This is a genomic window from Paraburkholderia sp. SEWSISQ10-3 4 (assembly GCF_030464785.1).
Classification (GTDB): Bacteria; Pseudomonadota; Gammaproteobacteria; order Burkholderiales; family Burkholderiaceae; genus Paraburkholderia; species Paraburkholderia aspalathi.
The window spans coordinates 172,122-222,325 of record NZ_JALPRI010000010.1 but is presented as its reverse complement, the minus strand read 5'-3'; the positions used below and the strand labels follow the sequence as shown (position 1 = coordinate 222,325).

Here is a 50,204-nt window from a genome sequence, read left to right as displayed (position 1 = left end):
CAGATTCCAGTCGCACCACTACCCTGAGCGAGCTGCGGGACCCGCTTAGCAGGGGTTTCTAGCCGCTTTCTTTTGCCTACTTTTCTTTGCGGCGGTGTATAGACCGGAGACATAGCTGACAGGTGTGCGGGGACATGGTTGACACTTCCGGGTACTAAAACGCCCGGTCCCGACCATGCCCTGGAACGCAAGAGACACCATGAGCCTCCGACAGGAATTTGTTCATCTGGCCAGTCAGGACACGCTGACGATGACCGAACTGTGCCAGCGCTTTAACATCAGCCGGCAGACCGGCTACAAATGGCTCAATCGCGGCGAGAACGCGCTGTCAGATCAATCCCGGCGCCCTGCCAGCAGTCCCTCGAAGACCCCCGCTGCGATGGAGCAGGAAGTGGTGCGGCTGCGCCAGGCCCATCCGCGCTGGGGCGGGCGCAAGATCCGCCGGCGCCTGCAGGATCTGGGCTTTGAGGCGGTGCCACAGCCCAGCACCGTGACCGACATCCTGCACCGGCACAACCTGATCCTGCCGGCCGATTCAGCCATGAGCCAACCCTGGAAGCGCTTTGAGCACGACCAGCCCAATGTACTCTGGCAGATGGACTTCAAGGGGCACTTCGACACCCTCCAGAAGGAGCGGTGCAGTCCCCTGACGGTGCTCGATGACCACTCGCGCTTCAGCATCCTGCTACGCGCCTGTGGACCAACCGACACCGCTACCGTGCAGACGGGATTGCGGGAGGCGTTTGGACACTATGGCCTGCCGTTACGCATCAATACCGATAACGGCTCGCCGTGGGGTTCGCCTGGCAGTCCGGGTCAGCTCACCGAGCTGGCCGTCTGGCTGATCCGGCTGGGTATCCGTATCAGCTACAGCCGGCCTTACCACCCGCAGACCAACGGCAAGGACGAGCGGTTTCACCGTACGCTGAAGGCTGAAGTACTGAACGGACGAAGCTTCGCTACCCAGCAGCACGTGCAACAGGAACTGGACCGCTGGCGCACCGTATATAACTGCGAGCGCCCGCATGAGGCGATCGGCATGGACACACCGGTCAGCCGTTACCGGCCGAGCCCCCGGGCGTATCCATCGATCCTGCCGGAGCCGGAGTACGGCCCGGATGACGTGGTACTGCGGGTCAAGGCGAATGGTCAGCTACGCTTTGAAGGACGACACCTCAGGGTCTCGAATGCACTTTATGGGCTGCTGGTTGCGGCACGCGCAAAGCCGGGCGAAGACGGCGTATTTGAATTCTGGTTTGCCCATCATCGCATCCTCACCCTTGACCTGAGGAGCGGCAATCGCTGACCATAAAGTGTCAACGATGTCTCCGCACGTCTGTCAACCATGTCCCCGGTCTATACACGGCGGCAAAGAAAAGTAGGTGCCCCCCCGCACAGGGGGAACGCTAATAAACCACTAACAAAACAAGGAAAGGCCAAAGCCCTAAGAACACTGACAATCAAGCGCCGAGCAGGCAAAAAAACCAAGTCACATTAACCCACAAACCACAGCGGCAACCACCGAGCCGCCAACCAACACAACCCCGACAATCCGCCGCTTATTCAACTCAGTCCACAACAAGACCCCGGTCAGGGACAGCAAAATCATCCCCCCCGCAATCGTATCGATCAACAAAACCCACCCAACACTCAACCCCACACCACGATGCAAATTATTCATCGTAGTAAGAAACGAATTCTGCGTGCGTTTCACCGCCACAAACCCATTCCCAACCCAATACTCGGCCTGCACATTCTGACCAGGCCCAAAAATCCCGACTTGCCAGAACTCCGGCTGCATCGTGCTGCGATCACCCCATGCCACCGCATGCGCCGGTTCGCGTTTCACCCGCCCCGGCTTGCCGTCGATCTTTAATTCGCCCTTGAGCCACTTCGCCATCTCCATCGGCGAACCCAATTTCTTCTGCGGCACAGGAATCTGCATCTCCTCGACCTGCGGCTCACCCGACGACACCTTCAACGGTCCGCCGCGATGATTCAGCAAAAACCCCGTCGCGCCAAACATCAGCCCCAACACCGCGCCCCACAGCCCAACCCAGCCGTGCACCTTGCGCAACCACTTGATGAAATTCGCCCGCCGCGAACGCTGGCGCCGCGCCGCCTGCTCGGCGTCGTCCATCAGATGATGACCGCGCTCCGGCCTACGGGCCGTGTATTGCGTGCCGGCACCAGCAACAGGTTTCATATCGATCGAATCAGGCGCGTTCACATTCATGCTCCAGGCGCAGCAAGTTAAACCCCCGCCGAAAGGCGGCGACAAGACGCTCGCTCTCATCAGCGGTAAAGGAAAGTTCAAAAAGAAGGGCCGGACAGACCCGGCTTGCGGTCCAGGCCGTCCGGCTGAGAGGCTGGCTGGCAGTCACAGAGGAGGAGAAATGTGACAGAAAGCTGGCGATGCCTTTCAATTGAGAATGGCTATCATTACACAATTGGAGCATTTGCTCAATTGCAATGCTCGGTATCCGCTTGACATCCGGGCGGCGCAAACCGACTCTAACTGGCGATCCCGTCAACGTTGCCGTTCCGGATACCTGCCCGCCATGCGCCTCACCTCTTTGGTCTGTCTTGCCTCTCTCGGCTGGCTTGCCGGTGTCCATGGCGCGAGCGCGAGCATTGCGGCCAAGCTGGACGATCCCTATACCAACGAAGGTGAAACGCAGACCTTCACCGTCAATGCCGACGGCTCCTTCTCCAAGCTCGATTCGATGACGCTGCACGTGAACAACGAAGCAGGCGTCGCCCGAGTCGCGCAGCAATACGTGTGGTTCAACCGCAATATGGCGGACGTGCAGATCATCGAGGCCTACACGACCACCGCCGACGGCGTGCGTCACGACGTGCAGCCCGATCAGATCCGCGACGTGCAGGAAGCGCGCTCGTTCGACGCGCCGATGTTCCAGGACATCCAGGAAAAGGTGATCGTGTTCCCCGCCGTCGAACCCGGCTCGCGCGTGCATCTCACCTATCGCAAGACGCAAAAGCAGCCGATCGAGTTGGGCGAATTCAGCGACTTCACTCCGCCCGATCTCGCGCCGACCCACAACTTTCACCTCATCTACGATCTGCCCGCCGGCAAGCCGCTTTATGCCGATGCACGCGGCTTCACCGCGCTTCAACCGGTCACGCGCGACGGCCGCACTCGCTACGAATACCGTTACGACAAGGCGCATTTCAGCCGTCTGGAGCGCGGCTCGATCGCGTATGTGTCGTACGGCGACCGGCTCATGGTCTCGACCTTTCCGGACTACGCCGCTTTCGCCGCCAGCTACAGGGCGTCCGCCGCCGACCCGAGCGCGCGCGACACCGCCGTCACACGTCTCGCGCAAAACCTCACCGCACGCGACCACACCCCGCACGACAAAGCCAAAACGCTGTACGACTGGGTACGCCGCAACGTCCGCTATGTGGCGATCTATGTTGGGCGCGGTTCGGTGGTGCCGCACAGTGCAAGCGCGATCCTCGCGAACCGCTATGGCGACTGCAAGGATCACGTGGCGTTGTACGGCGCGATGCTCGACGCCGTCGGCGTTCGCAATGAGCCGGCGCTGATCAGCAGCGGCTCGATTTACACGTTGCCCAGCGTGCCGGGCTACGGCGTCATCAATCACGTGATCACCTGGCTGCCGGATTTGCAGCAATATGCGGACTCGACCGCATCGAATGTCGAATTCGGTTTTTTGCCGTCGTCCGATATGAACCGCCCTACCGTCCTCGTCAATCAGGGGGTGGTCGCGCAAACGCCGGCCACCGCGTTGATGACGCGCAGCACCGACCTGTCGATCAAGGTCGAACCGGATGGCTCGGCGAGCTTCACTTATCGTCTGGAAGCATCGGGCGCCACGGCCGAACAGGCGCGCGCGATGTTGCGCACGCAGACGCCCGCGCAACGTGAGGAGTCGATCCAGGCGGAACTGCGCAGCGCCAACCTGCGCGGCACCGCCACACTGACCACCAGCGACCTCACCGCTCCAGACGGCCCGCTGACCATCACGATGAAAGGCACGCTCGAAAGTCTGGTGGTGCCGGGCGCCGCGGCATCGATCCCGGCGCTGACGAGTATGGCCGGCGGCTTCGAGGCGGACACCCGCTACTGGCTCGGCGAACGGCAGCGCACGCAGCCATTCGTCTGCCACAACCTGACGTTGCATGAACGCGCGCGCATTGAATTGCCCGCGAATTTTCACGTGCTGGAAATGCCGGAAGCGAAACGAACCCAGGACCGCTTCGTCGATTTCCAGTCGCAGTACACGTTCGATCCGCTCAGCAACGTGGTGACGATGACGCGCGACGGCGCCACCCATTTCGATAGCGAGGTCTGCTCGCCCGACGACTTCGCGAAAATGCGTCCCGCGATCGAAGCGATCGGGCGCGACGTGCGCGCCGAAGTGATCGTCAAATCGACACTGGTGGAATCGTCGAGCGTGGCGTCGCAGGCGCCGTAGGACCGCTGCCGCTCAAACCGGCCAGAGCGGTCCTTCCTCCATCGCGCCGAGCTGCTCGCGCAGTTCGAGGATGCGGTCTTCCCAGTAGCGCTGCGTGTTGAACCACGGAAACGCCGCCGGAAACGCCGGGTCGTCCCAACGGCGCGCGAGCCATGCCTGGTAGTGAATCAGCCGCAGCGTGCGCAACGCCTCGACGAGATACAGTTCGCGCGGCTCGAAGTCGCAGAAGTCTTCGTAACCCGCGAGCAGATCCGCCAGCGCACGCGAAGCCTCGACGCGATCGCCGGGCAGCAGCAGCCATAAATCCTGCACGGCCGGACCCATGCGGCTATCGTCGAAGTCGACGAAATGCGGACCCGCGTCGGTCCACAACACATTGCTCGGATGACAATCGCCGTGCATTCGCAACATGCGAATATCGCCGGCCCGCTCGAAGGCGCGCTCGACGGCTTCCAGTGCGAGATTCACCACGGTCTGCCAGGCAGTGCGCACATCGTCAGGCACGAAGTTGTGCGACAGCAAGAAATCCCGCGGCTCGTAGCCGAACGTGTTGATGTCGAGCGTCGGGCGTTCGGTGTAGTTCTGCGTCTGTCCAACTGCATGGATGCGGCCGATGAAACGCCCCAGCCATTCGAGCGTATCGCGCCGGTCCAGATCGGGCGCACGGCCCCCGCGGCGTTCGAAGATCGAGAAACGGAAACCGTCGAAGGTATGCAGCGTGCGGCCTTCGAAAACACGCGCGGGCACGGCCGGAATCTCACGCGCGGCGAGATCGGCGACAAAGGCGTGTTCTTCGAGAATGGCGGCGTCGGTCCAACGCTCGGGACGATAGAACTTGGCGACCACGGGCGGACCGTCTTCCACTCCCACCTGGTACACGCGGTTCTCGTAGCTGTTGAGCGGCAGCATGCGGCCGTCGGTGTACACACCGACGCTGCTGAGCACGCTGTCGAGCGCGTCGAGCACGATTTCCGGCTTGAGCCGGGCGAAAGGTACGGCGCTATCGGCGCCGTCCTGTGGGTCGAAATTGTCGTCGTTCATGTCCGCATTGTGCGCCGCGCCGCCGTCAAAGACGAGGGCGTCGGCTCACCGTGCGGCTAACAGCCACCTGCAACCACCATGAATCGGACTCAAACCAGCTTCAATGCACCTGTGCGCTCGACGGACGAACCTGCTCGCCCGTATCGATCAGATCTTCAAGGAAAAAGGGTTCAGTATTGAGATGCTCCGATGTGCCGGGTTCGCCGGCATACCAGGCCACCATAGCCATGTCGCCGAGAATGCGCATGACAATCCCGCGTGCGCCCTGCGGCACCGCGATATGCACCGATCGGACAATGGAACCGATTTGCATGATGTTTCCCCGTTTCTCCCATAGCCGGCTTTATGGTTTCCGCGCCGGTCAAGGTGATGATAAAAGCGCCGCTTCGCCGATAACGTTGCGTACGCACCCAATCTGCTGCGCGTAAGACGCGTGAGAGGTTCGAGTCATTGTTCCCGTTTTGCGGGGCCATGGAAAGCGCGAACTCAGGGCTCTTCACCCGTCGTTTCGCCCTATTCCCATTACAGCGCGCCGGGCCGATGATCTGGGCGTAAAGCGTCGTAACGAGATCATCATAAACCCAGCCGGGGCGATATATCAAAATCATGCAGCATCAGAACGACCCGCTTAATCCGCCCGTTGCGACCGCCGGCCACCGTCGCGGCATGCCTCATGGCCGCTGTGTGCGCCACACTGGCGCCGCCGCCTTTCATCCCCTTAACTAGCCATGTGGATCGTTCGCCTGGCGCTGCGGCGCCCCTATACCTTCGTCGTGCTGGCCCTGCTTTTGCTGATCGTCGGCCCGCTGACGATCCTGCGCACGCCGACCGACATTTTCCCAAATATCGACATTCCGGTGCTGTCGGTGATCTGGTCGTACAACGGCCTGCCCGCCGATGAAATGGAAAAACGCATCGTGCTCAACTACGAGCGCGGGCTCTCGACCGCGGTCAACGACATCGAGCATACGGAGTCGACGTCGCTGAACGGGATTGCGGTGGTGAAGATCTTTTTCCAGCCGCACGCGAATATCGATGAAGCGCTCGCCGAAGTCACGGCGCTGTCACAGACGCAACTGCGTTCGTTGCCGCCGGGCATCACGCCGCCGAATATCCTGCGCTACAACGCCTCGACGGTGCCGATCCTGCGCCTCGCGCTGTCGTCCCCTTCACTCACCGAGCAGGAGCTGTTCGACTTCGGCAATAACTTCCTGAAGACGCAGCTCGCCACCGTGCCGGGCGCTTCGGCTCCATTGCCGTATGGCGGCAAGCAGCGACAGATCATGGTCGATATCGATTCGCGCAAGCTGCAGGAGCGCAATCTGTCGCCGATGGACGTGGTCAACGCCGTCACCGCGCAGAATCTGATCCTGCCCTCGGGCACTGCGAAAATCGGCTCGACGGAATATTCGGTGGAGATGAACGGCAGTCCGGATTCGCTCGCCGGCCTCAATAACATTCCGATCAAATCCACGGCTAACGGCACCGTCTATATCCGCGACGTCGCTCATGTGCGCGACGGCTTCCAGCCGCAAACCAACATCGTGCGCGTGAACGGCCAGCGCGCCGCCTTGCTGACCATCAACAAAAGCGGCAACACGTCCACGCTCGAAATCGTCGACCGTATCAAGAAGATGATGCCGACGCTACGCAACCTCGTGCCGGCTTCGTTGAACATCGATCCGGTCGCCGATCAGTCGCTGTTCGTGCGCGCCTCGGTGCAGGGCGTGCTGCGCGAAGCGCTGATCGCCGCGTGCCTCACCGGTCTGATGATTCTGCTGTTCCTCGGCAACTGGCGCGCGACGCTGATCATCGCGGTATCGATTCCGCTGTCGATGATCACCTCGATCATCGCGCTGTCGATGCTCGGCGAAACCATCAACATCATGACGTTAGGCGGGCTCGCGCTCGCGGTCGGTATTCTGGTCGACGACGCGACAGTGGCGATCGAAAACATCAGCCATCAACTCGAGCAAGGCAAAACGCTGGAGCAGGCGATTCTCGACGGCGCGCATCAGATCGCGATTCCGACGCTGGTCTCAACCTTATCGATCTGCATCGTGTTCGTGCCGATGTTTCTGCTAACGGGCGTCGCGCACTACCTGTTCATTCCGCTCGCCGAAGCGGTGGTGTTCGCGATGCTGGCCTCGTACTTCTTCTCGCGTACGCTCGTGCCGACCATGGCGAAGTACCTGCTGCGCCATCACCACAAGCCGGCAGATCTACACCATGCGTCCGAGCAGACGCGCAATCCGTTCATGCGCGTGCACTACGCCTTCGAGCGTGGCTTCGCACGTTTTCGCGATCGCTATCGCGTGTTTCTCGAAGCGCGGGTTGCGCGGCCGGGTCTGTTCGTGACGCTGTTTCTCGTCTGCTGTGGCGCGTCGATGCTGCTGATGCCGTTTCTCGGCCGCGACTTTTTCCCACAAGTCGATGCGGGCACCATCGCGCTGCATCTGCGCGCGAAAACCGGCATGCGGGTCGAGGAAACCGCAGTGGTGACCGATCGGGTCGATACGCGGATTCGTCAGTTGATACCGCCCAGCGAGTTGCATTCACTCATCGACAATATCGGCTTGCCGGTCTCAGGTATCAACCTCTCATACAGCAACACCGGCACGATCGGCACCTCGGATTCGGACATACTCATCACGCTGAATCCCGATCATCATCCGAGCGCCGACTATGTGCGCACGCTACGCCGCACGCTCACCGACGAATTTCCCGGCGTGCAGTTCGCCTTCCTGCCCGCAGATATCGTCAGTCAGACGCTCAACTTCGGCATGCCCTCGCCGATCGACATTCAGATCGTCGGGCGCGACGTCGCCGGCAATCGCGCGTTTGCCGCGCAGTTGCTGAACCGGCTGCGCACCGTGCCGGGTCTTGCCGATGCGCGCATCCAGCAGCCCGCCGATTTGCCGCGCATCTTTATCGACGTGGACCGTACACGCGCACAGCAAGCCGGTTTCTCGCAACGCGACATCGCAAGCGATCTGCTGATTACACTGTCCGGCAGCCAGCAGACCACGCCGACGTTCTGGCTCAATCCGCGCAACGGCGTCAGCTACAACGTGATCACGGAAGCGCCGCAATACACGATCGATTCGTTGCAATCGCTCGCGAACATTCCGCTGAATGCCAACGGCCGCAGCAATATTCTCGGCTCGCTCGCCACGATGAAACGCGAAGCGGGCAACGCGGTGCTCACGCACTACAACGCGCAGACCACCATCGACATTTTCGGCACCGCCGACGGCCGCGATCTCGGCGGCGTCTCCGACGACATCAGCAAGATCATCGACAGCGCCAAAGCCGATCTCCCCAAAACCTCGAGCATCGAAGTACGCGGCCAGGTGCAGACCATGAACGATTCGTTCTCGGGCCTGTTCGCCGGTTTGGTATTTGCGATCCTGCTGGTGTATCTGCTGATCGTGGTGAATTTCCAGTCGTGGCTCGATCCCTTCATCATCATTACGGCGCTGCCGGGCGCGCTCGCGGGCATCGTGTGGATGCTGTTTCTCACGCACACCACGCTATCGATTCCGGCGCTGACGGGCGCGATCATGTGTATCGGCATCGCCACCGCGAACTCGATTCTCGTGATCAGCTTTGCACGCGAACAGTTGCTCGAACACGGCGACGCGACGCGCGCGGCGATCGAGGCGGGCTTCACGCGTTTCCGTCCGGTGCTCATGACGGCGCTCGCGATGGTGATCGGCATGGTGCCGATGGCGACCGGTCTCGGCGAAGGCGGCGAGCAGAATGCACCGCTCGGGCGTGCGGTGATCGGCGGTTTGACGGTTGGCACTTTGGCTACGCTGATCTTCGTGCCCGTCGTCTTTTCGATGATCTACCGGCGGCTCGCGGCACGGCGTCAGCGTGCGGCCGAGCATGTGGTGCAAAAACCATGACGACTCGCACGACACACGCAACGCGAAGCACAAGAGGCAGCTTCGACTGCCCATGCATTCTGATAGGGGAAGCTTGATGGAAGGAAAACGTCCAGACGGATCCAACGCCGCGCCCGAGCCAGCGAAAGGGAAGCGCGCGCGCTGGGTAATCGTGGCGGTGGTTGTGGTGATCGTTCTGCTCGCGGCGCAAGGTATCTGGTCGCGCCATGACGCGCATGCGGCACTCGAGCGCGATGCCGAGCACGCCAGTCAGACGAGCGTCGAAGTCGTGCGTCCGCAGAAGTCGACGGCGGGACTCGACCTCGTGCTGCCCGGCAACGTGCAGGCGTTTCTCGACACGCCGATTTACGCACGCACCAACGGCTATCTGAAGAAGTGGTACGCGGACATCGGCGCGCACGTCAAGAACGGCCAGTTGCTTGCGGAAATCGACACACCGGAAGTGGACGATCAACTGCGCGCCGCCCGCGCCGACCTCGCGAATGCCAATGCCAACTACGCGCTCGCGAAAAGCACCGCCGACCGCTGGACCGACATGTTGAAAAGCAAATCGGTTTCGAAGCAGGAAACCGACGAGAAGGTCGGCGACATGCTCGCGAAGAAAGGCACGCTGGACGCCGCGCGCTTCAACGTGGCGCGCCTTGAAAAAACGCAGTCGTTCCAGAAGGTCTACGCGCCCTTCGACGGCATCGTGACGGCACGCAATGTCGATGTCGGCGCATTGATCGACGCGGGCAGTTCCGGTGGCCCGGCGAAGGAACTGTTCCATGTCGCGCAGGCGGACAGATTGCGTGTGTATGTGAACGTGCCGCAGGCCTATGCACAACAGGTCCGCGCGCAACAGACGGCGTTTCTGACGCTGACCGAGACGCCGTCCAAACATTATCCGGGGACCGTGGCGCGCACCTCGGGCGCCGTCGATCCGCAACAGCGAACCATGCTCGTCGAAGTCGATGTCGACAATCGCAATGGCGATCTGCTGCCGGGCGCATACGCGCAGGTGCATTTCGCTTTGGGCGCCGGCGCCGCGCCGTTTACGCTGCCTGGCAACGCGCTGCTGTTTCGCCCGGACGGCGTGAAAGTGGCCACCGTGGATCCACAGCACAAAGTGAAGCTGCTGCCGGTTTCGCTCGGAACGGACTTCGGCACGCGCGTGGCAATCGCATCCGGTTTGCAAGGCGATGAACAGGTGATTCTGAATCCGCAAGATTCGATCATCGATGGGGCGCCGGTGCGGATCGTGCCGGCAAAAGCGGGGGCTGGTGCGGGTAGCGCAGCGGGGGCTTCGGGTGCGGAGGGCGCTGCGGGTGCCTCTGGTGCAGCGGCCGCAAGCGCGCCAATTGCGCATGTCGCCAGCCTGCAATCAGCGAGGATGTTCTTGTGAGCGCGCCAGTATCACGTCGCCATGACGGGCCATCGTTTGCACACGGCTCGCTGCTTGCCGTAGCGTCCGTCTTTGTCTTCACGCTCACCGCCTGCACCGTGGGCCCCGACTACGTCAAACCATCGGCCACCACTGCCGCAACCTACAAGGAACTCGAAGGCACCGGCTGGAAGCCCGCGCAACCCGCCGACACCTTCACACGGGGCGCATGGTGGAGCGTCTACACGGACCCATCGCTCGACGCGCTCGAGCAGCAGGTGGCGAGCGTGAACCAGAACGTGCAGGCTGCCGAGGCGCGCTTTCGCGCCGCTCGCGCGACAGTTGCGCAATACCGCTCGAACTTCTTCCCGGTCGTCAGCGCGAATGGAGACTATTCACGCGCGCGGAGTTCGGCGAATGTGCTGCACAAATCGACCGCCGGTCTCACGCTGAACGATTACCTCGTGCAAGCCGACGCGTCGTGGGAACCGGACTTGTGGGGCCGCGTGTCGCGCAGCGTCGAAGGCGCAAAAGCCGAAGCGCAGGCGAGCGCCGCCGATGCGCAAGCCGTGCTCCTCTCCATGCAGGCCGAACTGGCGACGGACTACTTCGAACTCCGCGGTCTCGATCAGGAACGCCAACTTCTCGATGATACGATCAAGGCCTACAAGGAAGCACTCGATCTGACGCAACACCGCTACGCCGGCGGCATCGCCACCGATGCCGACGTCGCGCAAGCGCAGACGCAGTTGCAAACCACTCAGGCGCAAGCGCTCGACCTCGGCGTGCAGCGCGCGCAACTCGAACACGCGATCGCGATCCTGATCGGGCAGACGCCCTCGACCTTTTCCCTGCCGGTTGCGCCGCTCACCGCCGTGCCGGTGGTCGCGGCGGCCGGCGTGCCATCCGCATTGCTCGAACGACGGCCCGACATCGCGTCGGCAGAACGGCACGTCGCCGATATGAACGCGCAGATCGGCGTGGCGACGGCGGCATTCTTTCCGAACCTGATTTTGTCGGTGACGGGTGGGCTCGAAGCGACCAACTACAGCCAATGGCTGCTGGCGCCGAGCCGTCTGTGGTCGCTCGGGCCGACGCTGGCCGGCACGCTGCTCGACTTCGGCGGACGTGCATCGGTTAAAGAGCAGGCTCGTGCGCACTACGACGAAAGCGTCGCGCAGTACCGCCAAACGGTGCTGACCGCGTTCGGCCAGGTCGAAGACAATCTCGCCGCCTTGCGCATGCTGGAACAGGAAGCCGCTGCACAGGACGACGCCGTGGCCGCCGCGCAGCGTTCGCTGTCGGTCGTGTCGAATCGCTATAAAAACGGCGCGATCACGTATCTCGACGTCGTGGTCGCGCAAACCACGGCGCTCACCAACGAGCGGACCGCGGTGTCGATCGCGCGCCGCCGCATGGCCGCGAGCGTCGCGCTGATCAAGGCATTGGGCGGCGGTTGGGACGCGTCCGCCTTGCCGACCGACGAACAGATCGTGCATCCCACAGCGCCCGCGAGCGATGCGGCGGCGCACGGTTAAGCTTTTCAGCGTATCCTTAACTTCTTTGAGTACTCTGCGCTGCCCAAGGAGATTTTTTCGTGACCGCATCGCCGGATTCCCACCGGACTGCTGCTTCGGCTGTTCCCGTTTCGTCTGCTTCTCTCACCTCCGCTTCTGTGTCTGGCGTCTCTGACATTCCCTATCTCGAACGTGGCACGCGCGCCTATTGGCGCGCCAGCATCGCACTGCTGTTCGCGGGTTACGCCACCTTCTCCCTGCTGTATTGCGTACAGCCATTGCTGCCTGCGTTCTCTACGGCGTTCAACGTGACGCCGGCACAAAGCAGCTTGTCGCTTTCAGTGACAACCGCCGCGCTCGCGCTCGCCATATTCGTGGCCGGCTTCGTCTCGGAAGGCTCGAGCCGTCACAAGCTGATGACGGCATCGCTCACGCTGTCGGCGTTGCTGACGATCGGCGTGTCGATCGCGCCGCACTGGCATCAATTGCTCGTGTTGCGCACGCTCGAAGGGCTCGCGCTCGGTGGCGTACCCGCCGTCGCGATGGCGTACCTCGCGGAAGAAGTGCATCCGGATGGACTCGGTCTGGCGATGGGTCTGTATGTGGGTGGCACGGCGATCGGCGGGATGGCTGGGCGTGTGATCACCGGCGTGGTAGCGGATCTGTTTTCGTGGCGCGTGGCAATCGGAACGATCGGCGTGCTCGGCATTCTGTCGATGCTCGCGTTTCGCGCCTTGCTGCCGCCGTCACGCCATTTCGTACCGCGTCGCGGGCTCGGCTTTTCCCATCACCGCACTGCGCTGCTCAAGCAATTCACGCGACCCGGCTTGCCGCTGCTGTTCCTGCTCGGCTTCGTGCTGATGGGCAGCTTCGTTACGCTGTACAACTACATCGGTTACCGGCTGCTCGCGCCGCCGTACCTGCTGAGTCAGACGGAGATCGGCGCGATTTTCGTCGTCTATCTGACGGGCGTGATTGCCTCGCCGTGGTCGGGTCGCATGGCCGACACCTTCGGTCGGGCACGCGTGCTGACCGCCAGCTTGCTGCTGATGGCATGTGGACTTGCACTCACGATGCTGCATCCGCTGGCGGCCATTGCAACCGGCATCGCTTGCGTGACGTTCGGCTTTTTCGCCGGACACTCGGTGGCGAGCGGCTGGGTTGGACGCCTCGCCAAAGAGGCCAAAGGCCAGGCGGCTGCGCTGTATCTGCTCGCGTATTACATCGGTTCGAGCGTGGTCGGCTCTTATGGCGGGCGCGTATGGGCGGGTTATGGCTGGAACGGTGTCGCCGGGCTGGTCGGCCTGCTGCTTGTCGTAGGCCTCGTTGCGGCTATACGCTTGCGTCAGCGCGAACGGATCACAGCATAAGGGAACGCTGCTGATCGGCTGTGCGGAAACGTGTGACCTGGACGCAGCGTGAATCAGCGCCTGCATGAGCCGTGCCCCGGTTAGGCGAGAACCATCCGCAGCGCATCAAACAGGCCTGAAAAGTAAGGCCCGTGTAAGCAAACACTTCATTTTCTACGGGGTTTTTGCTGCAACGCGCCAATCGCGGCGCCCCTTGCAGTACTGGGTTCAGCAGCCTGCGAAGACGCGCTGCAGCGCCGCAATACGTTGTTATGTTGATCTAAGCGTCGTCTATACTCGAATCGACCGCTGGCAGTGCATGACTCCAGAAATCGAGCCGCTGCCCGCGTTGGTATTACATAAGGAGACGGGTATGACGACCTACTTTACGATCGGCGATTTCATCCTGGTCATTCCGATGGCGCTGGCCGGCGCCCTGTTTGTCGGCGCGCTACCCTGCAAGACGGAATTTCGGCACAACGCGTTGCGCGTGCTTGGCGCGCTCATCGGCGTAGTGTTCGCGGTCGTGCTGGTCGAGGGCTTGCCTGCGCTAGTGTAGCGGGGTCCGGCGAAGGCGGTCTGTGCGCTTCGCCGATGGTTCGGTCGACTGAACGCAGTCGCTTCGGCCATTGCGCGGGAAGCGTGTGTGCTTGAACTGCGTTGAAAAAAAGCCGCCTCATGGGCGGCTTTCTTCGTTTCTACGGCGTGTCTTTTACTGCATGCATCTACGACCTGACACGCCGCGGAATCAGATCGCCTGATCCGTCGACGGTTTTTCCCAAAGGTTAATGCCGCCTTCGGTCGCGTAGCGATCGATCTCCGCCAGCTCTTCCTTCGAGAACGCGAGATTCTTCAGTGCACCGACGTTCTCGCGCACCTGCTCCGCGCGGCTTGCGCCGATCAATACCGACGTGACACGCGGATCGCGCAGCGCCCAGGCGAGTGCCATCTGCGCGAGGCTTTGTCCGCGACGCTGCGCGATGTCGTTGAGCTTGCGCACGTGCTCGATGTTTTGCGGGCTCAGATGCTCCTGCTTCAACGAACCGCCGCCCGGCTTGTTGACGCGCGCGTCTTCCGGCACGCCGTTCAGATATTTGCCGGTGAGCAAACCCTGCGCGAGCGGCGTGAACGCGATGGCGCCCGCGCCGACTTTCTCGAGCGTGTCCAGCAATTCCTGTTCAATCCAGCGGTTCAGCATGTTGTACGCAGGCTGATGGATCAGAAGCGGCACCTTGTACTCGGCGAGCAGCTTCGCCATTTCGAGCGTCTTGGTGGCCGAGTACGACGAAATACCGATGTACAGCGCCTTGCCCTGCTGCACAGCGGTCGCCAATGCACCGGCGGTTTCTTCGAGCGGCGTATCGGCATCGAAACGATGCGAATAGAAGATATCGACGTAGTCGAGGCCCATGCGCTGCAGGCTCTGATCGAGACTCGCGAGTACGTATTTACGCGAGCCGCCGCCCTGGCCGTACGGACCCGGCCACATGTCCCAACCCGCCTTCGACGAAATCAGCAGTTCGTCGCGATACGGCTTGAAGTCGTCCTTGAAGAGCCGGCCGAAATTGGTTTCGGCGCTGCCGTACGGAGGGCCGTAGTTGTTGGCCAGGTCGAAGTGCGTGATGCCCAGATCGAAGGCCGTGCGCAGGATGTCGCGCTGCGTGGAGATCGGCGTGGTATCGCCAAAGTTGTGCCACAGGCCCAGCGACAGCGCCGGCAGTTTGAGACCCGACTTGCCGCAGACGCGGTATTTCATGTCCGAATAGCGTTCTGAAGCTGCTTCGTAAGCCATTGCTAGTGTCCTTGATGTTGAAGTCGCCCGGCGATCACGGGCGTGAGGAAATCACATGCTGCGGGAGGCGTGCAGGTTTTATATTCAGGTATGGGTGAGGCCAGACCGCTATGGTAGCCAATCGCCGCGATGCGTGCAGGCACCCAGTATGCGGGATGGACGACAGCTTGCGGCTCCCCTACACTTTGGCCGATCAAAGCTTAGCGGAGGGATGGATTCATGACGAAGGCGATTTCAATCGCGCTGATTGTCGGCGGTATCGTGCTGTTGTATTTCGGCGGACAGGCGTTCAACTCGGTCAGCAGCGAGGTGTCCCGCGTGTTCACCGGATCTCCGACCAACAAGGCGATCATGCTGATCGTGGGTGGCGTTATCGCGACGATTGCCGGCCTGACCGGGATGGCTGTTTCCGGGCGCAAGCGGTAGAGCGTTAATTGCCTGCACGGCGCGGGGCCAACGGGCCTCCACGCCGCGCAACGCAAAAAAACTAGAAGGCAATTTCGGGCTTGGCCGCCGAGCGGGATCCCGGCAGAGGCACATTGCTCGCCCCGTGATAAGTGAACACCAGAGAAAATTTCACCTGATCGCTGAGATTCTTGCCAGCCGAATGCAGTGTGTTGCAATGAAAAAACACCACGTCGCCCGCCTTGAGCTCGGGCGAAACCGCGGTGCGAATCAACGCCTGATTCTCTTCCAGATCGGAGCGGAAAAACTTGGCCTCGTCGAAGCGGTCGGACGTGAAGGCTGCGCTATGAGACTTCGGCACCAGCCACAACGCACCGTTATCAATCGTTTCCGACCCGACCGCGAGCCACACCGACACCAGGTCGTCACGCTCGAACGACCAATATCTCACGTCACGATGCCAGCCGGTCAAACTGCCGTAGGCAGGGTGCTTGGTCATCATGCAATTGTGATGCGCCCGCGATAAGCGCGGCTCCTCGCCGAAGTACAACTCCATCCAGCCGCGAATTTCCGGCGCGGTGGCCCATTGCGCGAAATGCGGATGGCGCCCGTACGCATCCAGCAGGCGGCGAACCGTATGCCCACCCGGCGCGTGTTTGGATTCCGGTGCGCCCGGATAGCGCAGATCCGCTTCGAATTCGATTGGTGCGGCCGCTTCCTGCAGCTGGCGCTCCGCAATCTGCTTCAGTTCAGCGCAACGCTCGGGCGAAACCAGTCCCGGCACGACGACAAATCCCTGCTCCCGCAACGTTTGAATCTGCTCTTTCTTCGAGTGAAGTGACATGGTGTTCCGTTACTTTCGACTGACTGATGCTCGATTGTAAAACGGGCGCGATCGGACTGCGCGCTGTTTCACCTGCCGGGAAGCCGGGGCCTTACGCACTACTTTCACGCGAACTGGCGGTTTGCATGGCACGCTGCCTGGGCACGCACGCACGAAAATCGATCGCAAAGGGCGCGACCCCGCAAACTCGCGCAGCGCGTTTACCCCGTAAAAACCCGTATTCGCAGGGTAAAAACCGACTTTCTGACGTCATGAATCGCGTGTAGCCTGCACACATGTTGATCGTTCTTCCCGCACTTTTACGGCACGCACAGGCCGCCAAGGCCGACTCCGCCGTCCTCCGTGTCCTTTCCAGTCGAATTCCGGGCTTTCGCGTCGTCCATCGCGACACCGCCGTTGGCACATTTGGTGCTCCTTCTGGCGCACACTCCGTCGCGCGACACGTTGCCTACTTGTGAAGCCATGCATACTCTTCTGAGCACCCGTCTTACCCGCGCCGCATTGAAAGCGGCGCGTCCGGCACGCCGCCATGTCGTGCGTGCACTGCGTCACCATGCCACTCGCACTCGCGCACTAGGCGAGCAATGGCGCGAAGCCAAAGCGGTCGACGGCATTCGCACGTGGTTCCACACCTTCTTCTCCGCGCTGCGCCTGCAAGGCAGTTCGCGCCGTTTTTCGCTGCGCACACTACTGCGCAAACCGACGCCGCTGCGCCTCACCGCGACGCGCAATGCACCGGTCGTCGCGCCGCAAAGTACGAGCCGCCGCCCGCGCCGGATGTCGACGAGTGGTAGCAGCGGCTGGTTTGCGTTCGCGTTTGCGAGCCGCTGAGTGCGTGGCTAAGCAAGTGGCTGAATAGGCGGCTAAGTGAGCCGCCGAACGCGTCGCGGTGCACTGCAAAGGCAATAAAAAACCCCGCTCGGCTTACGCCGGCGGGGTTTTTTGCTGAAACGGACTGTGTGCGCTTATTCGGCGAGCGCGACAACCGGTTCGGTGCCTGCAGCTTCGGCGAGCACCAGAGCCTTGTCCGTGGCTTCCCACGTGAATTCCGGCTCTTCGCGGCCGAAGTGACCGTAGGCCGCGCTCTTCTCGTAGATCGGACGCAGCAGGTCGAGCATCTGGATGATGCCCTTCGGACGCAGGTCGAAATGCTCCAGCACCAGCTTCGTGATGACTGCATCCGACACGCGGCCCGTGCCGAACGTGTTGACCATGACCGACGTCGGCTGGGCAACGCCGATCGCGTACGACACCTGAATCAGGCAGCGCGACGCCAAACCAGCCGCCACGATATTCTTCGCGACATAACGGCCGGCATAAGCCGCCGAACGGTCGACCTTCGACGGATCCTTGCCCGAGAACGCGCCGCCGCCGTGCGGCGCCGCGCCGCCGTACGTATCGACGATGATCTTGCGGCCCGTCAGACCGCAATCGCCTTGCGGACCGCCGATCACGAACCGACCGGTCGGGTTCACCAGGAACTTGATGTCGCCCTTGATCAGGTCAGCCGGCAGCGTCGGCTTGATGACTTCTTCGATCACGGCTTCGCGCAGCGTGGCCAGATCGATGTCCGGCGAATGCTGCGTGGACAGCACGACCGTGTCGATCGCATGCGGCTTGCCGTCGACATAACGCACGGTGACTTGCGACTTCGCATCCGGACGCAGCCAGGGCAGACGGCCGTCGCGGCGCAGATTCGCCTGACGTTCCACCAGACGGTGCGACAGGTGGATCGGCAGCGGCATCAGTTCCGGCGTTTCTTCACACGCATAACCGAACATCAGGCCCTGGTCGCCAGCGCCTTGATCGAGGTTATTGTCGTGCGCACGGTCCACGCCCTGGGCGATGTCCGGCGATTGCTTGTCGTACGCCACCAGCACCGCGCAGCCGCGGTAGTCGATACCGTAATCGGTGTTGTCGTAGCCGATGCGCTTGATCGTGTTGCGCGCGACCTGGATGTAATCGACGTTCGCGGTGGTGGTGATTTCACCGGCCAGCACGACGAGACCCGTGTTGCACAGCGTTTCGGCTGCGACACGCGAGTACTTGTCCTGGGTCAGGATAGCGTCGAGGATGGCGTCCGAAATCTGATCCGCGACTTTGTCGGGATGGCCTTCGGACACGGATTCGGAGGTGAAGAGATAATCGTTTGCCACGTTGCAGACTCCTGTTTTGTGGTTACGGTTGAGTTTCACGTAGCCAGCTTCGGGAGCCTTGAAGCGGCGACGCTTTAGCGGATTACCTTACCGGCAGGGGGCCTATCCCATGGATCGCACCCGCCAGCTTCGCCCCGCAAGTTGTCTATTAACTCGGCGAAGCCCTTATTATAGCGACTTCCTTTGATTGTCACAGAGTGATCACCCGTGCTGTATTTCGACCCGTCTTCAGGTTTCTTGAGCAAAGCGTCGCTCGACGCCCTAAACGGAGGGGCGGCATGCTGAGTCGTCTTGGCGCCCACCTGGCCATTGGACTGCTGAAATTTCTGGCGTTGCTGCCATACGGTTTCGTTGCGCGACTGGGCGACGGGCTGGGCTGGCTGCTCTACCAGATACCCAGCAACCGTAAACGCATCGTCCATATCAATCTGAGCCTGTGCTTCCCGGAGTGGAGCGCTGAGCACCGCGAAGAGATCGCGCAGAAACACTTCCGCCACGCGATCCGCAGCTATGTCGAGCGCAGCGTCCAGTGGTTCGGGTCCGCAGAGAAGCTGGAAAAGCTCGTGCAGGTGGATAGCGAGATCGATCTACTGGATCCCGACATGCCGCCCACCCTGTTGCTCGGCGCGCATTTCGTCGGTATTGAGGCGGGCTCCGTGTTCATCAATCACGCGCTGCGCCGGCAGTGCGGCGCGCTCTACCAGCCGATGTCCAACAAGGTGCTCGACGACGTGGCAATTGCCGCGCGCGGCCGCTTCGGCGCGGACATGGCAAGCCGTGCCGACAGTGCGCGCATCGTGCTGCGCTGGTTGCGCGACCGCAAGCCGGTCATGCTCGGCGCCGACATGGACTACGGCATGCGCAACTCGACGTTCGTGCCGTTCTTCGGCGTACAGACGTGCACGCTGACTGCCGTCGGGCGGCTCGCCGGGGTCGGCCACGCGCAAGTGGTGCCGTTCATCGGCGAGGTGCTGCCGAACTATAAGGGCTACCGGCTGAAGGTCTTCAAGCCGTGGGACAACTACCCCACCGGCGACGACGAAGCCGACGCGCGCCGCATGAACGCCTTCCTCGAAGAGCAGATTCCGTTGATCCCCGAGCAGTACTACTGGGTGCACAAGCGCTTCAAGACCCGGCCGCCGGGCGAGCCGAGCGTCTATGACCGGCCTTCGAAAAAAGGCGCCTGAACGCTTAAATAAAACGGCGTTCGGCCCACCTGCAGGCGCGTCACTTACAATAGCGTGATGAAACTGAAATTCACCAAAATGCACGGCGCGGGTAACGACTTCGTCGTGCTCGACGGCTACACCCAACCGGTCAACCTGACGCCGGCGCAGGTGCGCGCGCTCGCGGACCGGCATTTCGGCGTCGGCGCGGACCAGTTGCTGCTGGTCGAAAAGCCCACCGTGGACGGCGTCGATTTCAGATATCGCATCTTCAATTGCGACGGCGGCGAGGTCGAGCATTGCGGCAACGGCGCGCGCTGCTTCGTCAAGTTCGTGCGCGACAACGGCCTGACCGACAAGCGCAGCGTGCGCGTGCAAGTGCAGAACGGCACCATCCAGCTGACCATGCAGGAGAACGGCGAGGTACTGGTCGACATGGGCGCGCCCGTGTTCGAACCGGAGCGCGTACCGTTCGCCACCAAAGGCCTCGAAGGCCGCCGCGAGGGTGCGGACACGCTCTGGCCGCTCGACGTGAATGGCGTGACGCGCTGGATTTCGGTGGTGTCGATGGGCAATCCGCACGCTGTGCAAGTGGTCGACGACGTCGAAGATTTTCCGGTGCTCGTCGAAGGTCCGGTGATCGAGCGGCATGCACGTTTCCCGCAGCGAGTGAACGCGGGCTTCATGCAGATCGTTGGACGTAGCGAGGTTAAGCTGCGGGTCTACGAACGCGGCGTCGGCGAGACGCTGGCGTGCGGTACGGGCGCGTGCGCTGCCGTCGCCGCCGGCATTCGGCGAGGACTGCTGGATGCGCCGGTGCGCGTGCACACGCACGGCGGCCAGTTGACCATCACGTGGGACGGCACGCAAGACGCGCCGCTGCTGATGGCCGGCCCCGCGACAACCGTCTTCGAAGGCGAGATCGAACTGGCCGACTGACCCGCGCCAGCGCACTACCCGATTCAGCGGCCGAGCGATCGGCCCAGGAAGTACCAGACAAGCGGCCTCGAACAGGCCGACTAAGAAGCCAACGACAGCCGATGAAAAGCCGGACGAAACAGCGCTTTCACCGGCTGACCGAACTCATGACCGATGCGCCGCCCGAGGGCGTCGTCCCGTAGTCCTTTAGCCGAAACCATGAACGATCGCGAAGTCGCCGAATATCTGCTCGCCAACCCCGAATTCTTCGCCGAACACGCGGAAATGCTCGCGACGATCCGGCTTGCGAACCCGCACGGCAAAGCCGCGGTATCGCTGCAGGAACGGCAGATGGAAATGCTGCGCGACAAGAACAAGCATCTCGAACGGCGTCTGGCCGAGCTGCTGCGCTACGGTCACGAAAACGACAGCATTGCCTCGAAATTCAATCGCTGGACCATCCGTGTGATGGCCGAGCGCGATCCGTACGCGCTGCCGCGCACCATCTCCAACGGCTTGCGCGATATTTTCGACGTGCCGCAAGCCGCGCTGCGCGTGTGGGACGTTTCCGAGCCGTATGCACAGGCCGAGTTCGCGCGCCATGTCGGCGAGGAAGTGCGAATCTTCGCGAATAGCCTCACCACGCCGTACTGTGGCGCCAACACGGGCTTCGAAGCGGCGCAGTGGCTGGTGCCGGCGGTGTCGGCGGTGAGTGAGGACGGGACCGCAGGCGGCGCCGGCGAGTCCGCGCATGCCACCGAGTCGATTGCACTGCTCGCACTGCGCGACCCCGAAGGCAAGGAAGAAGCACCGACCTTCGGCCTGCTGGTGATGGGTTCCGCCGACGCCCGCCGCTTCCACGACGGCATGGCGACCGATTTCCTGACGCAGATCGGCGCGTTGGCGAGCGCGGCGCTGAGCCGTCTGCTGCCGCGCTAAAGCCATGCTGAAACCGCTAAGCCGCCGATCCCGCCAAAGGCCATCGTGACCGAAGCCGATCCGATCGCCGCCTATCTGTCGAATCTCGAACATGAGCGGCGACTGTCGGCGCACACGCTGCGCGGCTACACCCACGAACTCGAAGAGCTCAAGCTGCTGGCCAAAGGCCGGCCGCTCGAAAGCCTCACCGCTGTCGATATTCGCGGCGCGGTTTCACGCGCGCACGCCGGCGGACTGACGGCGCGCTCGATCAGCCATCGGCTGTCGTGCTGGCGAGCGTTTTACCGCTGGTTCGCGGGCCGCGTCGATTTGCCGGCCAACCCGGTCGCCACCGTGCGGGCGCCGAAGCAGGCCAAATCACTGCCGAAGGCGCTTTCCGTCGACGACGCCACGCGCCTGATGGAGAGCCCGCCCGCTGCGACGCCCGAAGGTTTGCGCGACCACGCGATGCTCGAACTGTTCTACTCGTCGGGCCTGCGTTTGTCCGAACTGGTCGGCCTCGACGCCCGTTTTGCCGATGCCGACGGTTACCGCTCCGCGGGCTGGCTCAAGCTCGATTCCGCCGAAGTCGAAGTGCTCGGCAAGGGCAATCGGCGGCGCATCGTGCCAGTCGGCAGCAAGGCGCTCGACGCCTTGAACGCATGGCTCGCCGTGCGTGATCAGATGGTGAAACACGATCCGCATCCGCTGTTTCTGTCGGCGCGCGGCAACCGGCTGTCGCCGAATGTCGTGCGTGATCGCGTGAAGCGCGCGGCGCTGGTCGCCGGCATTCCGGCCAATGTGCATCCTCACGTGCTGCGGCATTCGTTCGCCACGCACGTGCTGCAATCGAGCGGCGATCTGCGGGCCGTGCAGGAACTGCTCGGGCACGCCAGCATCACCGCCACGCAGGTCTACACCGCGCTCGATTTCCAGCATCTCGCGCACGTCTACGATCAGGCGCATCCGCGCGCCAAAAAACGCGACTGATTCCGCTCTTTGCTTTTTTGCGGGTTGCGGTCTCCGCCTTCGCTTCACCTGCCGTGTGCCCCTTTTTCCACGCGGCCTACTGCTCCTGCTGACACCCAGATGAATACCGTTACGCTCAAACCGTCGAAAGAAAAATCGCTGCTGCGCCGCCATCCGTGGGTCTATGCCAACGTGATCGATCGCGTCGACGGCAACCCCGCGCCCGGCGCGACCGTGCTGGTGCGCGCGCACGACGGCCGCTTCCTCGCCCGCGCGGCCTACAGCCCGCATTCGCAGATTCGCGCCCGCGTGTGGAGCTTCGACGAAATGGAGCCGATCGATCATGCGTTCTTCAAGCGCCGCGTGCAGCGCGCGCTCGCGCATCGTCAAACGATGGTGCACAACACCGGCGCGGTGCGGCTGATCTTCGGCGAAGCGGACGGCCTGCCTGGCCTGATCGTCGATCACTACGTCGCTGAGGACGCGGGCCAGCGCAGCCAGCTGGTGTGCCAGTTCATGGCGACGGGCGTCGAAGCATGGAAGGAAGCGATCGTCGCGGCGCTGACCGACGCGACCGGCTGCCCGAACGTCTACGAGCGCTCGGACGTGTCGATTCGCCAGAAAGAAGGGCTCGAGCAGATCACCGGCGTACTGGCGGGCGAGGCGCCGTCGGAAGCGCTGATCGCGAGCGAAAACGGCGTGCGCTATCACGTCGACGTGCGCAACGGCCACAAAACCGGCTTCTACGTCGACCAGCGCGACAACCGCTTGCTGGTGCAGCAGCTGGCGAAAGATCGCGACGTATTGAATTGCTTCTGCTACACCGGCGGCTTTTCGCTGGCGGCATTGAAAGGCGGGGCAAAGCGCGTAGTGTCGATCGATTCGTCGGGCGACGCGCTCGCGATCGCACAGCAGAACGTGGACGCCAACGGTTTCGACGCCGAACGCGCCACCTGGCTCGACGCCGACGCGTTCAAAACTCTGCGCCGTCTGTACGACGAAGGCGAACGCTTCGACCTGATCGTGCTCGATCCGCCGAAATTCGCGCCGTCGCGTGAACACGTGGACCGCGCCTCGCGCGCCTATAAGGACATCAACCTGACCGGCCTGAAGCTGCTGCGCCCGGGCGGCCTGCTGTTCACCTACTCCTGCTCCGGCGCAATCGACTCCGAACTGTTCCAGAAGATCGTGTCCGGCGCGGCGGCAGATGCGCGTGTCGACGCGCGGATTCTCAAGCGCCTTGGCGCCGGGGTTGACCATCCGCTGCTCACCGCCTTCCCGGAAGGCGAATATCTGAAAGGCCTGCTGTTGCAAATTGCCTGATCGCCCATAGCTTCAGGGCTATTTCCCGCGTGCCGCGGAGGGGTTCGCCCCCGCTGCCAGCGCCGGCTTGACAGATATGTTTCAATATCCGGCTAGATCGGGTCGCGCGCCGTCAGGCTGCCGCGCCCGGCAAACCGGATTCGCAGACGCATTCGCTGCACATTCGCGCTGCACATTCGATTCCGCACAGATTCACGTACATACAGGCGACCAACATGATCCCAGTCACCATCCTGACCGGCTTTCTCGGCAGCGGCAAAACCACCCTGCTCAAGCGCATCCTGAACGAAAAGCACGGTATGAAGATCGCCGTGATCGAGAACGAGTTCGGCGAAGAGAACATCGACAACGAAATCCTCGTGCAGGACACGAGCGAGCAGATCATCCAGATGAGCAACGGCTGCATCTGCTGCACGATCCGGGGCGACCTGTCGCGCGTGCTGGGCGATCTGGCGGCGAAGAAGCAGTCCGGCGAACTGGATTTCGACCGTGTCGTGATCGAAACCACCGGCCTCGCCAATCCGGGCCCGGTCGCGCAGACGTTCTTCATGGACGACCAGATCGCCAACGAATTCCTGCTCGACGCGATCATCACGCTGGTCGACGCGAAGCACGCGAACCACCAACTGGACGAGCATGAAGTGGTGCAGCGCCAGGTCGGTTTCGCCGATCGCCTGTTCATCACCAAGTCCGACCTGGTCGACGAAAAGCATCTGGACGATCTGCGCCATCGCCTGCTGCACATGAACCCGCGGGCGGCAATCAAGGTCGTCAATTTCGGCGAAGCGGACATCAAGGAAATCTTCGACCTGCGCGGCTTCAACCTCAATTCGAAGCTCGAAATCGACCCCGACTTCCTCGCTGAAGACGAACACGCGCACAGCCACGCTCATGCGCATGACGAGCACGGCCACACCCACGCCGATCACGACGATCACGATCACGAAAACTGCGATCACGACCACGGCAAGTGCGACCACGAAGGCCACGACCACGCGCATCACCATCACGCGCACCACGACGACAAGATCAAATCGTTCGTCTACCGCAGCGACCGTCCGTTCGATCCGAACAAGCTCGAGGACTTCCTCGGCGGCATCCTGCAGATCTACGGCGAACGCCTGCTGCGCTATAAGGGCGTGCTGTATATGAAAGGCGTCGACCGTAAGGTGGTGTTCCAGGGCGTGCACCAGATGATGGGCAGCGATCTGGCCGCGAAATGGCAGCCGATCGAGAAGAAGACCAACAAGATGGTGTTCATCGGCATCGAGCTGCCGCAAGACCTGATCACCGACGGTCTGGACGCCTGCCTGGCGTAAGCGCCACAAGTCGTCGCAAGTGCCGGCTCGTGCCGTGCCGGGCAAATGGCGCGGCACGCGGCATGCTGGAGCGCGCTTATCACGGGCGCGTGTCCGGCGGGCACCGCGGTAATCGTCTGCAGAATACGGTGCGGAGGAGCGCCCCGAAAGCCTGCTGAAATGTCGGCCGTGTGAAAAGCACGTGAAAACCCTGCTGTATTAAAGCGTGCACGACCATCGCTTTTTGACCGTGCGCGCGTTATATTTTCGGGATATCAGTGCGCCGCCGGGGTATTTCCACCAGTTGCGGTGCCGGATTGTGATTCAGTTACAATACGTGCCCACTGGAGAATGACAACGAATTGCCCGGTCAGCGCGTATCCCGCGCCGGGCTAAAACGGCGCCGGAAAATCTTATCCGGAACTCACGCCGACAATGCCGGCTGGCACAGCAGACAATGCTCGCTGCCGGCAAGCAATGCCTCAGGAGCATTTGAGAAACGGTTTCCAGAGGAGTTCGGCCCCGCATTGGCGTAGCGACGCCCGGCGCGTGGGCGCAAGGCGCTTCGGCGTCACCGACAGCCCATCGTCCGTGCCCGCCCAGCGCTCAGCGTCCTCGTGGCGCCTTTGCGGGCAATACGAAAGTGCGGGCACTATGTAAGAGTTTTGCCTCACATTGAAGAAGCAAGCCAGATGACGACGAAACGACTCTTGACTGAAGCCGAAATCCTGAAGATGAGCGACAAGGATTACATGAATGAGGATCAGCTCGCTTTCTTCAAGAACAAGCTCGAACAGCTGCAGGCGGACATTCTCCGCAATGCCGGCCAGACGACCGAGAACCTGCGCGAAACAGTAATCGTGCCGGACCCGGCCGACCGTGCAACGATCGAAGAAGAGCATGCGCTGGAACTGCGCACGCGCGACCGCGAACGCAAGCTGCTGAAGAAGGTGCAGCAATCGATCGCGCGCATCGATTCGGGTGATTACGGCTGGTGCGAAGAAACCGGCGAGCCGATTGGTGTTCCGCGTCTGCTCGCACGGCCCACGGCAACCCTGTCGCTCGAAGCGCAGGAACGCCGCGAACTGCGCCAGAAGCTGTTCGGCGACTGAACGCCAACGGCGCGGCTTCGGCTCCGCGCCCTTTTAAGCTGCTTCGTCGAGAGGCGCACGGTGATCTGTGCGCCTTTTTTCTTTTGTGTGCCCCTGCGCACAGTCCTCCGCTCCGAATCCCGTGTTTTTGTCTTATGCCGTTTGCCGGCTCTTGATATGACCGCGCACGCCCTAAAATAAGCCGGACATGCGTTGCACGAGCGCGCGCCGGCCGGTTGATCGTTTCAGCGTTGCGCGCCGTCCGCTTTCAGGATTCATGCGGTGGTGCATTAGCTTGTGCTGCCGTGTCCTACCCGTTTTGCAAAGAGGAACGCATATGGAGCAATTTCACGGCACAACGATCGTTTCCGTGCGCCGCGGCGACAAGGTCGCGCTTGGCGGCGACGGCCAGGTGACACTGGGCAACATCGTCATGAAAGGCGGTGCGAAGAAAGTCCGGCGCATCTATAACGGCAAGGTGATGGTCGGCTTCGCCGGCGGCACGGCCGACGCCTTCTCGCTGCTCGACCGCTTCGAAGCGAAGCTGGAAAAACATCAGGGCAATCTGACCCGCGCCGCCGTCGAACTCGCCAAAGACTGGCGCACCGACCGCATGCTGCGCCGCCTCGAAGCCATGCTGATCGCGGCCGACGCCACCACCACCCTCGTGATTACCGGTAACGGCGACGTGCTCGATCCGGAAGGCGGCATCTGCGCGATCGGTTCGGGCGGCGCTTACGCGCAAGCCGCCGCGAAAGCGCTCGTTGACAACACCGAGCTGTCGCCGCGCGAGATCGTGGAGAAGTCGCTGGAGATTGCCGGCGACATGTGCATCTATACGAACCATAACCGCGTCATCGAGACGATCGAGTAAGGACCCACGATGAGCACCATGACCCCTGCCGAGATCGTCTCGGAACTCGACAAACACATCATCGGCCAAGGCCGCGCGAAGAAAGCGGTTGCCGTGGCGCTGCGCAACCGCTGGCGCCGCCAGCAGGTTGAAGACCCCCTGCGTCAGGAAATCACGCCGAAGAACATTCTGATGATCGGACCGACCGGTGTCGGCAAAACCGAAATCGCGCGGCGTCTGGCGAAACTGGCCGACGCACCGTTCATCAAGATCGAAGCCACCAAGTTCACCGAAGTCGGTTATGTGGGCCGCGACGTCGACAGCATCGTGCGCGATCTGATCGAAATCTCGGTCAAGCAGACGCGCGAAACGGAAATGCGCAAAGTGCGGACCAAGGCTGAAGATCAGGCTGAAGACCGCATTCTCGACATCCTGCTGCCCAGCGCGCGCCCGGTTGGTTTCGGTGCGAGCTCAAGCGCCGCGGATACTGCCGACGAAGGCAGCACCACGCGCCAGACCTTCCGCAAGCGCCTGCGCGAAGGGCTGCTCGACGACAAGGAAATCGAACTCGACGTCGAACAGCCGCAAGTGGGTATGGACATCATGGGGCCGCCGGGCATGGAAGACATGACCGAACAGATCCGTTCGATGTTCGCAAACATCGGCGGCGGCAAGAAAACGCGCCGCAAGCTGAAGGTGAAGGAAGCGCTGAAGGTCCTCACCGACGAAGAAGCCGGCAAGATGCTCAACGACGAAGAGGTGAAAGCCAAGGCGGTGCAGAACGTCGAGCAGAACGGTATCGTGTTCCTCGACGAAATCGACAAGATCGCGTCGCGCAATGAAGCTGGCGGCGGCGAAGTGTCGCGTCAGGGCGTGCAGCGCGATCTGCTGCCGCTCGTCGAAGGCACCACGATCAACACCAAGTACGGCATGGTGAAGACCGACCACATTCTGTTCATCGCAAGCGGCGCGTTTCATCTGTCCAAGCCGAGCGATCTGATTCCGGAACTGCAAGGCCGCTTCCCGATTCGGGTCGAACTGGATTCGCTGTCGGTGGGCGATTTCGAATCGATCCTGGTGTCGACCGACGCAAGCCTCGTCAAGCAATACCAGGCATTGCTGGCCACTGAAGACGTGCACCTCGAATTCGCCGACGACGGCATTCGCCGTATGGCCGAAATCGCGTACTCGGTCAACGAGAAGACTGAAAACATCGGCGCGCGCCGTCTGTACACGGTGATCGAAAAACTGCTTGAAGATGTCTCGTTCGCAGCAGGCAATCATTCGGGCAAGACGGTGCAGATCGATGCGGCGTATGTCGATCGCGCGCTGAACGAAGTGGCGGAAGATGAGGATCTGTCGCGCTACGTGTTGTGATGCCGATATGCTGATGTTGATGTTGGCGTCAACACTGACGCCGCATTAAAGCCGCGCGCCTCGCATGCAGTCGATCACGTGTGAGGCGTAAAAAAACGGGCTGTCTTGTGAAAGACAGCCCGTTTTGCTTTCCGGCCCGAAAAGGCGAGCAGGCCCCAGCACTTACTGCTTAACCGGCCGCTTCGCCAACTTTCGCTGCAACGTTCGACGATGCATGTTCAACGCGCGCGCAGTAGCCGAAATATTGCCGCCGTGCTCCGCGAGCACGCGTTGAATATGCTCCCACTCCAGACGCGCAACCGACAACGGCGTGGGATGCTCAATCGCCTCTTCGGCTTGCAGCGCGCTCGCTTCGCTTTGCAACGCCGACAAGATCGTCTCCACGTTGGCGGGCTTCGCCAGGTAATTATCGGCACCGTCTTTCACCGCCTGCACCGCCGTGGCGATGCTGGCATAACCGGTCAACACCAGCATGCGCGCATCTGGCTGCAAATCACGCAAGGGAGCAACGAGCGTGAGACCGGAGTCATTGCCGAGATGCAGGTCTACAGTGATCTGGCTGAACTTCTGCTGGTTCGCCAACTTGATCGCCTCATCCGCGTTGTGCGCTTCGGCCACTGTATAACCGCGCCGCGTCAAACCACGGGCGAGGATGCCGGAGAACACCTCATCGTCGTCGATCACCAGAAAATTCATATCGCTCATGCCTGCTTCTCCGTGTTGGATGGCGTAGTGCCTTGACGGCCCGCACCTGATAATTTGCGCGCCGCAAGCGGCAGTCTCAACACTGCGCGCGTGCCACGCGGCTTGATCTCGCTGACATCGGCCAACTCGATCGATCCCTTCAGACGTGCCGCCGCTGAAAACGCCAGATACAGGCCCACGCCGTGCCCACCCTGTGTGCTGTCGACCGGCATCGCGCCGAGCGACCCGCGCAACGCGGCGGGAATGCCAGGGCCCGCATCGCATACCTCGAATGCGATCTGGTCGCCGCGAGCGGTGAGCGTGCACGATAGCGTGACGTGATCGCGACTCGCACGCGCGGCGTTGTCGAGCAGAATCGTGAGAATCTGACTGACGGCAACCGTATCGTCAAGACTAACGTCCGCAGGCGGCACGCCGATCCGTTCGAACTTCACATGCGGGTGACGCAAGCGCCATTGTTCTCCAAACGACTCGAGCCATTCGCTGACCGTTTGCCGGTTAGTCGCGGTCGATGCACGACTGCGCAGCCGTGCAAGCGCCGAAGTACAAAGCGCCATTTGCTGTTCGAGCAGCTCCAGATCGGCACTGTATGGCGCGAGCCCCTTGTCGGTTCGCGCGGCATCGCGTAACTCTTCGGACAACATCGCAATTGTAGACAGCGGCGTGCCGATTTCGTGCGCGACAGTGGCGGCCTGGACGCCGAGCGCGACGGCGCGTTCATCGTGAAGCAAGCGCTGCTGCGCCTCTCCGAGCGCTGCGTCACGTAGTCGCAGAGCGCGTGACATACGCGCGACGAACCACGCAATCAGGCCAACGCTGACCATGAAGTTTACCCACATGCCGGCGCGAAAATAGTCGAACAGGTTCGCGGGGTTGTCGAGATTGAGCGGGACGGAATCAAAACCGAGCACGGCGTAGCAGGCCACGGCGAACGCGGCGAGCCACGCCATCAGATGCCATGGCAACACAGCGGCAGCAATGGCGAGCGATGGCAGGTACAGCGAAACGAATGGATTGGTGGTGCCGCCGGAGAGGAACAGCAGCGCCGACAACGCGCCGAGATCGACCCAGATCTGGCCGAACAGTTCGAGATTGGACTCGGGCCGCTGCTGCGAGACCCGCCACCATGTCAGCGCGTTGAAGATCACTTCAAGAGCGATCACGAGCAACATCGCGGGCAACGGCAGGTGCACGCCGAAGAAGGCCTGCACAAACGCAATCGTCACCAGTTGGCCGATGATGGCGAGGCTGCGCAACCAGAACAGATGGCCGAGGTTGACGCGGCCGGTGTTAGTTATACGATGCATGACTTTAGTTTAACTGTTCGGACCAGTCTGACTTACCTCGCGGCCTTGCGCCGGTAACATGGAATTTTGCGACAACATTGCGCGAACCGGTTGCCTAACATCGGTTCCCGCACCATCCAAACTCAACCATGCTGCCAATCTCTGATAGCGAGACCCCTGCCTCATCAGCTTTCCTGACTTTCCTGCGACATGCCGCCGCAGCCCGGCAAAACGGCACCGCAGAAGCAGAGGCCAGATGGCTCGACGCGGCTGCACAACGCAATTCGCTCGACGACGAGTCCATCGATTCGCTCGTCATCAATTTGCTCGAAAAACATCGTCACGACGACGCGCTCGAACTCGCCGCCATTATTGCGCAACTCGATCCGCATCGGGCGCTTGCGCACTTCCGCTTCGGCTACGCACTGCAGATGGCAAATCGGCATAGTGAGGCAATCGCGCCATATCGTCGCGCACTCGCCATCGAACCGACATTGCCGCAGTTACGCAACAATCTCGCTGGCGCCCTCGCGTTCACTGGTGGTGACCTGAACGAGCAAATCGCCCTGCTGGAAAGTGCCGTTCATCAGGATCCCAGCCACGCCGACGCATGGACCAATCTCACCCAGGCGAGCCGCGCCAATTTGAATCTGCCACGCGCGCTCGAAGCCGGCGCAAGAGCCGTTCAATGCGCGCCGAATAGCCCGCTGGCGCATAACAACTATGCGCTGGCGCTACGTGAAGCGCAACGCTGGGACGAAGCGGAGCGCGCCGAAAGAACCGCTTGCGCATTAGCACCCAACGACGCGAGCATGCGCTCCAATCTCGGCATGCTGCAACTCATGCGCGGCGATTACGCGCAAGGCTGGGAAGCCCACGAAGCGCGCTGGGACGGCTCGTTTGAATTGGGCGGCAACCGCCCCGCGATGCCGGCTCCGACCTGGCACGGCGAACCGCTGGCCGGCAAAACACTGCTGGTCTGGGGCGAACAGGGCATGGGCGATGTCTTGCAGTTCAGCCGCTATATCCCGCTGCTGGCCGAGCGCGTTCATCGCGAGGGCGGCCGTCTCGTCTGGAATTCGTTTCCGCAGATGGGCGCGTTGCTCGCGCGTAGCCTTGGCGATCATGTGGACGATTTCTCAGTTGGCGGTGGCGTCGAATCTTTGCCGCCGTTCGACTACGAAATCCCGTTGCTCAGTCTGCCTTTGATTTTCGACACGCGCGAAGAGACGATCCCCGCTGCGACTCCGTATTTGCGTACGGACGCTGCGGCGCGTGCGTCGTGGCAACAGAGGCTTGCCGGCGAAACAAGGCTCAAAGTCGGGCTGACATGGACCGGCAGCCTTGGCCATCAGCGCAACCCATTCCGACGGGTAGGTTGGGAGCGCTATGCAAAACATTTCGGCGGCATGCAAAACGTGGCGTTCTATTCGCTGCAACCGGGCGCCGGGGCGGATGTCGCGGCGGCCCGGGCAGCGGGCCTGTCAATGTCGGACCTCACCGCCGAATTCACCACCTTCGACGACACGGCGGCATTTGTCAGCGCGCTCGATCTCGTCATTACGGTTTGCACATCCGTGGCGCACCTGAGCGGCGCACTCGGCCAGCGTACATGGGTGCTGCTCGACGTCAATCCGCATTGGGTCTGGCTGCTCGACCGACCCGACAGCCCGTGGTATCCAAGCGCGACGCTGTACCGGCAGCCGCAGTTCGGCCAATGGGATCCGGCGCTGGCGGCTGTTGCACGTGATCTGAGTGCACTTGCAACCCGGCACCACGCGGCATAGGCCGCCATTGACCGGCAACGCGGCCACCAAGGCCGCGCCGCGTTCAAAGTGACCCGGCTCCCGGCCCCGGTTGCACGGCTCGCGCAATCTCCGCCGCAAGACATTCAGGACACAAACAGCGGCCAGACGGATCGAGCCGGTCTGCTGGCAGAGCCGGCATCTCACGGCACCAGCAGTCGAATGGCACCCCATGCATGGCGCAATCGAATGCATGGCCGCAGCGCGGGCAAAGCGCGCTTGCAGATCGGGAAGCTGACGGTTTCATGAGGGGCCGGATGACCTCGCTTCAGCCTGGATCAGGAAATGATGCCACGACTGGCGCGCCGCCGTGAGCCGGCCATTCGGCCAATTCACAGGCAGCTCTGAACGGCGCTAAGCTTCATTGTCACCCGCCGCTTCGGCCCGCTCGTTGCGCAGTGCGCAAAGCCGGTGCCGCCCGTCACCGGCGCCGCTATCGAAAACCCTGTTGCAGCGCGCCAGTCCTGTACAATTCGCCCTGTTTTAACTGTTCCGTGCCTGAGCCTGCCGCCATGTCCGAGATCCCTGACCTTTCGCAGATCGCGCCCACCCTGAAGGCTGAAATCCTGGCCGAGGCGCTGCCTTACATTCGCCAGTATCACGGTAAGACCGTGGTCATCAAATACGGCGGCAACGCCATGACCGAGGAGCGGCTCAAGCAAGGCTTCGCGCGCGACGTCATTCTGCTGAAACTGGTCGGTATCAATCCGGTCATCGTGCACGGCGGCGGTCCGCAAATCGACCAGGCGCTGAAGAAAATCGGCAAGCAGGGCACATTCATTCAGGGCATGCGCGTCACCGACGAAGAGACGATGGAAGTCGTCGAATGGGTGCTCGGCGGCGAAGTGCAGCAGGACATCGTCACGCTGATCAACCATTTCGGCGGCCATGCGGTCGGTCTGACGGGTAAAGACGGCGGCCTGATCCACGCGCGCAAGATGCAGATGCCGGATCGCGACAATCCTGGCCAATACCTGGATATCGGCCAAGTGGGCGAAGTCGAGGCGATCAATCCCGCGGTTGTGAAAGCGCTGCAGGACGACGCCTTCATTCCGGTGATCTCGCCGATCGGCTTCGGCGAAGACGGCCTGTCGTACAACATCAACGCGGATCTGGTCGCGGGCAAACTGGCGGTTGTGCTGAACGCCGAAAAGCTCGTCATCATGACCAACATCCCGGGCGTGATGGATAAGGAAGGCAATCTGCTAACCGATCTGTCGGCGCGCGAAATCGACGGCCTGTTCGCAGACGGCACGATCTCCGGGGGTATGCTGCCGAAAATCTCGTCGGCGCTGGATGCTGCGAAGAGCGGCGTGCGTTCGGTACACATCATCGACGGCCGCATCGAGCACTCGGTGCTGCTGGAAATTCTCACCGAACAGCCGTTCGGCACGATGATCCGCTCGCATTGATTCCTGCCTCAAACCCGGCCCACACGGTACGCCAGCGAGGCGTGCCATGTGGGCCGTGCAGTTGCTCTACCGCTGCGCCCAGCGGCGCACCACGCGCCACCCTCTGGCGCAAAAGCACTCCCCCTTCTTTTATCGCCTTCCGCATCGCGAAGCGTCATCCGCGTTCGCTGCGTGAAGCGACTGCCCACGCCTGAACGGCGTCCTCCATCATGCGCACCCCCACTTCCCGACGCCGTCGTCCGCACATTGCAGGCGGCAGTCCGGTCTGGCTGTTCGATCTCGACAACACGCTGCATCACGCCTCGCACGCGATCTTTCCGGCGATCAATCAGGGCATGACGCAGTACATCATCGACTCGCTGGGAGTCGACATCGACGAAGCCAACCGTCTGCGCACCGGCTACACGCAACGCTACGGCGCAACGCTGCTCGGCCTGGCACGCCACCATCCACTCGACCCGAACGACTTTCTGAAAGTCGTTCACACGTTCTCCGATCTCGGCTCGATGATCCGTCACGAACGCGGCGTTGCGCGCCTCGTCGCCTCGCTGCCCGGCCGCAAGATCGTGCTGACCAACGCGCCCGAGACCTACGCGCGCGCGGTACTTCAAAAGTTGCGCATCGAGTGTCTGTTCGAGCAGGTGATTGCGATCGAACATATGCGCGATCGCCGCAGCTGGCGCGCCAAACCCGATCATTCGATGCTGCGCAAGGCGATGCGCGACGCGCACGTTTCGCTCAAAGACGTGATCCTCGTGGAAGACACGCGCTCGCATCTGAAGAACTACAGGCGGCTCGGCATCCGCACCGTGTGGATTACCGGCCATCTGCCGCGCAAACCGCACGCGGACGGCGTGCCGACGCGTCTGCCGGGCACCGGTCGGCCGCACTATGTCGATCGATGCATTCGTTCGTTAAAATCGCTACGACTGGGCAACCGCTCGGTTCGTTTGAAGAGATAGCAGAACAGGGCGACAGCCATGCAGCCGATCGACAAGCCGGACGAAGCCGTAGCCGAACACGAACCCGCCCCGTCGGGCGCCCCGCGCGCGCCGCGCCTGAAGCCGGGCGAGCGCCGCGTGCACATCCTGCAGACGCTTGCCGCAATGCTGGAGGCGCCGAAAAGCGAAAAGATCACCACGGCGGCGCTCGCCGCCCGGCTCGGCGTCTCGGAAGCGGCGCTGTACCGCCATTTCGCCAGCAAGGCGCAAATGTTCGAAGGGCTCATCGAGTTCATCGAGCAGACGATCTTCGGCCTGATCAACCAGATCGCCGACAAGGAAAGCAACGGCGTGCTGCAAGCCCGCGCGATTGCGCTGATGCTGCTCAACTTCCCCGCCAAGAATCCCGGCATGACGCGCGTGCTCACCTGCGAAGCGCTGGTTGGCGAGCACGAAAGGCTGACCGAGCGGGTCAATCAGATGCTGGAGCGAGTCGAGGCGTCGTTGAAGCAGTGTTTGCGGCTGGCTCAGACGGAAGCAAACGCAAGTGCGGGCGCGGGCGAAACCACAGGTCCGAGCGCCAATGCACACGCCGCCCCGCTGCCCGCCGGCTACGATCCCGCAATCCGCGCGAGCCTGCTGCTGAGCTACATCATCGGCCGCTGGCATCGGTATGTACGCAGCGGCTTTGCGCGGCCGCCCGCCGAACACGCCGACGCGCAACTGCTGCTGATTCTTCAGTAGTCCGCGCGGCAGGCGCAGTGGCGCGGTAGCGTCCGCGACGCTGCCGCATGAAATTTTCCGCTATACTTTGCGCCTGACTGCGGCTCGCCGAACTACCTAAGACCGCTGTCCGGAGCACCCTGAACACCTATCACGCGCCGATTTGCTGACTCGATTGCGGGCGCGCGAACCAGCGGGAATATACGATCCCGCGGTTCACTATAAATGCGGCTAAAGAGGTCGTCAGCCGCGCACACCGCTTCTCCTCCGTGCTTCGCCGACGCCAATCTAGCCGCCCTGTATTTGTTAAATGGCGGAATGAATGGAATCGATCGGTATCGTCGCTCCCCAAAAAATGCATTTCACCGAGCCGCTGCTGCTGCAGAACGGCAGCTCGCTGGCCGGTTACGACCTGGTGGTCGAGACCTACGGCACGCTCAACGCCGCGCGCAGCAATGCCGTGCTGGTGTGCCACGCGCTCAACGCCTCGCACCACGTGGCGGGCGTCTACGCCGACGATCCGAAGGACATCGGCTGGTGGGACAACATGGTCGGCCCGGGCAAGCCGCTCGACACCAACCGGTTCTTCGTGATCGGCGTGAACAACCTGGGTTCGTGCTTCGGCTCGACCGGGCCGATGAGCATCGATCCGGCGACCGGCAAACCGTATGGCGCGGCCTTTCCTGTCGTCACGGTTGAAGACTGGGTGAACGCGCAGGCGCGCGTCGCCGATGAGTTCGGCATCACGCGTTTCGCCGCGGTCATGGGCGGCAGCCTCGGCGGCATGCAGGCGCTCGCGTGGAGCATGATGTATCCGGAGCGCGTGGGCCATTGCATCGTGGTCGCGTCCACGCCGAAGCTGTCCGCGCAGAACATCGCGTTCAACGAGGTGGCGCGCTCGGCGATCCTGTCGGACCCCGACTTCCACGGCGGCGACTACTACGCGCACAACGTGAAGCCGAAGCGCGGCTTGCGCGTCGCGCGCATGATCGGCCACATCACGTATCTGTCGGACGACGACATGGCCGAGAAATTCGGCCGGTCGTTGCGCCGCGCGGAAGGCGCGGTGGACGCATACAACTTCAACTTCGACGTGGAATTCGAGGTGGAGTCGTATCTGCGCTATCAGGGCGACAAATTCGCCGACTACTTCGACGCGAACACGTACCTGCTGATCACCCGCGCGCTCGACTATTTCGATCCGGCCAAGGCCTTCGACGGCGATCTGACCGCCGCCGTCGCCCACACCACGGCGAAATACCTGATCGCCAGTTTCTCGACCGACTGGCGTTTCGCGCCGGCCCGCTCGCGCGAACTGGTGAAGGCGCTGCTCGACCATAAGCGCACCGTGACCTACGCGGAAATCGACGCGCCGCACGGCCACGACGCCTTCCTGCTCGACGACGCGCGCTATCACAACCTGATGCGCGCCTATTACGAACGTATTGCGAACGAGGTGAACGCATGAACCAGCGAGCACTCGATTATCTGGCGCTGCGCCCGGACTTCCGCGCGATCGCCCGTTGGGTTGAGCCGCGCGCCACCGTGCTCGATCTGGGTTGCGGCGACGGCTCGCTGCTGTCGCTCCTGACCGAAGAACTGGACGTGCAGGGCTACGGCATTGAAATCAACGACGCCGGCGTGCTGGCGTCGACGCAGAACGGCGTCAACGTGATCCAGCAGAATCTGGAAGACGGCCTGCGCCTGTTCGAAGACGGCAGCTTCGACTTTGCGGTTCTGTCGCAGACGCTGCAAACCATTCATCAGACCGCCGCGATCCTGCGCGAGACGGTGCGGGTGGGCAAGGAATGCATCGTCTCGTTCCCGAATTTCGGCTACTGGGCGCATCGGCTGTCTGTGCTGCAGGGCCGCATGCCGGTCTCGAAGTCGCTGCCTTTCCAGTGGCACAACACGCCGAACGTGCGGGTGCTGACGATCAAGGATTTCGAGGCGCTGGCGCCGGAAGTCGGTATCGAGATCCTCGACCGCGTGGTGCTTCACGAAGGCCAGGTGGTGCGATGGGGCGTGAACTGGCGTGGTAGTCTTGCGGTCTATCGCGTCAAGAAAAGCTAACGCCACTTATCCACATGTCGAACCCGCCGCACGAGGCGCCTGCACTTACCGCTCACGAAGAACATCCCGGCTGGCGCGCGTTCCTGAATACGCGCATGCTGATCTGCGTCTTTCTCGGCTTTACGTCGGGACTGCCGCTGTTCACGCTCGTCTATCTGGTGCAGGCGTGGCTACGCTCCGAAGGCGTCAATCTGAAGGAAATCGGCCTTTTTGCGCTGATTCAGTTCCCGTACACCTGGAAATTCATCTGGGCGCCGCTGATGGACCGCTACGTGCCGCGTTTTCCGGGCTGGCGTCCGGGCAGACGGCGCGGCTGGATGCTGGTCACGCAGATTCTGGTGGCGGGCGCGATTGGCACGCTCGGTTTCGTGTCGCCGAAGGATTCGATCTGGACGGTAGCGGCTTTGACGGCGTTGGTCGCGTTTTTCGGCGCGAGCCAGGACATTGTGATCGACGCCTACCGGCGTGAGTTGCTGAGCGACACGCAGCAGGGTCTCGGCAATGCGGTGCATGTAAATGCCTACAAGATCGCCGCACTGGTGCCGGGTTCGCTGGCGCTGATTCTGTCAGACCATTTGCCGTGGACCACCGTTTTCATCGTCACCGCCGCCTTCATGCTGCCCGGCATGATCATGACGCTGGTGGTGCGCGAGCCTGAGATACACGGCGCGCCGCCGAAAAACCTGCGTGACGCGATCGTGCTGCCGTTCCGCGAATTTATCCAGCGCGACGGTTGGCGCGGCGCGCTCTTCGTGCTGGCGTTCATCTTCCTGTACAAACTCGGCGACACGATGGCCACCACGCTATCGACGTCATTCTTTCTCGACATCGGTTTCTCGCGCACGCAAATCGGTGTGATCGCCAAGACCACTGCGTTCGGCGCGAGTCTCGCGGGTGGGATCGTCGGCGGGATCTGGCTGATGCGTATTGGCATTGGCCGTGGGCTGTGGATTTTCGGCGTCCTGCAGATGGTGTCGACGCTCGGCTTCGCGTGGCTCGCGCATATTGGCCCAGCCTCGCCTGGATTGGCTGTCGTCTATGACATCGCGGTTGGGCTGAGCCAGGGTACGACGAAGCTGCTGTCGGTGTTCGGCATCGACTGGACCGTCCAACTCGATCCGCGCTCGGTGGCGCTCGCGCTCGTCTACGGCCTTGAAACCTTTGCGACCGGCCTGACGATGTCTGCCTTCGTCGCCTATATCGCCAGCACCACTGATCCGCGCTACACGGCCACGCAGTTCGCACTCTTCACGAGCCTGGCTTCGGTGCCGCGCACGTTGGCATCGGCGGCAAGCGGCTATGTGGTCGCACAGATCGGCTGGTTCGACTATTTCATCGTGTGTACCGCGCTGGGGCTGCCCGGCATGCTGCTTCTGCTGCGCATCGCGCCCTGGAGAACCCGGTCGTGACGATGCGTCAGTCAAAGCGCGTGGCGCGCCCGGTTTCGGATGCCTTCGGGATGTCTTCGCTCAAGGCCGGACGCGTGGTGCGGCTTACGGTGTTGGCGCTCGGTTGCGCGAACCTGACGTTGGCGGCGCCGTTGGGCGCTTACGCGACAGCGATGCCTGCGGCCGGCTCCAGTGCAGCGGCGGCCACCACCTCACCGGCTCCGGCAGCGGCGCCAACGCCGGCACCGGCACCGTCGACAAAATCGGCACCGAACACTTCAAGCCCGGAAAACGCGACATCGGCCGCGACCGGCGCGTCCAGCGCCACGAACGCCGGCAGCGCACCTGCGGCCGCCACGCCGCCCGCTTCAATACAGCCGCCACCGGTACCCGTAACGGCCAAAACGCCGGCAGCCACCCCGACACCCGCTACGGCCGCAAAAGCGCCTGCCGCAACGTCATCGCCCGCCGCAGCCGCCAACACTGCCACGCCGCCGACTTACAGTGCGCCGAACACGCAATTGCGCTACGGCGGCTACCTCGTGTTCCGCAACCTGATCCCATCGCCAATGCTCGAGGCGCAAGCGGCCGAAGAGTTCAATCAGATCACGTACGGCGCGGAGCACGCAAACCGCCTGTACGGCGACACCGACGCCCACGTCACGCGGGTGCGGTCGATCGTCGACAAGATGATTCCCTACTCGCTAAAGTGGAACGAGCGGGCCAAGGGCTGGAAGTGGGATGTAGCGGTGGTGCGCTCGCCCGACATCCGAATGTACTGCCTGCCGGGCGGCAAGATCGTGGTGTATAGCGGCCTGCTCGACCGCACGCATCTGAACGACAACGAACTCGGCATGCTGATCGGTCACGAGATCGCACATGCACTGCGCGAACATGCACGTGAGCGGCTCGGCGAACTGCAGTCGAGCCAGCTCGACTCGTCCGGCACGATCCCACAGCTCTTCGGGCTCGCCGATCTGGGCGCAGCGCCGCTCGGCATCGGTTCGCGCTTGCTCGAGATGAAGTACGAGGGCACCGACGAAACCGAGGCCGACGTGATCGGCAGCGATATCGCCTCTCGCGCCGGCTTCGATCCGCGCGCGGCCGTCACGCTGTGGGACAAGCTGGCCACGGCGACGCGCAGCAATCGCGATCAGGGCTATATCTACGTGCACCCGTACACGCCGGCGCGCCGTCAGGACATCATCAAGCGTTTGCCGGATATGTTGCCGCTCTATGCAAAGGCAATCGGCAAGACCGTCGATGCGCTACCGGACTATGCCGGCATGGGCCGCCCGCGCCGCAAACCCATCAGTAGCGAGTGAGGCGCGCAAGCCGCGGCGCTTGCGGCTTGCACGGTTCCTTGCGGCTCGGGCTAGCCGTGCTTACTTCTTGACCTTGTGATCGTAATCGACCGTCAGCGGCGCATGGTCGCTGAACTTGATATCGCGGAACACGTCGGTGCGTTTCGCCTTGCCGGCGATGCCCTGCGTCGCAATCTGGTAATCGATCCGCCACCCTACGTTCTTCGCGTACGCCTGACCGCGATTGCTCCACCACGTGTATTGCTCGGGTCGCTGATCGAGCGTGCGAAATACGTCGACGTAACCCACTTCGTCAAACAGCTTGGTGAGCCACTCGCGCTCTTCCGGCAGGCACCCTGAATTCTTCTGGTTGCTCTTCCAGTTCTTGATGTCGATCTCTTTGTGGACGATGTTCACGTCGCCGCACACGATCACTTCGCGCTCCTTGGCCAGTTCCGCGAGATGCGGCATGAACTCGTCCATGAAGCGGAACTTGGCCTGCTGGCGATCTTCACCGCTCGACCCCGACGGCACATACACCGAAATCACCGAAAGTTTGCCGAAGCGCAGTTCGACATAGCGCCCTTCCGGATCGAACTCTTCGCTGCCGAAGCCGATTACCACTTCGTCCGGCTCGTGGCGCGTGTACACACCCGCGCCGCTATACCCCTTCTTCACCGCATGCTGAAAATAGCCGGTGAAACCGTGCGGCGACATAAACTCCGGCGTCAGATCGTCCTGTGAGCATTTGATTTCCTGCACGCACACCACGTCGGCTTTCTGTTCGCCGAACCAGTCGAAAAAACCCTTCTTTGCCGCTGAGCGGATGCCGTTCAGGTTGGCGGTAATCACACGCAACATGTCGTTCCCTTTATGTTCAATTCGTTTCTGGAGCACAAGACCAAAGGCGCAGGGTCATTCGACCTTGACGCCCTTCAGCGATTCTTTGGCAGGCGGATATTCGAGCTTTAACGCTTCGAACGTACGTAGCAACAACTCGGCGACCATTACATTGCGATGGGTTTTCGAATCGGCCGGGACCACGTACCACGGTGCGTAGTCGGTCGACGTCACGGCCAGCATATCGCGGTACGCCGCCTGATATTGGTCCCACTGCTTGCGGGCTTCGAGATCGGCGACGTCGAATTTCCAGTGTTTGTTCGGATCGTCGATGCGAGCCTGCAGACGCTCGCGCTGCTCGTCTTTCGAAATATGCAGCATGCACTTGACGATGGCCGTACCGCTGTCGGCCAGCAGCTTTTCGAACTGGCGAATGTGGCCACAGCGCTGTTCAAATGCTTCGGCATCCAGATTGCCGAGCACGGTCGGCACCAGCAGATCTTCGTAGTGGCTGCGGTTGAAGATGGTCAACTCACCGGCAGCGGGCGCCTGCGCATGCACGCGCCAGAGAAAATCGTGCGCCAGCTCCACAGGCGTAGGCGCCTTGAACGGCACGATGCGCAAACCAAGCGGGTCGACCTCATGAAACACCGCACGGATCGTGCCGTCTTTGCCGCTCGTGTCCATGCCTTGCAACACCAGCAATACCCGGCGTTTCTGCTGCGCGTGCAGGCACTCCTGCTGCGTGTCGAGGATCGCGCCGATCTCCGACAAGCGCGCCCGGTCAGCATCTTTCGAACCGCTCGAAAAAGGCTTCGCGGACGGGTCGAAAGCGTCGAGTGAGAATTTGCTGCTCTTCTTGCCGTCGTCGAAATACGGCACGCGGAAATCGTCGAGTTCGGGTTGCTTCGCCATTCACACTCCGTGATCTGCGTTAAAACATTGCCCGCAAAATGAAACGGGCCGTTGCCCCACTTTCGTTTCCGGCAACAGCCCGCGATGACCGGCGCACTCGCGCCGGTCACATGACTTCAACTCAGGACAGCTTCTTCTTCAGCAGTTCGTTCACCTGCGCCGGATTGGCTTTGCCCTTGGTCGCTTTCATCGCCTGACCGATCAGTGCGTTGAACGCCTTTTCCTTGCCCGCGCGGAATTCCTCAACCGACTTCGGGTTCGCGGCGAGCACTTCGTCGATGATCGCTTCCAGTGCGCCCGTGTCCGAAATCTGCTTCAAACCCTTCGCTTCGATGATGCGATCGGCAGCGGCTTCGTCCGTGGCTTTCTCTTCCCAGATCGCGAGGAAAATTTCCTTGGCGATCTTGTTCGAGATCGTGCCGTCGGCGATACGCTGCAGCAACAACGAAAGTTGTGCGGACGAAACCGGGCTGTCAGCGATGTCCAGGCCTTCGCGATTCAGTTGCGACGACACCTCGCCCATCAGCCAGTTCGCCGCGACCTTCGCGTTCGACGGACCGACCTTGAGGACGACCGCTTCGTAGTAGGCAGCCATGGCCTTGCTCGACGTCAGCACGTTCGCGTCGTACGGCGTCAGGCCGTATTGCGTGACGAAGCGCTGTTGAATCGCGACCGGCAGTTCCGGCATTTCACCCTTCACGCGCTCGACCCACGCCGCGTCGATCACGAGCGGCATCAGATCAGGATCGGGGAAATAGCGGTAATCGTGCGCGTCTTCCTTACTGCGCATCGAACGCGTTTCGCGCTTGTCCGGATCGTACAGACGCGTTTCCTGCACCACCGTGCCACCGTCTTCGATCAATTCGATCTGCCGGCGCACTTCGTACTGGATCGCTTCTTCGAGGAAGCGGAACGAGTTCAGGTTCTTGATCTCGGCACGCGTGCCGAATTCCGCCTGACCGACCGGACGCACCGACACGTTCGCGTCGCAACGGAACGAGCCTTCCTGCATGTTGCCGTCGCAGATGCCGAGCCATGTGACCAGCGTATGCAGCGTCTTGGCATACGCGACCGCTTCGGCCGCGCTGCGCATTTCCGGCTCGGTGACGATTTCGAGCAGCGGCGTGCCGGCGCGATTCAGGTCGATGCCGGTCATGCCCGCGAAGTCTTCGTGCAACGACTTGCCCGCGTCTTCTTCGAGGTGAGCGCGCGTCAGGTTGACGACCTTCTCGTACGCTGGATTGCCTGCCTTTTCATTGGCCGGGACCTGAATCGTCACCTGCCCGCCCTGCACGACAGGGATTTCGTACTGGCTGATCTGATAGCCCTTCGGCAGATCGGGGTAGAAATAATTCTTGCGCGCGAAGATGCTGCGCGGCGCGATCGTCGAGCCAATCGCAAGGCCGAACTGAATCGCACGTTCCACGGCGCCACGGTTCATCACCGGCAGCGTGCCCGGCAATGCCAGATCAACGGGGCTGGCCTGCGTGTTCGGTGCAGCGCCGAATTGCGTGGCAGTGCCCGAGAAAATCTTCGATTGGGTCGACAGTTGCGCGTGGGTCTCCAGACCGATCACGACTTCCCATTGCTTGGCCATGGTGCTCACACTCCTGCCGGTGCTTTGCGATGCCAGTCGGTCGCGCGCTGGAACGCGTCGGCCACTTGCAGCATCCGGGCTTCATTGAAATAGTTGCCGATGATCTGCAGACCCACCGGGCGCTGCGCATTCGCGCCCGCGCCGAAGCCGCACGGCACGCTCATACCCGGCAGACCGGCGAGGCTCACCGACAGCGTGTAGATGTCGGCCAGATACATCTGCACCGGATCGTCGCCCTTCGCGCCGAGGTCCCACGCCACCGAGGGCGCCACCGGGCCCATGATCACGTCACACTGCTTGAACGCTTCCTGGAAGTCCTGCGCGATGATGCGGCGGATCTTTTGCGCCTGCAGGTAGTACGCGTCGTAATAACCGTGCGACAGCACATAGGCGCCCACCAGAATACGGCGCTTCACTTCCGGACCGAAGCCTTCGGCACGCGACTTCTTGTACATGTCGAGCAGATCGCGGTATTCCGCGGCGCGATGGCCGAAGCGCACGCCGTCGAAACGCGACAGGTTCGACGAGGCTTCCGCCGGCGCAATCACGTAGTACACCGGGATCGACAGCTCGGTTTTCGGCAGCGAGACTTCCACCAGCGTGGCGCCCAACGCTTCGTATTGCTTCAAGGCAGCGTCGATCGAAGCGCGCACGTCATCGGCAAGGCCTGCGCCGAAATACTCTTTCGGCAGGCCGATGCGCAGGCCGGCGAGCGGTTTGTCCGCGCCGTCTTCCTTCCACGTTTTGCCGATGTAGCGCGTGAAGTCTTCGTCTTCGCGCGTGAGGCTGGTCGAATCGCGCTCGTCGAAACCGGCCATGGCATTGAGCAGCGTGGCGCAATCCGCGGCTGTTTGGGCCAACGGACCACCCTGATCCAGCGACGATGCGAACGCGATCATCCCGTAACGCGACACGCGGCCATACGTCGGTTTGATACCGGTGATGCCGGAGAACGACGCCGGCTGACGAATCGAGCCGCCGGTATCCGTGCCGGTGGCAGCAGGCGCGAGGCGCGCCGCCACTGCAGCAGCCGAGCCGCCGGATGAGCCGCCCGGCACAGCCAGACGATCCCACGGATTCTGCACGGGGCCAAAGTACGAATTCTCGTTGGACGAGCCCATCGCGAACTCGTCCATATTGGTTTTGCCCACGCACACCATGCCGGCGTGCTGCAGCCGCGCGACCACGGTGGCGTCGAACGGGCTTTCGTAGTTCGACAGCATCTTCGAGCCGGCCGTGGAGCGCCAGCCCTTGGTGACGAACACGTCTTTATGCGCGATCGGCAGGCCGACCAGCGAGCCGGCGTGGCCGGTGTGAAGCAGCGCGTCGGCCGCTTTCGCCTGCGCGAGCGTCAGGTCGGCGTCGACCTGAATGAAGGCGTTCAGGCTGTTGGCCGCGTCGATCCGCTTCAGATAGAGCTGCGCCAGCTCGACTGCGGAGCATTCCTTGGCTGCCAGTGCGGCGCGCAGTTCGGTCAAGCTTTTTTCATGCATTGCGTTTTATCCTGGGCTTGATTCGCGAGTCTTGGTCGATCACTTACTCGATCACCTTCGGCACGAGGTACAGGCCGTCCTGAACGGCCGGCGCCGGGCGCTGGAAGGCTTCACGGTCGACCGTTTCGGTCACCGCGTCGTTGCGCAGACGCAGCGCGACGTCTTCGATCTGCTCGATCGGATGGGCAAGCGGGGCGATGCCGGTGGTATCGACCGCCTGCATTTGCTCGACTAAGCCGAAGAAATCGTTGAGCTGGGTAAGCGTGTGCTCAGCTTCGGCGTCAGCCAGTTCGAGCCGCGCGAGGTGCGCGATGCGTTTAACATCGGTCAGGGTCAGAGCCATGCAGTCACCGGAAAATGTGGTGGACCGCCGCAGCGCGGGAAAAACGATGCTGCGACAGCGGGTTACGACACTGGAGGAAGACCTCGAAAAAGGGGCCAGCGGCGGCAAAAAGTGCCGTCCGTTTCCTTCAAAACATCCAAAATTATAAGGTATCATTACGCGTTCGACCCAAACCCGGACCGACTTACCAAGGCCTTTCTGAACAATTCCCAAAGATAGTTCGGATTTTTCTGACTAGGCCTTGCACCGGCCTCCGGTAGACTCCCTCGCAGCTTCAAGTTCCAGTGGCGCCGCTTCCGCCCGGTTGAAGCTGTTATTTTTTCCGCTGCCGCCCTGCGCATACGTTGCGAGGGCTGGCCCCAAGCGAGACAGGATTTTGAATGTTCGGTTTTCTGCGCAGCTACTTCTCCAACGACCTGGCGATTGACCTCGGCACTGCCAACACGCTCATTTACATGCGTGGCAAGGGTATCGTTCTTGATGAACCGTCGGTGGTCTCGATCCGCCAGGAAGGCGGTCCCAACGGTAAGAAAACCATTCAGGCAGTCGGCAAGGAAGCCAAGCAGATGCTTGGCAAGGTGCCGGGCAACATCGAGGCGATCCGCCCGATGAAAGACGGCGTGATCGCCGACTTCACCGTCACCGAACAGATGATCAAGCAGTTCATCAAAACTGCTCACGAATCGCGCATGTTCTCGCCGTCGCCGCGCATCATCATCTGCGTGCCGTGCGGTTCGACCCAGGTCGAGCGTCGCGCGATCAAAGAAGCCGCTCACGGTGCGGGCGCTTCGCAGGTTTACCTCATCGAAGAGCCCATGGCAGCGGCAATCGGCGCAGGCCTGCCGGTGTCAGAAGCAACCGGCTCGATGGTCGTCGATATCGGCGGCGGCACGACCGAAGTCGGCGTGATCTCGCTCGGCGGTATCGTGTACAAGGGTTCGGTCCGCGTAGGCGGCGACAAGTTCGACGAAGCCATCGTCAACTACATCCGCCGCAACTACGGCATGCTGATCGGCGAACAAACCGCCGAGGCCATCAAGAAAGAAATCGGCTCCGCGTTCCCGGGTTCCGAAGTCAAGGAAATGGAAGTGAAGGGCCGCAATCTGTCGGAAGGCATTCCGCGCAGCTTCACGATCTCCAGCAACGAAATCCTCGAAGCCCTCACCGATCCGCTGAACCAGATCGTCTCGTCGGTGAAGATCGCGCTCGAACAAACGCCGCCGGAACTGGGCGCCGACATCGCCGAGCGCGGCATGATGCTCACCGGCGGTGGCGCACTGCTGCGCGATCTGGACCGCCTGCTCGCCGAAGAAACCGGCCTGCCGGTGCTCGTCGCCGAAGACCCGCTGACCTGTGTTGTACGCGGCTCGGGCATGGCGCTCGAACGCATGGACAAGCTCGGCAGCATCTTCTCGTACGAGTAAGCGAGCCCGTCTCCATGTCAGTAGCGCGGATCTGGCAAACGGCCCCTTGCGGGCCGGTTTGCCGTTGGCTGGGCCTGCCAGCCTCCGCGCGCTGAACGCGCACCCCTCGCGCGCCGCCGTCTCACCCAACCGCTCACGCCCCCGGCGCCGACCATGGAATACAGTCCGCCGCCCCTGTTCAAGCAAGGCCCGTCCGCCCTCGCACGGCTGGTGTTTTTCGTCGTGCTGGCGCTCGCCCTGCTGATCTCCGATGCACGCTTCAGAACGCTCGAAATCGTTCGCGGCGTGCTCGGCGCGGGTCTTTATCCGTTGCAACGCGCAGCCCTCGTGCCGCGCGACGTTTTCATGGGCGCGGCCGACCTGGCCGTGACCAGCGCCACCTTGCGCAGCGAGAACGACAAACTGCGCACCAAAGATCTCCAGCTCTCGCAGCAAGCCAATACAGCTGCCGAACTGGCTGCCGAAAACACCCATTTGCGCGCGCTGCTGCAACTCTCGCAGCGCTCCACCACGCAATCGCTGCCGGCTGAAATCCAGTACGACACGCGCGACCCGTTCACGCAGAAGGTCGTGATCGGCCGCGGCGCCCAGCAAGGCGTCCAGGACGGATCGCCGGTCGTCAATGAAGACGGCGTGATCGGTCAGGTGACGCGCGTGTTCCCGCTGCAAGCCGAAGTGACGCTGCTCACCGACAAGGATCAGGCGGTGCCCGTGCAGATCGTGCGCACCGGCTTGCGCAGCGTGATCTACGGCACGCCGAAGGGCGATACGCTCGATCTGCGCTTCGTGCCGATCAGCGCTGATGTGCAAACCGGCGACGAACTCGTCACGAGCGGGCTCGACGGCGTTTATCCGCCGGGGCTGCCAGTCGCGAAGGTCGTGCGGGTCGACAAACAGGCCGATACGGCGTTCGCGCGCGTGATCTGCTTGCCGGTTGCGCCCGTGCGCGGCGCGCGTCAGTTGCTCGTGCTGCACTATCTGAACAACGTGCCGCCGCGTCCGGCGGAAGAGCCCGACGCGGCTACGACCGCCAAGGACGCGAAAGCGAAGAAGGGCGGCAAGCCCGCGGACAGCAAGGCCGCGGCGGATAAATCCGCTGCCAAGCCTGCCGAAAAGCCCGCCGCCGCCGCTGCCAAGCCCGCTGAAAAGCCGTCGGCCAAAGCCACGGCCGCGGAGAAGAAAGCCGCCACCGAAAAGAAACCGACCGCTGACAAGAACGCGAAGCCGCAAGCCACGCCGGGGGCCCAGCCATGAACCGTCCGCAATACATCCTGCAGCCGGTCAATCCCTACTTCATTTCGTTCAGCCTCGCTGCGGCGTTCCTGCTGAACCTGATGCCGTGGGGGCGCCTCGCCGGTGTGCCGGACTTCGTAGCGCTCGTGTTGCTGTTCTGGAACGTGCACCAGCCGCGCAAGGTCGGCATGGGCATCGCGTTCTTTCTCGGCCTGTTGATGGACGTACACAACGCCAGCCTGCTCGGTGAGCACGCGCTGGCGTATACGTTGTTGTCGTATGGCGCGATTACGATCCATCGCCGGGTGCTGTGGATGTCGCTCGGCGTGCAGACTTTCGCGGTGATGCCGCTCCTCGTTGTCGCGCAACTGGTGCCGTTCGTGATCCGTCTGCTGACGGGCGCAGCGTTTCCGGGCTGGAGTTACCTGATTGACGGCTTCGTCGAAGCCGCGCTGTGGCCGGTCGCCAGCATGCTGCTGCTGATGCCGCAGCGTCGTCCGGCCGATCCGGACGATACGCGGCCGATTTAATCACGCATCGAGCCCGCCGGCCGTTCCGATGGAATCCACGCTCCCGGCCCGCTCGACGCGCATCGCTGTTCATGCCTCCCGGTTCCGGCCGGTTTGGGCGCACACTCATGATGGCCGTCACGCGGCCTTTTGCAGAATCGCATGACCGAATTCAAGGACACTCAGCAACAGCTCTCGAAGTTCCGCCTGCGCGTAGCGGCGGCGGGCGTGTTCGTGTTCGTCTGCTTCGGGCTGATCGGTTTCCGTTTCCTGGTCCTGCAGGTCTGGCATTACAGCAAGTACTCGCTGCAAGCCGACGAAAACCGCATCTCGGTCGCGCCGATCGTGCCGAACCGGGGCATCATCACCGACCGTAACGGCGTGGTGCTGGCCAAGAACTACTCGGCGTACACGCTGGAAATCACTCCGTCGAAGCTGAACGACACGCTCGAAAACGTGATCGACAATCTGGCCACCGTGGTCTCGATCGACGCACGCGACCGGCGCCGCTTCAAGAAGCTGCAGGAAGACTCGAAGAACTTCGAGAGCCTGCCGATCCGCACCCGCCTCACCGACGACGAAGTTGCGCGCTTCACCGCACAACGCTTCCGCTTTCCGGGCGTGGAAGTGCGCGCGCGCCTGTTCCGCCAATATCCGCTCGGGCCCACCGCGGCACACGTGATCGGCTATATCGGGCGGATTTCGCAGCGCGATCAGGACCGCATCGACGACGCCAGCGATCAGAACGACAGCGATCCGGATCACTATGATCCGCGCCTCGACGCGAACAACTACAAGGGCACCGACTACATCGGCAAGATCGGCGTCGAGCAGAGCTACGAAACGGAACTGCACGGCCAGACCGGTTTTGAGGAAGTCGAAGTCACCGCCGGTGGCCGGCCTGTGCGCACGCTGTCTCGCACTCAGGCAACGCCGGGCAACAACCTCGAACTGTCGATCGATATCGGTCTGCAGCAGGTCGCCGAACAGGCGTTTGCGGGCCGCCGTGGGGCACTGGTCGCGATCGAACCGGCAAGCGGCGATGTGCTCGCGTTCGTCTCGGCGCCGAGCTTCGATCCGAATTCGTTTGTCGACGGTATCGATCAGCAGACTTGGGACGAGCTCAACAACTCGCCCGACCATCCGCTGCTGAACCGTCCGCTGCACGGCACCTATCCGCCGGGTTCGACCTACAAGCCGTTCATGGCGCTCGCCGCGCTGACGCTGCATAAGCGCACGCCGGGCTGGGGCTTCCAGGATCCGGGCTCGTACACCTTCGGCGGCCACACGTTCCGCAACGACGTGCGCTCCGGCCAGGGCTGGGTGGACATGAACCGCGCGATCGTGGTGTCGAACGACACGTATTTCTACATGCTCGCGCACGATCTCGGCGTCAACGCGATCGCCGGCTTCATGAAGCCGTGGGGTTTCGGTCAGATCACCGGCATCGACATTTCGG

The 50,204-nt window shown here is 62.3% G+C and carries 45 protein-coding genes (1 of these 45 only partly in view); 30 read left to right on the top strand and 15 right to left on the bottom strand.

What is annotated here, in order from left to right:
* Positions 1-175: 175 nt before the first annotated feature.
* Positions 176-1,306 carry an IS481 family transposase gene (locus M0D68_RS20530; protein ID WP_200655504.1) on the top strand — a complete coding sequence of 377 codons (1,131 nt, stop codon included), beginning with the start codon at positions 176-178 and terminating at the stop codon, positions 1,304-1,306.
* A 183-nt stretch (positions 1,307-1,489) separates the two neighbouring features.
* On the opposite strand, the gene M0D68_RS20525 is transcribed toward M0D68_RS20530, so the two are convergent.
* Positions 1,490-2,230: a PepSY-associated TM helix domain-containing protein gene (locus M0D68_RS20525; RefSeq protein WP_256456489.1), complete on the bottom strand. Its 741-nt coding sequence runs from the start codon at positions 2,228-2,230 to the stop codon at positions 1,490-1,492.
* 331 nt (positions 2,231-2,561) lie between these two features.
* On the opposite strand from M0D68_RS20525, the gene M0D68_RS20520 reads away from it, so the two are divergent.
* Positions 2,562-4,463, top strand: a complete 1,902-nt coding sequence (locus M0D68_RS20520; RefSeq protein WP_266225154.1) for a DUF3857 and transglutaminase domain-containing protein — start codon at positions 2,562-2,564, stop codon at positions 4,461-4,463.
* Between the two features lie 12 nt (positions 4,464-4,475).
* On the opposite strand, the gene M0D68_RS20515 is transcribed toward M0D68_RS20520, so the two are convergent.
* Together M0D68_RS20515 and M0D68_RS20510 are read right to left on the bottom strand one after the other, a co-directional pair.
* Entirely contained in the window at positions 4,476-5,504 is a 1,029-nt protein-coding gene (locus M0D68_RS20515; protein WP_200566997.1) for a serine/threonine protein kinase, read from the bottom strand.
* A 100-nt stretch (positions 5,505-5,604) separates the two neighbouring features.
* Positions 5,605-5,817, bottom strand: coding sequence for a hypothetical protein (locus M0D68_RS20510; RefSeq protein ID WP_035554043.1), 213 nt, complete (start codon positions 5,815-5,817; stop codon positions 5,605-5,607).
* A gap of 415 nt (positions 5,818-6,232) precedes the next feature.
* Here M0D68_RS20510 and M0D68_RS20505 point away from each other — a divergent pair, with 415 nt between their 5' ends.
* The 5 genes from M0D68_RS20505 to M0D68_RS20485 all read left to right on the top strand — a co-directional run bounded on the left by M0D68_RS20505 (position 6,233) and on the right by M0D68_RS20485 (position 14,203).
* A complete protein-coding gene (locus M0D68_RS20505; protein ID WP_266225152.1) occupies positions 6,233-9,415 on the top strand; it encodes an efflux RND transporter permease subunit in 3,183 nt (1,060 codons plus the stop codon).
* Positions 9,416-9,491: 76 nt separating this feature from the next.
* On the top strand, positions 9,492-10,799 hold the full coding sequence (locus tag M0D68_RS20500) for an efflux RND transporter periplasmic adaptor subunit (RefSeq protein ID WP_266225151.1): 1,308 nt from the start codon (positions 9,492-9,494) through the stop codon (positions 10,797-10,799).
* 50 nt (positions 10,800-10,849) lie between these two features.
* Positions 10,850-12,316, top strand: a complete 1,467-nt coding sequence (locus tag M0D68_RS20495) for an efflux transporter outer membrane subunit (protein ID WP_266225169.1) — start codon at positions 10,850-10,852, stop codon at positions 12,314-12,316.
* A 137-nt stretch (positions 12,317-12,453) separates the two neighbouring features.
* The gene (locus M0D68_RS20490; RefSeq protein ID WP_266225168.1) at positions 12,454-13,665 is read left to right on the top strand and encodes an MFS transporter; all 1,212 of its coding nucleotides are present in this window, start codon (positions 12,454-12,456) and stop codon (positions 13,663-13,665) included.
* Positions 13,666-14,017: 352 nt separating this feature from the next.
* On the top strand, positions 14,018-14,203 hold the full coding sequence (locus M0D68_RS20485) for a hypothetical protein (RefSeq protein ID WP_007179669.1): 186 nt from the start codon (positions 14,018-14,020) through the stop codon (positions 14,201-14,203).
* A gap of 189 nt (positions 14,204-14,392) precedes the next feature.
* Here the strand turns inward: M0D68_RS20485 and mgrA are convergent, their stop codons facing one another.
* Positions 14,393-15,436, bottom strand: a complete 1,044-nt coding sequence (mgrA, locus tag M0D68_RS20480; protein ID WP_093634658.1) for an L-glyceraldehyde 3-phosphate reductase — start codon at positions 15,434-15,436, stop codon at positions 14,393-14,395.
* A gap of 219 nt (positions 15,437-15,655) precedes the next feature.
* On the opposite strand from mgrA, the gene M0D68_RS20475 reads away from it, so the two are divergent.
* On the top strand, positions 15,656-15,862 hold the full coding sequence (locus M0D68_RS20475; RefSeq protein WP_093634657.1) for a DUF3185 family protein: 207 nt from the start codon (positions 15,656-15,658) through the stop codon (positions 15,860-15,862).
* 61 nt (positions 15,863-15,923) lie between these two features.
* Here the strand turns inward: M0D68_RS20475 and M0D68_RS20470 are convergent, their stop codons facing one another.
* The gene (locus tag M0D68_RS20470; protein ID WP_256455723.1) at positions 15,924-16,685 is read right to left on the bottom strand and encodes a phytanoyl-CoA dioxygenase family protein; all 762 of its coding nucleotides are present in this window, start codon (positions 16,683-16,685) and stop codon (positions 15,924-15,926) included.
* A 299-nt stretch (positions 16,686-16,984) separates the two neighbouring features.
* A complete protein-coding gene (locus M0D68_RS20465) occupies positions 16,985-17,149 on the bottom strand; it encodes a hypothetical protein (RefSeq protein ID WP_266225148.1) in 165 nt (54 codons plus the stop codon).
* Between M0D68_RS20465 and M0D68_RS20460 the strand changes: the two genes are divergently transcribed.
* Complete coding sequence (locus tag M0D68_RS20460) at positions 17,148-17,516, top strand: hypothetical protein (RefSeq protein WP_175053749.1); 369 nt, start codon at positions 17,148-17,150, stop codon at positions 17,514-17,516. The genes M0D68_RS20465 and M0D68_RS20460 overlap by 2 nt on opposite strands.
* 134 nt (positions 17,517-17,650) lie before the next feature.
* Here M0D68_RS20460 and metK read toward each other — a convergent pair whose 3' ends face one another.
* Entirely contained in the window at positions 17,651-18,841 is a 1,191-nt protein-coding gene (gene metK / locus M0D68_RS20455; RefSeq protein WP_093634655.1) for a methionine adenosyltransferase, read from the bottom strand.
* A gap of 278 nt (positions 18,842-19,119) precedes the next feature.
* Here metK and M0D68_RS20450 point away from each other — a divergent pair, with 278 nt between their 5' ends.
* The 9 genes from M0D68_RS20450 to hslU all read left to right on the top strand — a co-directional run bounded on the left by M0D68_RS20450 (position 19,120) and on the right by hslU (position 28,754).
* Positions 19,120-20,028: a lipid A biosynthesis lauroyl acyltransferase gene (locus M0D68_RS20450; protein ID WP_211703207.1), complete on the top strand. Its 909-nt coding sequence runs from the start codon at positions 19,120-19,122 to the stop codon at positions 20,026-20,028.
* Positions 20,029-20,085: 57 nt separating this feature from the next.
* Positions 20,086-20,946 carry a diaminopimelate epimerase gene (gene dapF / locus M0D68_RS20445; RefSeq protein ID WP_093634653.1) on the top strand — a complete coding sequence of 287 codons (861 nt, stop codon included), beginning with the start codon at positions 20,086-20,088 and terminating at the stop codon, positions 20,944-20,946.
* A 198-nt stretch (positions 20,947-21,144) separates the two neighbouring features.
* Entirely contained in the window at positions 21,145-21,864 is a 720-nt protein-coding gene (locus M0D68_RS20440; protein ID WP_256455725.1) for a DUF484 family protein, read from the top strand.
* A gap of 45 nt (positions 21,865-21,909) precedes the next feature.
* Positions 21,910-22,833, top strand: coding sequence for a tyrosine recombinase XerC (gene xerC / locus M0D68_RS20435; protein WP_093634651.1), 924 nt, complete (start codon positions 21,910-21,912; stop codon positions 22,831-22,833).
* Positions 22,834-22,932: 99 nt separating this feature from the next.
* A complete protein-coding gene (locus tag M0D68_RS20430; protein ID WP_093634650.1) occupies positions 22,933-24,135 on the top strand; it encodes a class I SAM-dependent rRNA methyltransferase in 1,203 nt (400 codons plus the stop codon).
* Positions 24,136-24,350: 215 nt separating this feature from the next.
* On the top strand, positions 24,351-25,454 hold the full coding sequence (locus M0D68_RS20425) for a GTP-binding protein (protein WP_153134252.1): 1,104 nt from the start codon (positions 24,351-24,353) through the stop codon (positions 25,452-25,454).
* Between the two features lie 671 nt (positions 25,455-26,125).
* On the top strand, positions 26,126-26,545 hold the full coding sequence (dksA, locus tag M0D68_RS20420; protein WP_054037155.1) for an RNA polymerase-binding protein DksA: 420 nt from the start codon (positions 26,126-26,128) through the stop codon (positions 26,543-26,545).
* A gap of 316 nt (positions 26,546-26,861) precedes the next feature.
* A complete protein-coding gene (hslV, locus tag M0D68_RS20415; RefSeq protein WP_028197737.1) occupies positions 26,862-27,398 on the top strand; it encodes an ATP-dependent protease subunit HslV in 537 nt (178 codons plus the stop codon).
* Positions 27,399-27,407: 9 nt separating this feature from the next.
* Complete coding sequence (gene hslU / locus M0D68_RS20410) at positions 27,408-28,754, top strand: ATP-dependent protease ATPase subunit HslU (RefSeq protein ID WP_093634648.1); 1,347 nt, start codon at positions 27,408-27,410, stop codon at positions 28,752-28,754.
* 162 nt (positions 28,755-28,916) lie between these two features.
* Here hslU and M0D68_RS20405 read toward each other — a convergent pair whose 3' ends face one another.
* Positions 28,917-29,459: a response regulator transcription factor gene (locus M0D68_RS20405; RefSeq protein WP_028197735.1), complete on the bottom strand. Its 543-nt coding sequence runs from the start codon at positions 29,457-29,459 to the stop codon at positions 28,917-28,919.
* Positions 29,456-30,766, bottom strand: a complete 1,311-nt coding sequence (locus tag M0D68_RS20400; protein WP_266225144.1) for an ATP-binding protein — start codon at positions 30,764-30,766, stop codon at positions 29,456-29,458. Before M0D68_RS20400 ends, M0D68_RS20405 begins: the two co-directional genes overlap by 4 nt.
* Before the next feature lie 128 nt (positions 30,767-30,894).
* Between M0D68_RS20400 and M0D68_RS20395 the strand changes: the two genes are divergently transcribed.
* Positions 30,895-32,532, top strand: a complete 1,638-nt coding sequence (locus tag M0D68_RS20395) for a tetratricopeptide repeat protein (protein WP_266225143.1) — start codon at positions 30,895-30,897, stop codon at positions 32,530-32,532.
* Between the two features lie 43 nt (positions 32,533-32,575).
* Here M0D68_RS20395 and M0D68_RS20390 read toward each other — a convergent pair whose 3' ends face one another.
* On the bottom strand, positions 32,576-32,797 hold the full coding sequence (locus M0D68_RS20390; protein ID WP_093634644.1) for a cysteine-rich CWC family protein: 222 nt from the start codon (positions 32,795-32,797) through the stop codon (positions 32,576-32,578).
* 265 nt (positions 32,798-33,062) lie between these two features.
* Here M0D68_RS20390 and argB point away from each other — a divergent pair, with 265 nt between their 5' ends.
* The 7 genes from argB to M0D68_RS20355 all read left to right on the top strand — a co-directional run bounded on the left by argB (position 33,063) and on the right by M0D68_RS20355 (position 40,412).
* Positions 33,063-33,962, top strand: coding sequence for an acetylglutamate kinase (gene argB / locus M0D68_RS20385; protein WP_054037147.1), 900 nt, complete (start codon positions 33,063-33,065; stop codon positions 33,960-33,962).
* A gap of 209 nt (positions 33,963-34,171) precedes the next feature.
* Positions 34,172-34,924 carry a pyrimidine 5'-nucleotidase gene (locus tag M0D68_RS20380; RefSeq protein ID WP_266225141.1) on the top strand — a complete coding sequence of 251 codons (753 nt, stop codon included), beginning with the start codon at positions 34,172-34,174 and terminating at the stop codon, positions 34,922-34,924.
* Between the two features lie 18 nt (positions 34,925-34,942).
* Positions 34,943-35,647 (top strand): nucleoid occlusion factor SlmA, encoded by a 705-nt coding sequence (slmA, locus tag M0D68_RS20375; protein ID WP_054037141.1) that lies wholly within the window; start codon positions 34,943-34,945, stop codon positions 35,645-35,647.
* A 301-nt stretch (positions 35,648-35,948) separates the two neighbouring features.
* Complete coding sequence (locus M0D68_RS20370) at positions 35,949-37,094, top strand: homoserine O-acetyltransferase (protein WP_266225139.1); 1,146 nt, start codon at positions 35,949-35,951, stop codon at positions 37,092-37,094.
* Positions 37,091-37,699 (top strand): methionine biosynthesis protein MetW, encoded by a 609-nt coding sequence (metW, locus tag M0D68_RS20365; RefSeq protein WP_054037137.1) that lies wholly within the window; start codon positions 37,091-37,093, stop codon positions 37,697-37,699. Before M0D68_RS20370 ends, metW begins: the two co-directional genes overlap by 4 nt.
* A 14-nt stretch (positions 37,700-37,713) precedes the next feature.
* Entirely contained in the window at positions 37,714-39,108 is a 1,395-nt protein-coding gene (locus M0D68_RS20360) for an AmpG family muropeptide MFS transporter (protein WP_266225138.1), read from the top strand.
* Between the two features lie 50 nt (positions 39,109-39,158).
* Positions 39,159-40,412 (top strand): M48 family metallopeptidase, encoded by a 1,254-nt coding sequence (locus M0D68_RS20355; RefSeq protein WP_266225137.1) that lies wholly within the window; start codon positions 39,159-39,161, stop codon positions 40,410-40,412.
* Positions 40,413-40,472: 60 nt separating this feature from the next.
* Here the strand turns inward: M0D68_RS20355 and M0D68_RS20350 are convergent, their stop codons facing one another.
* The 5 genes from M0D68_RS20350 to gatC all read right to left on the bottom strand — a co-directional run bounded on the left by M0D68_RS20350 (position 40,473) and on the right by gatC (position 45,579).
* On the bottom strand, positions 40,473-41,252 hold the full coding sequence (locus M0D68_RS20350; RefSeq protein WP_054037130.1) for an exodeoxyribonuclease III: 780 nt from the start codon (positions 41,250-41,252) through the stop codon (positions 40,473-40,475).
* Between the two features lie 54 nt (positions 41,253-41,306).
* On the bottom strand, positions 41,307-42,146 hold the full coding sequence (locus M0D68_RS20345; RefSeq protein ID WP_093634638.1) for a PPK2 family polyphosphate kinase: 840 nt from the start codon (positions 42,144-42,146) through the stop codon (positions 41,307-41,309).
* 121 nt (positions 42,147-42,267) lie between these two features.
* Complete coding sequence (gene gatB, locus M0D68_RS20340) at positions 42,268-43,743, bottom strand: Asp-tRNA(Asn)/Glu-tRNA(Gln) amidotransferase subunit GatB (protein ID WP_266225136.1); 1,476 nt, start codon at positions 43,741-43,743, stop codon at positions 42,268-42,270.
* Between the two features lie 5 nt (positions 43,744-43,748).
* Positions 43,749-45,236 (bottom strand): Asp-tRNA(Asn)/Glu-tRNA(Gln) amidotransferase subunit GatA, encoded by a 1,488-nt coding sequence (gene gatA / locus M0D68_RS20335; RefSeq protein WP_266225135.1) that lies wholly within the window; start codon positions 45,234-45,236, stop codon positions 43,749-43,751.
* 43 nt (positions 45,237-45,279) lie between these two features.
* The gene (gene gatC, locus M0D68_RS20330; RefSeq protein WP_093634635.1) at positions 45,280-45,579 is read right to left on the bottom strand and encodes an Asp-tRNA(Asn)/Glu-tRNA(Gln) amidotransferase subunit GatC; all 300 of its coding nucleotides are present in this window, start codon (positions 45,577-45,579) and stop codon (positions 45,280-45,282) included.
* A 380-nt stretch (positions 45,580-45,959) separates the two neighbouring features.
* Between gatC and M0D68_RS20325 the strand changes: the two genes are divergently transcribed.
* The 4 genes from M0D68_RS20325 to mrdA all read left to right on the top strand — a co-directional run.
* A complete protein-coding gene (locus M0D68_RS20325; protein WP_004189550.1) occupies positions 45,960-47,003 on the top strand; it encodes a rod shape-determining protein in 1,044 nt (347 codons plus the stop codon).
* A 153-nt stretch (positions 47,004-47,156) separates the two neighbouring features.
* Positions 47,157-48,257, top strand: coding sequence for a rod shape-determining protein MreC (gene mreC, locus M0D68_RS20320; protein WP_266225134.1), 1,101 nt, complete (start codon positions 47,157-47,159; stop codon positions 48,255-48,257).
* Entirely contained in the window at positions 48,254-48,766 is a 513-nt protein-coding gene (mreD, locus tag M0D68_RS20315; RefSeq protein WP_054037125.1) for a rod shape-determining protein MreD, read from the top strand. Before mreC ends, mreD begins: the two co-directional genes overlap by 4 nt.
* Positions 48,767-48,907: 141 nt before the next feature.
* Positions 48,908-50,204, top strand: the 5' portion of a protein-coding gene (mrdA, locus tag M0D68_RS20310; RefSeq protein WP_266225133.1) for a penicillin-binding protein 2. Its footprint extends 1,040 nt past the window's final position; only the first 1,297 of its 2,337 coding nucleotides appear in the window; its start codon is at positions 48,908-48,910; the stop codon falls past the right edge of the window.

Excerpts from the sequence above, each read along its gene's own strand:
- M0D68_RS20530 (WP_200655504.1), top strand. The coding sequence starts at position 176 with ATGCCCTGGAACGCAAGAGACACCATGAGCCTCCGACAGGAATTTGTT.
- M0D68_RS20520 (WP_266225154.1), top strand. The coding sequence starts at position 2,562 with ATGCGCCTCACCTCTTTGGTCTGTCTTGCCTCTCTCGGCTGGCTTGCC.
- M0D68_RS20515 (WP_200566997.1), bottom strand. The coding sequence starts at position 5,504 with ATGAACGACGACAATTTCGACCCACAGGACGGCGCCGATAGCGCCGTA.
- M0D68_RS20510 (WP_035554043.1), bottom strand. The coding sequence starts at position 5,817 with ATGCAAATCGGTTCCATTGTCCGATCGGTGCATATCGCGGTGCCGCAG.
- M0D68_RS20505 (WP_266225152.1), top strand. The coding sequence starts at position 6,233 with ATGTGGATCGTTCGCCTGGCGCTGCGGCGCCCCTATACCTTCGTCGTG.
- M0D68_RS20500 (WP_266225151.1), top strand. The coding sequence starts at position 9,492 with ATGGAAGGAAAACGTCCAGACGGATCCAACGCCGCGCCCGAGCCAGCG.
- M0D68_RS20485 (WP_007179669.1), top strand. The coding sequence starts at position 14,018 with ATGACGACCTACTTTACGATCGGCGATTTCATCCTGGTCATTCCGATG.
- mgrA (WP_093634658.1), bottom strand. The coding sequence starts at position 15,436 with ATGGCTTACGAAGCAGCTTCAGAACGCTATTCGGACATGAAATACCGC.
- M0D68_RS20475 (WP_093634657.1), top strand. The coding sequence starts at position 15,656 with ATGACGAAGGCGATTTCAATCGCGCTGATTGTCGGCGGTATCGTGCTG.
- M0D68_RS20470 (WP_256455723.1), bottom strand. The coding sequence starts at position 16,685 with ATGTCACTTCACTCGAAGAAAGAGCAGATTCAAACGTTGCGGGAGCAG.
- M0D68_RS20460 (WP_175053749.1), top strand. The coding sequence starts at position 17,148 with ATGCATACTCTTCTGAGCACCCGTCTTACCCGCGCCGCATTGAAAGCG.
- M0D68_RS20465 (WP_266225148.1), bottom strand. The coding sequence starts at position 17,149 with ATGGCTTCACAAGTAGGCAACGTGTCGCGCGACGGAGTGTGCGCCAGA.
- M0D68_RS20450 (WP_211703207.1), top strand. The coding sequence starts at position 19,120 with ATGCTGAGTCGTCTTGGCGCCCACCTGGCCATTGGACTGCTGAAATTT.
- dapF (WP_093634653.1), top strand. The coding sequence starts at position 20,086 with ATGAAACTGAAATTCACCAAAATGCACGGCGCGGGTAACGACTTCGTC.
- M0D68_RS20440 (WP_256455725.1), top strand. The coding sequence starts at position 21,145 with ATGAACGATCGCGAAGTCGCCGAATATCTGCTCGCCAACCCCGAATTC.
- M0D68_RS20430 (WP_093634650.1), top strand. The coding sequence starts at position 22,933 with ATGAATACCGTTACGCTCAAACCGTCGAAAGAAAAATCGCTGCTGCGC.
- M0D68_RS20425 (WP_153134252.1), top strand. The coding sequence starts at position 24,351 with ATGATCCCAGTCACCATCCTGACCGGCTTTCTCGGCAGCGGCAAAACC.
- dksA (WP_054037155.1), top strand. The coding sequence starts at position 26,126 with ATGACGACGAAACGACTCTTGACTGAAGCCGAAATCCTGAAGATGAGC.
- hslV (WP_028197737.1), top strand. The coding sequence starts at position 26,862 with ATGGAGCAATTTCACGGCACAACGATCGTTTCCGTGCGCCGCGGCGAC.
- hslU (WP_093634648.1), top strand. The coding sequence starts at position 27,408 with ATGAGCACCATGACCCCTGCCGAGATCGTCTCGGAACTCGACAAACAC.
- M0D68_RS20405 (WP_028197735.1), bottom strand. The coding sequence starts at position 29,459 with ATGAGCGATATGAATTTTCTGGTGATCGACGACGATGAGGTGTTCTCC.
- M0D68_RS20400 (WP_266225144.1), bottom strand. The coding sequence starts at position 30,766 with ATGCATCGTATAACTAACACCGGCCGCGTCAACCTCGGCCATCTGTTC.
- M0D68_RS20395 (WP_266225143.1), top strand. The coding sequence starts at position 30,895 with ATGCTGCCAATCTCTGATAGCGAGACCCCTGCCTCATCAGCTTTCCTG.
- M0D68_RS20390 (WP_093634644.1), bottom strand. The coding sequence starts at position 32,797 with ATGAAACCGTCAGCTTCCCGATCTGCAAGCGCGCTTTGCCCGCGCTGC.
- argB (WP_054037147.1), top strand. The coding sequence starts at position 33,063 with ATGTCCGAGATCCCTGACCTTTCGCAGATCGCGCCCACCCTGAAGGCT.
- M0D68_RS20380 (WP_266225141.1), top strand. The coding sequence starts at position 34,172 with ATGCGCACCCCCACTTCCCGACGCCGTCGTCCGCACATTGCAGGCGGC.
- slmA (WP_054037141.1), top strand. The coding sequence starts at position 34,943 with ATGCAGCCGATCGACAAGCCGGACGAAGCCGTAGCCGAACACGAACCC.
- M0D68_RS20370 (WP_266225139.1), top strand. The coding sequence starts at position 35,949 with ATGGAATCGATCGGTATCGTCGCTCCCCAAAAAATGCATTTCACCGAG.
- metW (WP_054037137.1), top strand. The coding sequence starts at position 37,091 with ATGAACCAGCGAGCACTCGATTATCTGGCGCTGCGCCCGGACTTCCGC.
- M0D68_RS20360 (WP_266225138.1), top strand. The coding sequence starts at position 37,714 with ATGTCGAACCCGCCGCACGAGGCGCCTGCACTTACCGCTCACGAAGAA.
- M0D68_RS20355 (WP_266225137.1), top strand. The coding sequence starts at position 39,159 with ATGTCTTCGCTCAAGGCCGGACGCGTGGTGCGGCTTACGGTGTTGGCG.
- M0D68_RS20350 (WP_054037130.1), bottom strand. The coding sequence starts at position 41,252 with ATGTTGCGTGTGATTACCGCCAACCTGAACGGCATCCGCTCAGCGGCA.
- M0D68_RS20345 (WP_093634638.1), bottom strand. The coding sequence starts at position 42,146 with ATGGCGAAGCAACCCGAACTCGACGATTTCCGCGTGCCGTATTTCGAC.
- gatB (WP_266225136.1), bottom strand. The coding sequence starts at position 43,743 with ATGGCCAAGCAATGGGAAGTCGTGATCGGTCTGGAGACCCACGCGCAA.
- gatA (WP_266225135.1), bottom strand. The coding sequence starts at position 45,236 with ATGCATGAAAAAAGCTTGACCGAACTGCGCGCCGCACTGGCAGCCAAG.
- gatC (WP_093634635.1), bottom strand. The coding sequence starts at position 45,579 with ATGGCTCTGACCCTGACCGATGTTAAACGCATCGCGCACCTCGCGCGG.
- M0D68_RS20325 (WP_004189550.1), top strand. The coding sequence starts at position 45,960 with ATGTTCGGTTTTCTGCGCAGCTACTTCTCCAACGACCTGGCGATTGAC.
- mreC (WP_266225134.1), top strand. The coding sequence starts at position 47,157 with ATGGAATACAGTCCGCCGCCCCTGTTCAAGCAAGGCCCGTCCGCCCTC.
- mreD (WP_054037125.1), top strand. The coding sequence starts at position 48,254 with ATGAACCGTCCGCAATACATCCTGCAGCCGGTCAATCCCTACTTCATT.